This window comes from Kitasatospora sp. NPDC087314 (assembly GCF_044744365.1).
Classification (GTDB): Bacteria; Actinomycetota; Actinomycetes; order Streptomycetales; family Streptomycetaceae; genus Kitasatospora.
In genome coordinates this window covers 1-56,925 of the sequence record NZ_JBIUYE010000015.1, presented here as the reverse complement: position 1 = coordinate 56,925, position 56,925 = coordinate 1, and the positions used below count along the sequence as shown (strand labels likewise).

Annotated in this window: 48 protein-coding genes and 3 tRNA genes (1 of these 51 only partly in view); 36 read left to right on the top strand and 15 right to left on the bottom strand. The window is 72.9% G+C overall.

Annotated elements, in window-relative coordinates:
• The 4 genes from ACIO5E_RS29750 to ACIO5E_RS29735 form a co-directional block, all read right to left on the bottom strand.
• Positions 1–151 carry the 5' portion of a hypothetical protein gene (locus ACIO5E_RS29750; RefSeq protein ID WP_400673693.1) on the bottom strand. It extends 113 nt beyond the left edge of the window, so only the first 151 of its 264 coding nucleotides appear in the window; it begins with the start codon at positions 149–151; its stop codon lies off the left edge, out of view.
• Positions 152–442: 291 nt separating this feature from the next.
• Positions 443–760: an FmdB family zinc ribbon protein gene (locus ACIO5E_RS29745; protein WP_400673690.1), complete on the bottom strand. Its 318-nt coding sequence runs from the start codon at positions 758–760 to the stop codon at positions 443–445.
• A gap of 159 nt (positions 761–919) precedes the next feature.
• On the bottom strand, positions 920–2,314 hold the full coding sequence (locus ACIO5E_RS29740) for an MFS transporter (protein WP_400673687.1): 1,395 nt from the start codon (positions 2,312–2,314) through the stop codon (positions 920–922).
• Positions 2,315–2,672: 358 nt separating this feature from the next.
• The gene (locus ACIO5E_RS29735) at positions 2,673–4,157 is read right to left on the bottom strand and encodes a potassium/proton antiporter (RefSeq protein ID WP_400673684.1); all 1,485 of its coding nucleotides are present in this window, start codon (positions 4,155–4,157) and stop codon (positions 2,673–2,675) included.
• Positions 4,158–4,467: 310 nt separating this feature from the next.
• On the opposite strand from ACIO5E_RS29735, the gene ACIO5E_RS29730 reads away from it, so the two are divergent.
• Positions 4,468–7,179: a penicillin acylase family protein gene (locus tag ACIO5E_RS29730; RefSeq protein ID WP_400673681.1), complete on the top strand. Its 2,712-nt coding sequence runs from the start codon at positions 4,468–4,470 to the stop codon at positions 7,177–7,179.
• 54 nt (positions 7,180–7,233) lie between these two features.
• Here ACIO5E_RS29730 and ACIO5E_RS29725 read toward each other — a convergent pair whose 3' ends face one another.
• Positions 7,234–7,809: a 5-formyltetrahydrofolate cyclo-ligase gene (locus tag ACIO5E_RS29725; RefSeq protein WP_400673678.1), complete on the bottom strand. Its 576-nt coding sequence runs from the start codon at positions 7,807–7,809 to the stop codon at positions 7,234–7,236.
• 75 nt (positions 7,810–7,884) lie between these two features.
• Between ACIO5E_RS29725 and ACIO5E_RS29720 the strand changes: the two genes are divergently transcribed.
• The 8 genes from ACIO5E_RS29720 (at position 7,885) to ACIO5E_RS29685 (ending at position 14,288) form a co-directional block, all read left to right on the top strand.
• Positions 7,885–8,796: a GGDEF domain-containing protein gene (locus ACIO5E_RS29720; RefSeq protein WP_400673676.1), complete on the top strand. Its 912-nt coding sequence runs from the start codon at positions 7,885–7,887 to the stop codon at positions 8,794–8,796.
• Positions 8,797–8,846: 50 nt separating this feature from the next.
• Positions 8,847–9,767 (top strand): UTP--glucose-1-phosphate uridylyltransferase GalU, encoded by a 921-nt coding sequence (gene galU, locus ACIO5E_RS29715; protein ID WP_280678477.1) that lies wholly within the window; start codon positions 8,847–8,849, stop codon positions 9,765–9,767.
• A 25-nt stretch (positions 9,768–9,792) separates the two neighbouring features.
• A complete protein-coding gene (gene glp, locus ACIO5E_RS29710) occupies positions 9,793–11,133 on the top strand; it encodes a gephyrin-like molybdotransferase Glp (RefSeq protein ID WP_400673672.1) in 1,341 nt (446 codons plus the stop codon).
• Between the two features lie 114 nt (positions 11,134–11,247).
• Positions 11,248–11,748: a cyclic pyranopterin monophosphate synthase MoaC gene (moaC, locus tag ACIO5E_RS29705; protein WP_400673669.1), complete on the top strand. Its 501-nt coding sequence runs from the start codon at positions 11,248–11,250 to the stop codon at positions 11,746–11,748.
• The gene (locus ACIO5E_RS29700) at positions 11,745–12,248 is read left to right on the top strand and encodes a molybdenum cofactor biosynthesis protein B (RefSeq protein WP_400673666.1); all 504 of its coding nucleotides are present in this window, start codon (positions 11,745–11,747) and stop codon (positions 12,246–12,248) included. The genes moaC and ACIO5E_RS29700 overlap by 4 nt, the downstream gene beginning before the upstream one ends.
• Positions 12,249–12,286: 38 nt before the next feature.
• A complete protein-coding gene (locus ACIO5E_RS29695; RefSeq protein WP_400673665.1) occupies positions 12,287–12,871 on the top strand; it encodes a GNAT family N-acetyltransferase in 585 nt (194 codons plus the stop codon).
• A 149-nt stretch (positions 12,872–13,020) separates the two neighbouring features.
• Entirely contained in the window at positions 13,021–14,133 is a 1,113-nt protein-coding gene (gene glpR / locus ACIO5E_RS29690; protein ID WP_400673662.1) for a gephyrin-like molybdotransferase receptor GlpR, read from the top strand.
• Between the two features lie 81 nt (positions 14,134–14,214).
• A tRNA-Ala gene (locus ACIO5E_RS29685) sits at positions 14,215–14,288 on the top strand.
• A 130-nt stretch (positions 14,289–14,418) separates the two neighbouring features.
• Here the strand turns inward: ACIO5E_RS29685 and ACIO5E_RS29680 are convergent.
• The 3 genes from ACIO5E_RS29680 to ACIO5E_RS29670 form a co-directional block, all read right to left on the bottom strand.
• Positions 14,419–14,877 carry a universal stress protein gene (locus ACIO5E_RS29680; protein WP_400673659.1) on the bottom strand — a complete coding sequence of 153 codons (459 nt, stop codon included), beginning with the start codon at positions 14,875–14,877 and terminating at the stop codon, positions 14,419–14,421.
• Between the two features lie 91 nt (positions 14,878–14,968).
• Positions 14,969–15,844, bottom strand: a complete 876-nt coding sequence (locus ACIO5E_RS29675; protein ID WP_400673657.1) for a peptidase — start codon at positions 15,842–15,844, stop codon at positions 14,969–14,971.
• Positions 15,845–15,846: 2 nt separating this feature from the next.
• Positions 15,847–17,169, bottom strand: a complete 1,323-nt coding sequence (locus ACIO5E_RS29670) for a VWA domain-containing protein (RefSeq protein ID WP_400673655.1) — start codon at positions 17,167–17,169, stop codon at positions 15,847–15,849.
• Between the two features lie 223 nt (positions 17,170–17,392).
• On the opposite strand from ACIO5E_RS29670, the gene ACIO5E_RS29665 reads away from it, so the two are divergent.
• The 7 genes from ACIO5E_RS29665 (at position 17,393) to ACIO5E_RS29635 (ending at position 25,870) form a co-directional block, all read left to right on the top strand.
• Positions 17,393–18,241, top strand: coding sequence for an ATP-binding cassette domain-containing protein (locus tag ACIO5E_RS29665; RefSeq protein ID WP_400673652.1), 849 nt, complete (start codon positions 17,393–17,395; stop codon positions 18,239–18,241).
• Positions 18,238–18,921 (top strand): ABC transporter, encoded by a 684-nt coding sequence (locus ACIO5E_RS29660; RefSeq protein ID WP_400673650.1) that lies wholly within the window; start codon positions 18,238–18,240, stop codon positions 18,919–18,921. Before ACIO5E_RS29665 ends, ACIO5E_RS29660 begins: the two co-directional genes overlap by 4 nt.
• Positions 18,922–19,075: 154 nt before the next feature.
• Complete coding sequence (locus ACIO5E_RS29655; RefSeq protein ID WP_400673648.1) at positions 19,076–19,588, top strand: DUF1269 domain-containing protein; 513 nt, start codon at positions 19,076–19,078, stop codon at positions 19,586–19,588.
• 144 nt (positions 19,589–19,732) lie between these two features.
• Complete coding sequence (locus ACIO5E_RS29650) at positions 19,733–21,073, top strand: FtsW/RodA/SpoVE family cell cycle protein (RefSeq protein ID WP_400673646.1); 1,341 nt, start codon at positions 19,733–19,735, stop codon at positions 21,071–21,073.
• Positions 21,073–22,593, top strand: coding sequence for a penicillin-binding transpeptidase domain-containing protein (locus tag ACIO5E_RS29645; RefSeq protein ID WP_400673643.1), 1,521 nt, complete (start codon positions 21,073–21,075; stop codon positions 22,591–22,593). The genes ACIO5E_RS29650 and ACIO5E_RS29645 overlap by 1 nt, the downstream gene beginning before the upstream one ends.
• Positions 22,594–22,770: 177 nt before the next feature.
• Positions 22,771–24,336, top strand: a complete 1,566-nt coding sequence (locus ACIO5E_RS29640) for an amino acid permease (protein ID WP_400673640.1) — start codon at positions 22,771–22,773, stop codon at positions 24,334–24,336.
• 124 nt (positions 24,337–24,460) lie between these two features.
• Complete coding sequence (locus tag ACIO5E_RS29635) at positions 24,461–25,870, top strand: glycosyltransferase 87 family protein (protein ID WP_400673637.1); 1,410 nt, start codon at positions 24,461–24,463, stop codon at positions 25,868–25,870.
• Between the two features lie 37 nt (positions 25,871–25,907).
• Here the strand turns inward: ACIO5E_RS29635 and ACIO5E_RS29630 are convergent, their stop codons facing one another.
• Together ACIO5E_RS29630 and ACIO5E_RS29625 are read right to left on the bottom strand one after the other, a co-directional pair.
• Positions 25,908–27,680, bottom strand: coding sequence for a penicillin-binding transpeptidase domain-containing protein (locus ACIO5E_RS29630; protein ID WP_400673634.1), 1,773 nt, complete (start codon positions 27,678–27,680; stop codon positions 25,908–25,910).
• A 176-nt stretch (positions 27,681–27,856) separates the two neighbouring features.
• Positions 27,857–29,746, bottom strand: coding sequence for a dolichyl-phosphate-mannose--protein mannosyltransferase (locus ACIO5E_RS29625; protein WP_400673632.1), 1,890 nt, complete (start codon positions 29,744–29,746; stop codon positions 27,857–27,859).
• 106 nt (positions 29,747–29,852) lie between these two features.
• Here ACIO5E_RS29625 and rsmI point away from each other — a divergent pair, with 106 nt between their 5' ends.
• The 7 genes from rsmI (at position 29,853) to ACIO5E_RS29590 (ending at position 38,165) form a co-directional block, all read left to right on the top strand.
• Complete coding sequence (gene rsmI / locus ACIO5E_RS29620; RefSeq protein ID WP_400673629.1) at positions 29,853–30,725, top strand: 16S rRNA (cytidine(1402)-2'-O)-methyltransferase; 873 nt, start codon at positions 29,853–29,855, stop codon at positions 30,723–30,725.
• Positions 30,726–31,058: 333 nt separating this feature from the next.
• Positions 31,059–31,484, top strand: coding sequence for a hypothetical protein (locus tag ACIO5E_RS29615; protein ID WP_400673626.1), 426 nt, complete (start codon positions 31,059–31,061; stop codon positions 31,482–31,484).
• A gap of 161 nt (positions 31,485–31,645) precedes the next feature.
• Positions 31,646–33,265 (top strand): methionine--tRNA ligase, encoded by a 1,620-nt coding sequence (gene metG / locus ACIO5E_RS29610; RefSeq protein WP_400673623.1) that lies wholly within the window; start codon positions 31,646–31,648, stop codon positions 33,263–33,265.
• Positions 33,265–34,140: a TatD family hydrolase gene (locus tag ACIO5E_RS29605; protein WP_400673620.1), complete on the top strand. Its 876-nt coding sequence runs from the start codon at positions 33,265–33,267 to the stop codon at positions 34,138–34,140. Before metG ends, ACIO5E_RS29605 begins: the two co-directional genes overlap by 1 nt.
• A 147-nt stretch (positions 34,141–34,287) precedes the next feature.
• On the top strand, positions 34,288–35,205 hold the full coding sequence (gene rsmA / locus ACIO5E_RS29600) for a 16S rRNA (adenine(1518)-N(6)/adenine(1519)-N(6))-dimethyltransferase RsmA (RefSeq protein WP_400673618.1): 918 nt from the start codon (positions 34,288–34,290) through the stop codon (positions 35,203–35,205).
• A complete protein-coding gene (locus ACIO5E_RS29595; protein ID WP_400673615.1) occupies positions 35,202–36,119 on the top strand; it encodes a 4-(cytidine 5'-diphospho)-2-C-methyl-D-erythritol kinase in 918 nt (305 codons plus the stop codon). Before rsmA ends, ACIO5E_RS29595 begins: the two co-directional genes overlap by 4 nt.
• 177 nt (positions 36,120–36,296) lie before the next feature.
• Positions 36,297–38,165 (top strand): ABC-F family ATP-binding cassette domain-containing protein, encoded by a 1,869-nt coding sequence (locus tag ACIO5E_RS29590; RefSeq protein WP_400673612.1) that lies wholly within the window; start codon positions 36,297–36,299, stop codon positions 38,163–38,165.
• A 55-nt stretch (positions 38,166–38,220) separates the two neighbouring features.
• Here the strand turns inward: ACIO5E_RS29590 and ACIO5E_RS29585 are convergent, their stop codons facing one another.
• A complete protein-coding gene (locus ACIO5E_RS29585; protein WP_400673610.1) occupies positions 38,221–40,119 on the bottom strand; it encodes an FUSC family protein in 1,899 nt (632 codons plus the stop codon).
• Positions 40,120–40,541: 422 nt separating this feature from the next.
• On the opposite strand from ACIO5E_RS29585, the gene ACIO5E_RS29580 reads away from it, so the two are divergent.
• From ACIO5E_RS29580 to ACIO5E_RS29565, 4 genes are all read left to right on the top strand, one after another.
• Entirely contained in the window at positions 40,542–40,997 is a 456-nt protein-coding gene (locus ACIO5E_RS29580; RefSeq protein WP_400673608.1) for a hypothetical protein, read from the top strand.
• Positions 40,998–41,040: 43 nt separating this feature from the next.
• The gene (locus tag ACIO5E_RS29575) at positions 41,041–42,726 is read left to right on the top strand and encodes a WXG100 family type VII secretion target (protein ID WP_400673607.1); all 1,686 of its coding nucleotides are present in this window, start codon (positions 41,041–41,043) and stop codon (positions 42,724–42,726) included.
• Positions 42,727–42,903: 177 nt separating this feature from the next.
• Positions 42,904–44,205: a S8 family serine peptidase gene (locus ACIO5E_RS29570; RefSeq protein ID WP_400673605.1), complete on the top strand. Its 1,302-nt coding sequence runs from the start codon at positions 42,904–42,906 to the stop codon at positions 44,203–44,205.
• 119 nt (positions 44,206–44,324) lie between these two features.
• Positions 44,325–45,680, top strand: a complete 1,356-nt coding sequence (locus tag ACIO5E_RS29565; protein ID WP_400673604.1) for an MFS transporter — start codon at positions 44,325–44,327, stop codon at positions 45,678–45,680.
• 20 nt (positions 45,681–45,700) lie between these two features.
• Here the strand turns inward: ACIO5E_RS29565 and ACIO5E_RS29560 are convergent, their stop codons facing one another.
• Positions 45,701–46,297, bottom strand: a complete 597-nt coding sequence (locus ACIO5E_RS29560) for a flavodoxin family protein (protein ID WP_400673602.1) — start codon at positions 46,295–46,297, stop codon at positions 45,701–45,703.
• A gap of 166 nt (positions 46,298–46,463) precedes the next feature.
• On the opposite strand from ACIO5E_RS29560, the gene ACIO5E_RS29555 reads away from it, so the two are divergent.
• The 5 genes from ACIO5E_RS29555 (at position 46,464) to ACIO5E_RS29535 (ending at position 50,365) form a co-directional block, all read left to right on the top strand.
• Complete coding sequence (locus ACIO5E_RS29555) at positions 46,464–46,919, top strand: winged helix-turn-helix transcriptional regulator (protein WP_400673600.1); 456 nt, start codon at positions 46,464–46,466, stop codon at positions 46,917–46,919.
• A 150-nt stretch (positions 46,920–47,069) separates the two neighbouring features.
• Positions 47,070–47,145: transfer RNA gene (locus tag ACIO5E_RS29550), tRNA-Thr, on the top strand.
• 173 nt (positions 47,146–47,318) lie between these two features.
• A complete protein-coding gene (locus ACIO5E_RS29545; protein ID WP_280678417.1) occupies positions 47,319–47,987 on the top strand; it encodes a LuxR C-terminal-related transcriptional regulator in 669 nt (222 codons plus the stop codon).
• A 178-nt stretch (positions 47,988–48,165) separates the two neighbouring features.
• A complete protein-coding gene (gene galE / locus ACIO5E_RS29540; RefSeq protein ID WP_400673598.1) occupies positions 48,166–49,128 on the top strand; it encodes a UDP-glucose 4-epimerase GalE in 963 nt (320 codons plus the stop codon).
• A gap of 319 nt (positions 49,129–49,447) precedes the next feature.
• Positions 49,448–50,365, top strand: coding sequence for a LuxR C-terminal-related transcriptional regulator (locus ACIO5E_RS29535; RefSeq protein WP_400673596.1), 918 nt, complete (start codon positions 49,448–49,450; stop codon positions 50,363–50,365).
• An 86-nt stretch (positions 50,366–50,451) separates the two neighbouring features.
• On the opposite strand, the gene ACIO5E_RS29530 is transcribed toward ACIO5E_RS29535, so the two are convergent.
• Complete coding sequence (locus ACIO5E_RS29530) at positions 50,452–50,949, bottom strand: MarR family winged helix-turn-helix transcriptional regulator (RefSeq protein ID WP_400673594.1); 498 nt, start codon at positions 50,947–50,949, stop codon at positions 50,452–50,454.
• A gap of 111 nt (positions 50,950–51,060) precedes the next feature.
• Between ACIO5E_RS29530 and ACIO5E_RS29525 the strand changes: the two genes are divergently transcribed.
• A complete protein-coding gene (locus ACIO5E_RS29525) occupies positions 51,061–51,852 on the top strand; it encodes a methyltransferase domain-containing protein (protein WP_400673592.1) in 792 nt (263 codons plus the stop codon).
• Between the two features lie 71 nt (positions 51,853–51,923).
• Here the strand turns inward: ACIO5E_RS29525 and ACIO5E_RS29520 are convergent, their stop codons facing one another.
• Together ACIO5E_RS29520 and ACIO5E_RS29515 are read right to left on the bottom strand one after the other, a co-directional pair.
• Positions 51,924–52,526, bottom strand: a complete 603-nt coding sequence (locus ACIO5E_RS29520; protein WP_280678407.1) for a TetR/AcrR family transcriptional regulator — start codon at positions 52,524–52,526, stop codon at positions 51,924–51,926.
• 191 nt (positions 52,527–52,717) lie between these two features.
• Positions 52,718–53,698 carry an acyl-CoA desaturase gene (locus tag ACIO5E_RS29515; RefSeq protein ID WP_400673588.1) on the bottom strand — a complete coding sequence of 327 codons (981 nt, stop codon included), beginning with the start codon at positions 53,696–53,698 and terminating at the stop codon, positions 52,718–52,720.
• 247 nt (positions 53,699–53,945) lie between these two features.
• On the opposite strand from ACIO5E_RS29515, the gene ACIO5E_RS29510 reads away from it, so the two are divergent.
• The 3 genes from ACIO5E_RS29510 (at position 53,946) to ACIO5E_RS29500 (ending at position 56,785) form a co-directional block, all read left to right on the top strand.
• A tRNA-Gln gene (locus tag ACIO5E_RS29510) sits at positions 53,946–54,016 on the top strand.
• Between the two features lie 142 nt (positions 54,017–54,158).
• A complete protein-coding gene (gene glmU, locus ACIO5E_RS29505) occupies positions 54,159–55,604 on the top strand; it encodes a bifunctional UDP-N-acetylglucosamine diphosphorylase/glucosamine-1-phosphate N-acetyltransferase GlmU (protein WP_400673586.1) in 1,446 nt (481 codons plus the stop codon).
• A gap of 203 nt (positions 55,605–55,807) precedes the next feature.
• Positions 55,808–56,785 carry a ribose-phosphate diphosphokinase gene (locus ACIO5E_RS29500; RefSeq protein ID WP_400673583.1) on the top strand — a complete coding sequence of 326 codons (978 nt, stop codon included), beginning with the start codon at positions 55,808–55,810 and terminating at the stop codon, positions 56,783–56,785.
• Positions 56,786–56,925 lie beyond the last annotated feature (140 nt).

Genomic DNA, 56,925 nt, shown 5'->3' with positions numbered 1-56,925 from the left:
CGAGCAGCACCAGCACGGGCACCCCGGCCCGCCGCCGTACGGCGTGCCGCCAGCGGTGCCACCCGCCGGCCCCGCGCCGGATCGGAGGGAAGCGCGGCACCTCCCGCCGGGGCGGCACGGTGGGGGCGGGCAGCGGGACGGAGAGGCTCATGGACGTCATGGTCACCACCGGGGTCGTCGGGGACCGCCCCTTCCGGGCCGGTCGGTCTCTGGTGACCCACACGATGCGTGCCCCGCGCCGTCCCGGAAAGCCCTTATCCGCAGCCTGTGGACAACCCGGCCCTGTGGACAACTTCGTACACCCGCACGAGGGACTCCGGCCCGCCCAGGATGACGAAAAGGCCCGCCGCCCCGCGAAGTGCGGGGCCGACGGGCCTTGTCGATGCTCTTTACCTGCCGCCCGGGCCGGGCCGAATGCCGCCCGCCGCGCCCGGCGACGAGGTCAGCTCGCGGCCGGAGCCGGGCTCGAAGCGGTCGAGGAGCCGGAGGAGCTCGAAGAAGTGGAGGGCGACGACGCCGGGGTCGAGCCCGACGACGACGCGGAGCTGCCGGAGGTGCCGGCGCCCACCGTGCTGCTGGAGGACGAGCGGCTGTCGGTCCGGTAGAAGCCGGAGCCCTTGAACACGACGCCCACGGCCGAGAAGACCTTGCGGAGCCGTCCCTGGCAGTCGGGGCACGTGGTCAGCGCCTCGTCGGTGAACTTCTGCACCGCCTCCAGGCCGTTGCCGCACTCGGTGCACTGGTACTGGTACGTGGGCACTTGTCTTCCTCCTGGCACTCTCGCCTGATGAGTGCTAACGATGGTCAATGATGCGGCATTCCGCTGAATCAGTCCAGCGACTCCGATGTGAGATGAGCCGGGGCTGAGCCGGGGGCTGCTCTCCGGCCCACCCGGGCACCACCGTCGTCGCGTGCCCGCTCAGCCCTTGGCCGCGCCCACCAGCTGCGGCGCCGCGGCGCGCTCCGGCGAGGCCGTGACCGCAGCGTTCGCCTGCCCCGGTGCGGTCAGCAGGTGCCGCAGCGAGACCAGCGCGGCCAGGCCCAGGCCCGCGCCCGCCAGCGGCACCAGGAACCCGACGGACGGCCCGTGGCCGTCGATCAGCCGCCCGGCCGCCATCGAGCCGACCGCCAGGCCGAGGCCGATGGCGCCGGTCAGCCAGGTGAAGGCCTCGGTCTTGGCGCCGTCCGCGACGAGCGTCTCGACCAGGGTGTAGCCGCTGATCAGGGTCGGCGCGATGGCCAGGCCGCAGACCAGCCCGGCGACGGTGAGCGCGATCAGGTTGGGCATCGCCCACAGCGTCGAGCAGCCCAGCACCAGCAGGGTGTAGCTCATGATCATCCGCTGCTGCACGGCCCGCCGCCAGGCGATCACGCCGTACAGCACGCCGGCCACCATCGAGCCGCCCGCGAAGATCCCGTACACGGTGCCGCCGGCGCCGTGCTGCCCGACCGAGTCGGCGAAGGCGTACACCGAGACCTGCAGGCCGCCGAACACGGCGCCGACGCCGAGGAACGTCCCGGCCAGCAGCCGGACGCCGGGCGAGGCGAGCGCGGAGGCGCGCTTGGCGCCGGGGCGGTGGGCCTGGCGGGCGGGCGCGGTGTTCCGCTGGGCGGCGAAGGCCAGCCCGCCGACGACGGTCAGCGCGGCCTCGACGATCAGCCCGGTCGAGGGGCTGACGGTGGTCGCGATGGCGGCGGTCAGGATCGGGCCGATCACGAAGGTGAACTCGTCCGTGACGGACTCGAAGGCGAACGCGGTGCTCACCTTGGCCGTGGACGAGCCGGAGGCGCCGTCCGCGGTGAACTTGGCGATCCAGCGGGCCCGGACCATCGCGCCGATCTGCGGAACGCTCGCACCGGCCGGGACGGCGGCCAGGAACAGGCTCCAGGCCGGTGCGTGGCCGAGTGCCAGCGCGATCAGCGCGCCGACCGAGAGCGCGTGCACGATCACGGCCGGCACCAGCACCGCGGCCTGGCCGTAACGGTCGGCCAGCCGCCCGGTCTGCGGGCCGATCAGGGCCTGGGCGACGGCCGCCACGGCCGCGACCGTGCTGGCCGTGCCGTAGGAACCGTGGGTCTCCTTGACGAGCAGCAGGATGCCGGTGCTGAGCATCGCGTAGGGCAGCCGCGCGAGGAACGCCGGCGCCAGGAACGTCCAGACGCCGGGTGTGCGCAGCAGCGTGCCGTAGCCGACGCGCGCGGGCGCGGTGGCGGTGCTGTCGGTGGTGGCACCGGCGTCGGTGGCGGTGGTGTCGGCGGTGTCACGCGGGGTCGCGCTGTCCGCGGGGTTGTCGACCGTTCGGCGGGCCGTCACGGTCGGTCCTTCCTGCTGCCTGGTAGCGCGGCAGGGCATGGGGTGGCCCCGACGGCGCCGAGAGTCGTCCTCTCGCGCGTCGACCGGGGTAGATACCGGGTCGGCCCGGCGTGGTGGCCGGGGTCCGGACCGCGGCCGCCGAGCGGTCGCGCCAACTCTGCGTCAGGCAGATGCAGATGCTGGGTGTGATCAAACCATCATACATATACGCGCGTAGATTGTCGCGCTCTCCCCGAGATTACAGCGCACCTCCGCCCTTGTCCTGCCCATCGAAGGTGAACAGCAGATGAGGCCTTTCGGCGCCGACGGGGCGAGCCTCCCGGCGCCGGACGGCGGGACCTCCCGGCGCCGCCGGGCCTCACCGCCCGTGCAGCCACCCCGCGAGCTTGCCGCCCTTGTCCACGGCCCGCAGTCGCCGCTCGGCCGCCTCGCCGACCTCGTCCGTGGTGACCACCAGCAGCTCGTCCCCGCCGCGCAGCACCGTCGCCTTGTCCGGCACGAAGGAGCTGCCCTCCCGCACCACCAGGGTGACCGCGGCCCCCTTGGGCAGTCGCAGCTCGCCGACCTCCACGCCGGACATCCGCGAGCCCGGGGCGAGCGTGACCGACAGCAGGTGCCCGTGCAGCTTCTCCAGCGGGGCGGACTCGATGTCCAGGTCCTGGCCCATCGCGCCCTCGCCGATCCGCAGCTGCTTGGCCACCCACGGCAGGGTCGGGCCCTGGATCAGGGTGAAGACGACGACCAGGATGAAGACGATGTTGAAGACGTCCTGGGCCTTCGGCGCGCCCGACACCAGCGGGATGGTGGCCAGCACGATGGGGACCGCCCCGCGCAGCCCGGCCCAGCTGAGCAGTGCCTGCTCCCGGCCCGGCACCTTGAACGGGGTCAGGGTGAACACCACGGACAGCGGCCGGGCCAGGAAGACCAGCACGCCGCCGATCACCAGCGCGGGCACCACGGCGTCGCCCATCGTCTCGGGCGAGCAGAGCAGGCCGAGCAGGACGAACATGCCGATCTGCCCGATCCACGCCAGGCCGTCGGCGAAGCCCCGGACGGCCGGGCCGTGCGGCAGCTTGGAGTTCCCGAGGATCACCGCGCAGATGTAGACGGCGAGGAAGCCGGAGCCGTGCAGCAGCGCGCCGCCCGCGTAGGCGAGCACGGTCAGCGCCATCACGGCGATCGGGTAGAGGCCGGAGGAGGGCAGCGCGACGTGCTTGATCCCGTACGCGCCGAGCTTGCCGACCGCGAAGCCGATCGCCGCGCCGATCGCCAGCTCGGCGACGATCGTGCCGACCAGGGCGTACCAGGAGTCCAGCTCGCCGGTGGTGGCGAAGGCGACGACCAGGATGACCACGGGCGCGTCGTTGAAGCCGGACTCGGCCTCCAGTAGGCCGGTGAGCCGGTGCGGCAGCGGGACCATGCGCAGGACGGAGAAGACGGCGGCGGCGTCGGTCGAGGAGACGATCGCGCCGAGCAGCATCGAGGTCCGCCAGTCCAGGCCGACCAGCCAGTGCGCGCCGGCCGCCGTGACGAACACGCTGACCCCGACGCCGACGGTGGCGAGCACGGTGGCGGCCGGCATCACCGGTCTGACCTCGCGCCAGCTGGTCTTGAGGCCGCCCTCGGCGAGGATCACCACGAGCGCCGCGTAGCCGAGGACCTGGGTCAGCTCGGCGTTGTTGAAGTTGACGCCGATGCCGTTCTGGCCGAGCGCGACGCCGATTCCGAGGTAGATCAGCAGGCTGGGTAGTCCTGATCGGGTGGAGATCCGCACGGCGACCACCGCGACCAGCAGGATCACGGAGAACTCGAGGAGCAGCTGGTTCAGGTGGTCGATGTTCACGCAGTGGCACCTCGGGCAGGCAGGGGCGGGCGGGGTGTCTGGTGGTGCTGGAGAGGGCGACCCGTTAAGAAGGCGTCAATGCTCCCCTTGCGGATCGTTACTCAGTCTAACATTTTGCCATATCTTTAGCTTCCTTGTCCTCCCAGGCCCCCACCGCCCCGTCCGGGCCTCCTTGTTGACCTCCCCCGAACCCACGGTGACCGTCCCCCGTGCACGGCGCTCGGCCGACTCGGCCTAATGTGGTGCCCTGCCACGGCCCCCGGCCCTGGACACGCCCGCCCGCCCCGAAGTCAGGACCGCAAGGACCCAGATGCCCCGCTCGAAGAAGTTCCGGCGCGCCCGTCTGATCGTGATCATGCTGGTCGTGCTGCTGGTGGCCGGCGTCGGCTACGGCGGCTACCGCGGGGTCACCGCGGTCCGCGCGTCCTTCCCGGAGGTCGACGGCAGCGTCAAGGTGGCGGGCATGAGCGCGCCGGTCGACGTCAAGCGGGACGCCAACGGCATCCCCCAGCTCTACGCCGACACCTCCGAGGACCTCTTCCGCGCCCAGGGCTACGTCCAGGCGCAGGACCGCTTCTGGGAGATGGATGTCCGGCGGCACATCACCGCCGGCCGGCTGGCCGAGATGTTCGGCGACGGCCAGGTCGACACCGACGCCTTCATCCGCACCATGGGCTGGCGCCAGGTGGCGCAGAAGGAGTGGGACACCAAGCTGTCGCCCGAGTCCAAGAAGAACCTCCAGGCCTACGCGGACGGCGTGAACGCCTGGCTCGCCGAGCACCCCGGCGGCGAGAAGGCCTCGCTGGAGTACGCCCTGCTCGGCACCGTCAACGGCGACTACAAGCCCGAGCAGTGGAGCCCGGTCGACTCGGTGGCCTGGCTCAAGGCGATGGCCTGGAACCTCTCCGGGAACCTCCAGGAGGAGATCGACCGCTCGCTGCTGGCCCAGGACTTCGGCCCGGACAAGATCGCCGAGCTGTACCCCGAGTACCCGTACGCCCGCAACGGCACGATCGTGAAGACCGGCACGGTGGCCGGCGACACCTACCGCCCCGCCGACGGCTCCCCCCAGTCGGGCACCGGCACCGCCACCACCCAGGGCGCGGCCACCACCAAGGCGCTGCTGCAGGGCCTCACCGACCGGGTCGACGGCCTGCCGCAGATGCTCGGCCGCCCGGGCCAGGGCATCGGCTCCAACTCCTGGGTGGTCGCCGGCACCCACACCACCACCGGCAAGCCGCTGCTGGCCAACGACCCGCACCTCGGCCCCGGCCTGCCCTCGGTCTGGTACCAGATGGGCCTGCACTGCCGCACCACCTCGCCGGCCTGCCAGTACGACGTCTCCGGCTTCACCTTCGCGGGCATGCCCGGCGTGATAATCGGCCACAACAAGGACGTCGCCTGGGGCTTCACCAACCTCGGCGCCGACGTCACCGACCTCTACCTGGAGAAGGTCACCAGTCCGGACACCTACCAGGTCGACGGCAAGGACGTGAAGTTCGACCTCCGCAAGGAGATCATCAAGGTCGCCGGCGGCGAGGACCGCACCATCACCGTCCGCACCACCCAGACCGGCGCCCCGCTCATCTCCGACCAGAGCACCGAGCAGCAGAACGTCGGCAAGTACGCCCCGAACGGCACTGCCGCCCCCGACCGCGGCACCGGCGGCTACGGCGTCGCCCTGCAGTGGACCGCGCTCAGCCCCGGCAAGACCATGGACGCGGTGTTCGAGCTGGACCGGGCCCGCAACTGGGACGACTTCCGCAACGCCGCCAAGGACTTCGCCGTCCCCGCGCAGAACCTGGTCTACGCCGACGCCAAGCACATCGGCTACCAGGCCCCCGGCGACATCCCGATCCGCAGCAAGGGCGACGGCACCTACCCGGCTCCGGGCTGGGACTCCTCCTACCAGTGGAAGGGCTCGATCCCCTTCAGCGCCCTGCCGTACAGCCTGGACCCGAGCGTGGGCTACATCGTCACCGCCAACCAGGCCGTGGTGGACCCGAGCTACAAGTACCCGCTCACCAAGGACTGGGAGTACGGCACCCGGGCCAAGGAGATCACCGACCAGATCGAGGGCCTGCTCAAGAACAACGGCAAGATCTCGCCGGACGACATGCAGACCATGCAGTTGGACAACACCAACATCATGGCCAAGACGCTCGTCCCGCTGCTGCTCCAGCAGCAGATCGACGACCCGTACGTGCGCGAGGCCCAGGACCTGCTGAAGGACTGGAACTACCACCAGGACGCCGACTCGGCCGCCGCCGCCTACTACAACGGCGTCTGGCGCCAGCTGCTCAACCTCGCCTTCGGCCAGAAGTTCCCGGCCGACCTGCGGGCCAAGAACAGCTGCCTGCTGGTCCGCCAGCAGGACGACCCGACCAAGCCGGACAGCTCCAGCAGGATCGTCACCGAGTGCGGCACCCGCGACCCGGGCAAGGCCCAGCCGGACGGCGGCGACCGCTGGACCGAGGTGGTGCGCCAGCAGCTGGACAAGCCCGACAGCACCTGGTGGACGTACATCGACTCCGACCACAAGGAGCAGAAGGGCCTGAACAACCTGCTCAAGGAGGCGATGAAGAACGCCCGGCAGGACCTCACCTCGCTGCTCAGCAAGGACGTCTCCACCTGGAGCTGGGGCCGCCTGCACACGCTGACCCTGCGCGAGCAGACCCTCGGCACGGACGACTCCTCGATCGCCTCCGGCCTGGTCCACCGGCTGCTCAACCGCGGCCCGTACCGGCTCTCCGGCGGCTCGGCGGCCGTCGACGCGGCCGGCTGGAACGCGGCGGCCGGCTACCAGGTGGACTGGATCCCGTCGATGCGGATGGTGGTCGACCTGAGCGACCTCGACTCCTCGCGCTGGATCAACGTCGGCGGCGCCTCCGGCCACGCCTTCCACGACAACTACAACGACCAGACCGACCTCTGGCTCAAGGGCAAGCTGCTGACCTGGGCCTACACGCCGGACGCGGTCGAGAAGGCCACCAAGCACAAACTGGTGCTCACCAACGGCTGACCCCGCGCGACCCCGGCGGCCCCGCTCCCTGCCCGGAGCGGGGCCGCCGCCGTCTCATCCCAGCCGCCGCGGCCCGGACGGCGTGACCGCCAGGTCCACCGGCCGGTCGTGCGGCTCGGCCGGCACCTGCTCCACCAGCTCGTGCTCGTACAGCAGCACCGCCAGCACCGGCCGTGCGCCCGCCCGCGCCAGGCGGGCCAGCACCCGGTCGTAACTGCCGCCGCCGCGGCCCAGCCGCAGCCCCTGCCGGTCCACCGCCAGGCCCGGCAGCAGCACCACCGAGGCCTGCGTGACGGCCTCCGGGCCCAGCCGCGGGCCGACCGGCTCCAGCAGCCCGCGCCCGGCCGGGGCCAGCGCCTGCGGACCCTCGTACGCGGCCCAGTCCAGGTCGTTGTCGGGCAGCAGCACCGGCAGCAGCACCCGCACCCCGCCCGCCCGCAGCGCGTCCAGCAGCGGCCTGGTCCCGGGCTCGGCGCCCACCGAGACGTACGCGGCCACGGTGGTGCCCGGCGCCGCCAGCTCCCCGGCGTGCCCGGCCAGCGCGCGTGCCGCCGCCGCGCGCCGCTCGGGGGAGAGCGCGCGGCGCTCCGTCAACAGCCGTGTCCTCAGATCGCTCTTCTCGTTGTGCATCGGATCCTCCGCAACTCTGTGCCGCCGGCCGGTGTCATCGACGCGCAGAGCCTGACACGCGAAAGGGCGTCGCGATTGTCCACCCCGCTGCTGGTCCAGGCCCTGGCCGTGCTGAGCGCCCCCGCGCTGGCCGGCGCCACCGTGCTCGGGCTGCGGCTGCGCCGGGGCGGTGCCGCAGCCGCCGCCCGGCAGGAACGGCTGCGCGAGCGGATCGCCGAGCTGGAGGCGCACTGCGCCGACCTGGAGCGCACCGCCTCCTGCGACCCGCTCACCGGCGTGTGGAACTACCGCCACCTGCAGCTCACCCTGGACCGCGAGATCGAGCGCGCCCGCCGGGCCGAGCGGACCGACCAGCCCGAAGGACCGCGCCCGCTGGCCGTGCTGCTGCTGGAGATCGCCGGCTTCGACGCGGTCGTCGCCGAGCACGGGCGCGGCCGCGCCGGCGCGATACTGCGCGACCTCGCCCAGCGGCTGGCGATAGAGATCCGCCGTGCCGACACCCTCGGCCGGTACAGCGGGGAGGAGTTCCTGGTGGTGCTGCCGGACACCGGCGCCGAGGGCGCCGCGCAGGTCGCCGAGCGGCTGGTCTGGTCGGTCCGCCGACACCTGCTGCTCGACTGGTCCTCCGGCCCGCGCGAGCCCCGCCCGGCCCACGGCAACGGACTCACCGCCGCGATCGGCATCGCCGTGCTGCCCGAGGACGGTACCCACGCCGCCGTGCTGCTGCGCGCCGCCGACCGCGCGCTCGCCGAGGCCAGGGCGGCCGGCGGCGACTGCTGGCGGGTCCGCCCGCGCCCCGGGGACCGGCCCGCGGCGGAGCTGAACGCCCCGCTCGCATCCCCTCCGGAGCACCGGACGACAGCCGAGCGTGACCGTTTGGGAAAGCCGGGTAGTGTGTCGCCCTGTGCCGGAGGGGACCCCCTCGCCCAGCCGGTCGATTCCCATACGCCTGTCACCGTGGCCGGGCCCCGCGACGTGCTGTCGTAGCCGTCGACCGCGCTCGGCCGGGCGAAAACGTGCCTGAGTAAGGTAAACGCATGACGACGACCAACTCCCGAATCCCGGTAACCAAGGCCGTGGTACCCGCGGCCGGACTGGGCACCCGCTTCCTCCCGGCAACCAAGGCCACTCCGAAGGAGATGCTGCCCGTCGTCGACAAGCCGGCCATCCAGTACGTCGTCGAGGAGGCCGCTTCCGCCGGGCTGTCCGACATACTGATGGTCACCGGCCGTAACAAGCGCGCGCTGGAGGACCACTTCGACCGCGCCTACGAGCTGGAGGAGCTGCTCTCCCGCAAGGGGGACGAGGACCGCCTGCGCCGGGTCCGCGAGTCCGTCGACCTGGCCAACATGCACTACGTCCGCCAGGGCGACCCGAAGGGCCTCGGCCACGCCGTCTCGGTCGCCGAGCAGCACGTGGCCGGCCAGCCCTTCGCCGTCCTGCTCGGCGACGACCTGATCGACCCGCGCGACCCGCTGCTCTCCCGCATGATCGAGGTGCAGCAGGAGCTCGGCGGCTCGGTCGTCGCCCTCATGGAGGTCGACCCCTCGCAGATCCACCTCTACGGCTGCGCCGCCGTCAAGGCGAACGGCTTCGGCGAGGACGTCTTCCAGGTGACCGACCTGGTCGAGAAGCCCGAGACGCACGAGGCCCCGTCGAACTACGCCGTCATCGGCCGCTACGTCCTCGACCCGCTGGTCTTCGACGTGCTGCGCGAGACCCCGCCCGGCCGCGGCGGCGAGATCCAGCTCACCGACGCCCTGCGCGAGTTGACCACCCGCGAGCCGGAGGCCGGCGGCCAGGTGCACGGCGTGCTCTTCAAGGGCCGCCGCTACGACACCGGCGACCGCGCGGACTACCTGCGCGCTATCGTCCGTCTGGCCGCCGAGCGCGCGGACCTGGGCCCGGAGTTCCGCTCCTGGCTGCGGGAGTTCGTCGCCACCGAGCTGCAGGACTGACACGACGACAGAGAGCGAGCCGCCGATGACCGGGTCCACCGAACGCACCACTGGGTCCGCCGCAGCCTGCTGCGACGGGTCCGCGGACCCGGCACCGGCGGCCCCCCGCCTCTGGACGGTGGACGAGCACCTCGCCGACGTGCTGGCCGCGGTCGGCCCGCTGCCCGCCATCGAGCTGCAACTGCTCGACGCCCAGGGCTGCCGGCTCGACGCGGACGTCCGCGCCGACGGCGACCTGCCGCCCTTCGACAACAGCTCGATGGACGGCTACGCCGTCCGCACCGCCGACACGGCCGGCGCCACCGACCGCTATCCCTCGGTGCTCGCGGTCGTCGGCGACATCGCCGCCGGCGCGGACGAACTGCCCCGGGTCGGGCCCGGCCAGGCCGCCCGGATCATGACCGGCGCCCCCGTCCCACCCGGCGCCCAGGCCGTCGCCCCGGTCGAATGGACCGACGGCGGCACCGGTACCGGCGCGCCCGCCGACGCGATGACCGCGCCCGTCGAGGACGAGGAGGTCCGCGTCCTGCGCCCGGTCGCCGAGGGCGCGCACATCCGCCGCCGCGGCAGCGACGTCGCGGCCGGAGCCACCGTCCTGGAGGCCGGCACCAGGCTCGGCCCGACCCAGCTCGGCCTGCTCGCCGCGATCGGCCGCGGCACCGTCAAGGTCCGCCCGCGCCCGCGGGTCGTGGTGCTCTCCACCGGCAGCGAGCTGGTCCAGCCCGGCGAACCGGTCGGCCCCGGGCAGATCTCCGACTCCAACAGCTTCACCCTCACCGCGGCCGCCCAGGAGGCCGGTGCCATCGCCTACCGGGTCGGCGCCGTCCCGGACCGGGCCGAGCGCCTGCGCGCCGTCCTGGAGGACCAGCTCGGCCGGGCCGACCTGATCGTCACCAGCGGCGGGGTCAGCGTCGGCGCGTACGACGTGGTCAAGGAGGTCTTCGAGTCCTACGGCGGCGTCGACTTCCGCAGGCTGCGGATGCAGCCCGGCAAGCCGCAGGGCTTCGGCCGGATCGGCGGCGCGGCCGGCGTCCCGCTGCTCGCCCTGCCCGGCAACCCGGTCAGCGCCTACATCTCCTTCGAGCTGTTCGTCCGCCCGGTGATCCGTACCATGCTCGGCGCCGCTGACGTCCACCGCCCGGTGGTCCGGGCGCTCTGCCCGGTGGCACTGCGCTCTCCGGCCGGCCGCCGGCAGTTCCTGCGCGGGCGTTACTCGGCGGCGGACGGCACCGTCGAGCCGGTGGGCGGCGCCGAGTCGCACCTGGTCGGCGCCCTCGCCCGGGCGAACTGCCTGATCACCGTCCCCGAGGACGTCACCGCGCTGCCCGCCGGCAGCGAGGTCGACGTGGTGCTGCTCGGCTCCTGACCCCGGTCGCACGGGGCCGCGGGGCGCGTCTTGCCACCCGGCCCCTCCCACGGGGCGGGCCGGGGGAGCTGTACGGTAGCGCGGTATTCGATCTGCGTGCCCCTGGAGCCACCCGTGACGACACCTCCCCCCGGCGACCGCCTCACCCACGTCGACGACCAGGGCGCGGCCCGGATGGTCGACGTCTCCGGGAAGGCCACCACCGCGCGCACCGCCGTCGCGACCGGCCGGGTCCGGGTCTCCCCGACGGTGGTCGAGCTGCTGCGCGGCGAGGGGGTGCCCAAGGGCGACGCCCTCGCGGTGGCCCGGATCGCCGGGATCATGGGCGCCAAGAAGACCCCCGAGCTGGTCCCGCTCTGCCACCCGATCGCCGTCTCCGGCGTCAAGGTCGACCTCACGGTGGTGGACGACGCCGTCGAGATCACCGCCACCGTGAAGACCGCCGACCGCACCGGCGTCGAGATGGAGGCGCTGACCGCCGTCGCGGTGGCCGGCCTCACGGTGATCGACATGGTCAAGGCCGTCGACAAGGGCGCCACCATCGAGTCCGTCCGGGTGCTCAGCAAGACCGGCGGCAAGAGCGGTGACTGGTTCGCGCCGGAGGCCGGCGCATGAGGGCCCTCGCGGTGACGGTCTCCAACCGGGCCTCGGCCGGCGTCTACGAGGACAAGGGCGGCCCGCTGCTGGTGGCCGGCCTGACCGCGATGGGCTTCAGCGCCGACGGCCCCCGGGTCGTCCCGGACGGCGAGCCGGTGGAGGTTGTCCTGCGCGAGGCCGTCGCGGCCGGCTACGACGTCGTCCTCACCACCGGCGGCACCGGCATCTCGCCGATGGACCTCACCCCCGAGATGACCGCCCGGGTGATCGACCGGCAGGTCCCCGGCATCGCCGAGTCCATCCGCGCGTACGGTCGGGAGAAGGTCCCGACCTCGGCGCTCTCCCGGGGGCTGGCCGGCCTCGCCGGACGTACCCTGATCGTCAACCTGCCGGGATCGACCGGCGGCGTCCGGGACGGCCTGGCCGTCCTCGAACCGCTGCTCGCCCACGCCGTCGACCAGCTCGGCGGCGGGGACCACCCCCGGCCGGACGCCCCAGCTTCCGGGAGAGCGCACTGAACGCCGGATGGCCGGTAGAACTCCACGAGGGGGAGGTCGTGCTGCGCCCGATCCGGGCCCGCGACCAGCGTGAGTGGCAGGAGGTCAGCCGCCGCAACCGGGACTGGCTGCGCCGCTGGGAGGCGACCGTCCCGCCCGGTCCGGCCGGACAGGCCGCCGGGCCGCGCCCGACGTACCGGCAGATGGTCCGCTTCCTGCGTGGCGAGGCCTCGGCCGGGCGGATGCTGCCCTTCGTCGTGCTCCACAAGGGGCAGCTGGTCGGCCAGCTGACCGTCGGCGGCATCACCTGGGGCTCGATGTGCTCGGCGAACGTCGGGTACTGGATCGACGAGGCGGTGGCCGGCCGGGGCATCATGCCGACCGCCGTGGCGCTTTCGGTCAACCACTGTTTCCGCACCCTCGGACTGCACCGGATCGAGGTCTGCATCCGCCCGGAGAACGCCCCGAGCCGCCGGGTGGTGGAAAAGCTCGGCTTCCGCTCGGAGGGAATCCGCCCGCGCTATCTCCACATCGACGGCGACTGGCGGGACCACCTGGTGTACGCGCTGACCGCCGAGGAGGTCCCGGAGGGGATGCTGGAACGCTGGCGGGCGATCAGTTCCGGCCGCGAGTCAACTAATTGAATATATGTTCGAAACAAATATCGATATGGCATCGGCGTGGCGGCGGACTGGCACAAATACCGGCAAAATAGTCGGAGAATCAGCTTGATCACACGACACGCCGAGCCAAATTGCTGCCAGGCCTTCCTGGCGCCCGTACGGTGTGAATCGTGAGCAGTAGTGGCCTTATCTACGCCGTCATCGTAGGGGCCTGGGCCGCCTATCTGGTGCCGATGTGGCTCCGCAGGCAGGACGAACTCAACGAGGCGCGCCCGACGGAACGCTTCAGCACCGCCATTCGCCTGCTGGCCGGGCGTTCGGGGCTGGAGCGGCGGGCAGCCCGGGCCCTGGGCGACGAACCGCGTGAAGACGAGCACGGCAGCGACGGCACTCCCGGACGGGACGAGGCCGCCGTCGGCGACCCCGCGGCGGACTCCGCGCCCTCCGCCGAGCCGTCCGCCGCCGAGCCTTCGCGTCCCGTCGAGTCCCCCGTCGCCGAGCCCTCGCCCGAGCGGGGCGTTCGGGGGGAGCGTCCGCCGGCCGAACCGCACGGCGGTGCGCAGCGCCGGGCCCGGCTGCTGGCCCGTCGGCGCCGGATGGTCACCCTGCTCTTCCTGGCCTTCGCGCTCGGCGCCGTGGTCGCGGCGGTGGCCGGACTGGCCTTCCTCTGGGTCCCGGCCGTCCCGGCGATCCTCCTCACGCTCTACATCGGCCACCTGCGCAAGCTGGAGCGCGAGCGCTACGAGGTGAAGCTCGACCGCGCGCGCGCCGCCCAGGCGGCCGAGCGGCTGCGCAAGCGCGAGCAGCAGCGTGCCGCGGCCCGGAGCGCCCCTGTCGAGGCCCCCGCCACCCAGACCCAGGCCCAGGGTCAAGTGCAGGCCCAGGCTCAGGTCCGGGCCCAGGCCCCGGGCGCCGGGGAGCGGGCCGGGCGCCGTCCGCACCTGCGGCTGGCCACCGACGCCGGCGAGGCCACCGTCTGTGCCCCGTCCGTCTCCGCGCCGTCCGCCTCCGCGGTGGCCGAGGTGACCGAGCACGAGGAGTGGGTCGACGGCATGCGCGAGCGCGGCGCGGCCGGCCCGGACTCCTGGGAGCCGGTGCCCGTCCCGCTGCCGACGTACGTCACGGCGCCGGTCGCCCCCCGGGTCTCGCGCGGCCTCGACCTGTCGGCCCCCGGCACCTGGACCGCGGGGCGTCCCGCCGAGTCTCCCCGCAAGACCCCGCTCTTCGACCAGTACGCCGAACCCCTGGCCCCGGAGAGCCGCCCCCGCGCGGCCAACGAGTGACGGCTCCGGCCCCCGACCAGCACCGCGTCCCCGGGGGTGGTCACGGACCCCCTCCGAAAGGTGCTAGAGTTTCTTCTCGTTGGGGCTGTGGCGCAGTCCGGTAGCGCACCTCGTTCGCATCGAGGGGGTCAGGGGTTCGAATCCCCTCAGCTCCACCCAACAGAAGCCCCGCCCGGTCGTGAGACCGGGCGGGGCTTCTGCGTTGCCCGGGGCAATCCGGTGCGGGGGCACGGGAGTTGGCCGTGTGACGGTCGTCACGGCAGGGGTGGGGCGGTGAACTGACGGTCAGTCGCGGACGATCACCACCGGGCAGGGGGCGTGGTCGAGGCAGTACTGGGCGACGGTGCCGAGCGGGGCGTCGGGCGGGGTGGAGCGGCCGCGGTTGCCGAGGACGAGCAGGGCGGCGCCGGCCGCGGCGGCGACCAGGGCGGGGCCGGGCGGGCCGGCCCTGAGGCGGCGGTGCACGGACGGTGGGCGGCCGGGTGGCGGCGGCGGGCCGGGTGGGGCGCAGGAGGCCAGCGCCTCGTCGAGGATCTCGGCCGCGCGGTGCTCGCGCCCGAAGCCGTCCAGGGCGGGCGGGACGAGGCCGTGCTCGCCGTAGAGGCAGGGGAAGTCCCAGACGGCCACCGCCTCCAGCGGTCCGCCGGTGAGGACGGCCTGGCGGGCCGCCCAGCGGACGGCGGCGCGGGAGGGCGGGGAGCCGTCCACGCCGACCACGATCCTGCCGTCCGGCTGCGGGGCCATGCTTCGAGCGTAGGCCCGCGGGGCCGGGGCGGGAACGGCCGAGGGCCGGCCGGAAGGAGTCCGGCCGGCCCTCGGGGTGGGGCAGGGTGGGTCAGGGGCGCTGGGAGCCGGCGTAGGGGCCGGGCTGGGGGGCGCCGGACTGCGGCGGGACGGCGCCGTAGCGGCCCGGGCGGTGGCCGCGCGGGTGCCGGGTCAGGTGGTAGCCCAGGACGCCCGCCAGGGCGGCCAGGGCGCCGCCGCCGATGGTCCAGTACCAGCGGCTGTTCCAGCCGGAGAACCAGCCGGTGTACCAGTGCTCCTCGGGCTCCACCGGGGCGGCCGCCTTGGCGGTGCTGGCGCCGCCGCCGGCCGGCGGGACCAGCGGGGCCTTGAGCTCGCCGCCCTCCGGCTGCGCGTTGTCGGCGTTGCCCTTGGCGCTGACGTGGAGCTGGACGGAGGTGGCGAGGCCGAGGTCCGGCTGCGGGACGTCGCTGACCGAGAGCCGCACGTAGTAGGTGCCGGGCAGCGGGTCGCCGGACCACGGCTCGGCCCAGGAGCGGATCTCGCGCAGGGTGCAGCTGAGCGCGAGCGTGGCGGTGTTCTGGTCGCCGGTGGCGTTCTGGGTGCCGGCGGTGCAGGACTGGCGGCGGCGCAGCCCGTCGAAGACCTCGACGGACCAGGTCTGCGGGCCGTGCCGGTCGGTCGCGGGGGCCAGGTTGACGGTCAGGCCGATCGTCGGGGTCTGGCCCTCCGAGGCGCCGAACGCCCAGTACAGGTAGTCGCCGGTGGAGGCGGCGACGTTGGCGTCCTGGCCGGGGGAGAGGTTGGTCGCGGTCAGGAAGGACGTGCCGGCCTTGGTGGCCGGGGCCGGGGTGCCGCTCGCGCTCGCCGAGGGGGACGGCGAGGCGGCCGAGGCGGCCGGCGCGGCCAGCGCGAGGGCGGGCAGCAGGGTGAGGGCGGCGAGGGCGCCGCGAAGGGTCGTACGCATGGTCAGTTCTCCCGCCAGACAGAGATCCGCCAGCGCGCGATCCAGCCGAACACCAGGCCGAACACCAGGCCGGCGAGGGTGAGGGTGAGCAGCAGGATCCAGCCGCGGCCCAGCCCCATCGCCGCGCCCTCGGGGGCGGACGAGGCGGTGGCCAGGTCGACGGTCAGCTCCAGCGGCATGCCCGGGTCGGCCTGGACACCGGCCTGCGGGGCCAGCGAGTTGCTGACGACCAGGCAGACGGTCGTCTCCGGCTTGGCGCTCGGCGAGGAGGTCGGACTGGCCGTGACGTAGCCCTTGGAGTCGCCGGTGGACCAGCGCAGGCCGGTGGAGATCACGTCGGTGCGGCTGCTGCCGGCGTCGGTACCGCGGACCAGCTCCTGGCCGGTCGCGCTGGTGGCCTGCAGCAGGACGCCGTAGTCCCGGGCCACCGCGCGGTCCAGGCCCACGCTGACCGAGGCGCGCAGCTCCTGGCCGGACTTGACCGGGACCTTGTAGACGCGGTGCTCGGAGAACTTCTCGCGGTCGCTGTACACGCCCGGGGCGAGGACGGGGGCGTTCTCGCACTTGTCGGTGCCGACGGTCTTCACCGGGGTCACCGCGTAGGTGTCGTTGGAGCGGTCGACCAGCTGCTTCACCTTGTCGGTGAGCTGCTCCTGGGTGCGGACGTCGGTGTAGGTGCCGCCGGTCGCGTTCGCGATGCAGAGCAGCTGCTGACGGGTCTTGTCGTCGTGGGCCAGGCCGAGGGTGTCGACGACCAGGTGGATGCCCTGGGAGGCGAGTTCGCGGGCCACGTCGCAGGGGTCGGGCGGGGTGCAGGTGTCCTCGCCGTCGGTGATCAGCACCACCCGGCGGGTGGTCTCGCCCTTGCCGAGGTCCTGGGCCGCGCCGCGCAGGGCCAGGCCGATCGGGGTCCAGCCGGTGGGGCGCAGGGTGGCGACCGCCGTCTTGGCCTCGACCTTGTTGGTCTTGCCGACCGGGAACAGTTGCTTGGTGTCCTGGCAGCCCTGGTTCTTGTCGTTGCCGGGGTAGGTCGCGCCCAGGGTGCGGATGCCGAACTCGGTCTCCGCGGGCAGCGCGTCGATCACGTCGTTCAGCGACTGCTGGGCCACCGAGATGCGGCTCTTGCCCTGGATGTCCCGCTCGTTCATGGAGCCGCTGACGTCCAGGACAAGGTCGACCCGGGGGGCCTCCTTGGGCGCGGCGGCGGCGCCGGCTGATGGTTCGTCGGCGTGGGCGGGCAGGCCGAGGAGCAGCGAGGCGCCCGTTATCGCCAGGGCGGCCAGCAGGCCGCCGAGCCTGGTCTTTGGTCGTCGTCCGGTAGTCACCCGGGAGATCCTAGGGATCATCAGTTCGCCATGGCCAAACGAGTCCGGATCGTGCCCCACCCCGCCCCGGCGTGAACTCCGGCGCGTGGACGGGCTGTCGGGGCCGGGCGGGACGGTCGGTCTTACGCGGGCCCTACCCGTGCTGGATAGCCTTCCGTGCGGACTCGCCTGAACCCGTGCGAGTTCGCCGAGCCGGGTGGGAGTGGGCGGGGGCGGGGGCGGGATGGAGCTGGCGGCGGTCGGCAAGCGGTACGGGCGGCGTGGGCGGTGGATCCTGCGCGGGGTCGATCTCACCGTCGGGCCGGGGGAGTTGGTGCGGATATCCGGGGCGAACGGGAGCGGCAAGTCGACGCTGCTGCGACTGGTGGCCGGGATCGAGCGGCCGACCGCCGGGCGGGTGGTCCGCCCGGGCGCCGCCGCGTACGTACCCGAACGCTTCCCGCCCGCGCTGCCGTTCGACGCCGCCTCGTACCTGCAGCGGGTGGGCCGGGTGCACGGGCTGTCGGCGGAGTCGGCGCGGCGGCGGGCCGGGGAGTGGCTGGACCGCTTCGGCATCGCGGACCGGGCGGGCACACCGCTGAGCCGGCTGTCGAAGGGCACCTGCCAGAAGGTCGCGGTCGCGCAGGCGCTGCTCGCCGAGGCCCGGGTGCTGCTGCTGGACGAGGCCTGGACCGGGCTCGACCCCGAGGCCAGGGCGGTGCTGGACGAGGCGGCCGCCGAGCGGGCGGCGGACGGCGGCACGGTGCTGTTCGTCGACCACGACCCGGCCCGGCTGGCCGGGCTGACCAGCGCGGCCTACCGGGTCGGCGCGGACGGCGCGCTGCGGCCCGCCGAGCAGGCGGAGCCCGTGCCGGACGGCGGCGGCCCGGTGATGGAGATCGAGGTGGACGTTCCGGACGGCTCGCCGCTGCCGCCCCGGCTGCCCGGGGCGCCGCGGCCGACCCCGCTGGCCGGCACGGCCGTGCGGCTGACCGTGCCGGCCGCGCACTCGGACGCGCTGCTGCGCCGGTTGCTGCTCGGCCGCCCGGCCGTCCGGGTGCTGGCGGTGCGGCGCCGGGAGGAGGCGCGATGAGGCAGGTCGGGGCGCTGACCCGGTACCACCTGGAGCTGCTGGTGCGCTCGCACGCCTGGCTGCCGCCGTTCCTGACGTACGCGCTGCTGCTGGTGGTGGGCGTGACGGCGGGCAACCCGCTGCTGGGCGACCTCGGCTACGGCGCGGCGGTGCTGCTGCCGGTGAGCGCCTGGTACGTGCGCAGCGTGCTCGGCGCGGAGCCGCCGGCCGCGCGGGCCTGCCTGGTGGCGGCGGCCGGGCCGCTGCGGGTGCACCTGGGCGCGCTGTTGGCGGCGCTGACGGCCGGGCTGGTGTTGGCGGTGGCCGAGGTGGCGGCGCTGTGGTGGCTGAGCGGGACGGTGGCCAACCCGGGGGTGGAGCGGCAGCCGCCGGCCGGATCGGCGCTGGCGGCCGGGCTGCTGACGGCGGTGGTGTGCGTGCTGCTGGGGGTGCTGGCCGGGGTGCTGGCCACCCGGCCGGTGCTGATGCGGCCGCAGTACGGCATCGCGCTGGCGCTGGCGCTCGCCACGGTGGCGCTGGTGGCGCCCGCCTCCCCGGCCAACGCGGCGGTCCGCGTCCTGGTCTCCGCCGCCCGGACCGGCCGGGTGGCCGCGCCGTGGGGCGAACTGCCGCTCGCCGCAGCCCTGTTGGCCGCGGCGGTGGCCGGGACGGCGGCGCTGGCCGGTCGGCGGCCCGGGTAGGAGGCCCGGAGGATTCCCGGCAATGGCGGACACACCGTAGCGAAGAGCGAATAAATATGGATAAAGCTCGTTAGGGTGACGAACCGGGGCACGGGAGCCGCCGTACCGGCGCCCGGACCCGGCCGGCACGTCCGATTCGTTGGAAGGACCCGCAGTGAGCAACCTCTTCGCGATCGCCTACCCGGACCTCGCCACCGCCCAGGCGGTACGCAACGAAGCGATCGGCCTGCAGAAGCAGCAGCTGATCGAACTGGAGGACGTGGTCGTCGTGGAGCGTCGCGACGACGGCAAGATCAAGCTGCACCAGCAGGTCAGCACCACCGGCGCGGGCGCCGCGACGGGCGCGCTGTGGGGCGGCGTCATCGGGTTGCTGTTCTTCATGCCCTTCCTCGGCGCGGCGCTCGGCGGCGCGACCGGAGCCGCCGTCGGCGCCTCCACGGACATCGGGGTGGACGACAACTTCATGCGCGAGGTCGGGCAGCACCTCCAGCCGGGCACCGCGGCGGTCTTCCTGCTGGTCCGCAAGGCCACCGCCGACAAGGTCGTCCCGGCGCTGGCCCGCTACGGCGGCCAGATCATCCAGACCTCGCTGTCCGCCGCCGCCGAGGCCGAGCTGAAGGCGACCGTCGAGGCGTCCCGGGCGCAGGCCTCTCCCCCTTCCGCCTGACCCCCGCACCACCCGACAGCCGCTCACGTCGGGGTGGACCGGCCCCGTGCCGCCGGTCCGCCTCGGCATCCCCGGAGAGCGTTCCGGAGAGGCCCTCCCGGCACCCCGCGACCCCCAGGACGGTCCGTGGCGACACCCCCCGCCGTGACGAGAGCCGCCGCCCGGCCGAGCCGGCCGGTGCCGACCAGGCGCGGCACCGAGCTCGCGCTGGTCCTGGCCGCCGTGCTGACCGCCGTGTTCGGCTACGTCGAGGTCGGCGTCAACCTGGACGGCAAGGTGCCCGCCGACGCGGCCCAGTACGGCGCCGCGCTCGGCGTGCTCGCCCTGCTGGCGCACGCCGTGGTCCGCTGGCGGGCCCGGTACGCGGACCCGCTGCTGCTGCCGATCGCGGTGCTGCTCAACGGCGTCGGCCTGGTGGTGATCTACCGGCTCGACCGGGCCTCCTCGGGCGCCGGCGCGGCCTCCACCCAGCTGCTCTGGTCGAGCCTGGGGGTGGCACTGTTCATCGCGGTCGTGCTGCTGGTGCGCGACCACCGGCGGCTGCAGCGGTACGCCTACCTCGGGGCGCTGGTGGCGCTGGTCCTGCTGGTGCTGCCGATCTTCTTCCCACCGGTGTACGGCTCGCGGATCTGGATCGTGATCGGGCCGCTGTCCTTCCAGCCGGGGGAGTTCGCCAAGGTCCTGCTGGCCGTCTTCTTCGCCGCCTACCTGGCGGTGCACCGGGACGCGCTGGCGCTCACCGGCCGCCGGGTCTGGCGCTGGCAGCTGCCGCGCGGTCGGGTGCTCGGGCCGGTGCTGCTGATCTGGGCCGCGTTCGTCGGCGTCCTGGTGCTGGAGACGGACCTCGGCACCTCGCTGCTGTTCTTCGGCCTGTTCGTGGTGATGCTGTACGTGGCCACCGCGCGCACCGGCTGGATCGTGATCGGGCTGGTGCTGGCGGCGGTCGGGGCGGTCACGGTGGGCTGGCTCTCGCCGCACGTGCACAGCCGGGTGACGGACTGGCTGGACCCGCTGGGCTCGATCGCGGCCGGCAAGGGCGCCAACCAGATCGCCCAGTCGTTGTTCGCCTTCGCCTGGGGCGGGGAACTGGGCACCGGGCTCGGCAACGGGCACTCGGTGCTGATCGGCTTCGCCGCCAAGTCGGACTTCATCCTCGCCACCATCGGCGAGGAGCTCGGCCTGACCGGGCTGATCGCGGTGTTCCTGCTGTACGCGCTGCTGGTCTCCCGGGGGTTCCGGACGGGCATCGCGCTGCGCGACCCGTTCGGGCGGTTGCTGGCGATCGGGCTGGCCGCGATCGTCGGCCTGCAGGTGTTCGTGGTGGCCGGCGGGGTGCTCGGCCTCATCCCGCTGACCGGGATGACCCTGCCGTTCGTCGCCCAGGGCGGCTCCTCGGTGGTCACCAACTGGATCATCGTGGCGCTGCTGGTGCGGATGAGCGACATCTCCCGCCGGCCGGCGCCCTCGACGTCGGAGGAGGCCTGATGGCGCGCAGCCGTCCCCGTCCGCGCCCCCGGGGCAACGGGCCGCAGGGCCTGCCCGGCATCTCCGTCACCGGGCGCCGCGCGGGCACCTTCTGCCTGCTGCTGATCGCGGCGCTGTGCGTCCAGGCCACCCGGGTGCAGGTGTTCCAGGCCGACGACCTCGACCACAACACCGCCAACCAGCGGCTCACCATCGAGCGGTACTCGCAGCCGCGGGGCAACATCCTGGTGGGCGCGGACACCGTGACCGGCTCCGCGCCCACCGGCGGCCGGTACGACTACAAGCGCACCTACACCGACGGCCCGATGTACGCGGCCGCCACCGGCTTCGCCTCGCAGGCGTACGGCAACACCCAGCTGGAGGGGGTCGAGGACGACCTGCTGTCCGGCACCGACAGCCGGCTGTCCGGCTGGGCGGTCTGGGACGCCGTCGCCCGCAAGCAGAACCCCGGCGGGGACGTCTACACCACACTGAACCGGGCGGCCCAGGAGGCCGCGGTGCGCGGGCTGGGCAGCCAGAAGGGCGCGGTGGCCGCGATCGAACCGGCCACCGGCCGGATCCTGGCCCTGGCCAGCACGCCGTCCTACGACCCGGGCAGCTTCGCCGGCTCCTCCCCGGCCGACCAGGCCGCCTGGAACCGGCTGCAGGCCGACACCGACCAGCCGATGCTCAACCGGGCGCTGCGCCAGACCTATCCGCCGGGCTCGACCTTCAAGGTGGTCACGGCGGCGGCCGCGCTCGCGGACGGGGTGGTGACCGACATCGACGCGCCGACCTCCGCGCCGTACCCGTACGTGCTGCCCGGGACGACCACGCCGCTGGTCAACGCCGGCCCGGCGTGCAACGAGCCCGAACTGTCGCTGGACACCGCGATGGTCTACAGCTGCAACAGCGTGCTGGGCTACCTCGGGGTGCAGACCGGGCTGGACCGGATGGTGGCGATGGCCGAGAACTTCGGCTTCAACGACGCCAGGCTGGACATGCCGGTGCGCCCGGCCCGGTCCAACTTCGACACGAAGATGAACCAGTCGCAGGTCGCGCTCTCCTCGATCGGGCAGTTCGACACCGCGGCCACCCCGCTGGTGATGGCGATGGTCGCGGCCGGGGTCGCGAACAACGGGACGGTGATGCGTCCACAGCTTGTGGACAGGCTGACGAGGAGCGACGGCACCACGGTGCAGCTGACGAAGCCCGCCGTGTACCGGCAGGCGATGACCCCGGCGGTGGCCGGGCAGGTCCAGCGGCTGATGACCGACGTGGTGGAGAACGGCACCGGCGGCAACGCCCGGATCGGCGGTGCGGTGGTCGGCGGGAAGACCGGCACCGCGCAGCACGGGGTGGACAACAGCGGGACGCCGTACGCCTGGTTCATCTCCTGGGCCGGGCCCGCCGGCTCCGACGCGGTGCCGCCGGTGGCGGTGGCCGTGGTGATCGCGGACAGTGACGCCACGGACATCACCGGTGGCGGGCTGGCGGCGCCGATCGCCCGCTCGGTGATGCGGGCGGTGCTCGACCGCTGACCGGTCGGCCGCCGCTGAGCTGCCGTTTAGTCGCCGAATGGCAGATGCGCCGTTTACGAAGTGTCCGGTTTGTATAGTGTTATGCGCCGATTCGTCCAATGCGCCGATCGGTACTGTTCGTTTGCGACACTGGTGCTTTCGCGGGGTACTGTCCCATCTTTGTTCGGTTGGTCCCCGATGACACCCCATGGCGCGTCGAGTGACCGGCCGCCAGGACACCCTCCCCCGCCCAGAAGGACCGCAGTTTTGGCCAGCAACTCCCTCGGTGCGCGTCTGCTGCGCCGCAAGCCAGTCTCGTCCCTCATCGCCGAGAGCGAGGGCCGGGACGGCCCTCCGGCCGGCGCGCCCGAGGAGGGCGGCCGCTCCGGCATCCACCTGCGCCGCTCGATCGGCCTCTGGCAGCTGTCCTCGATCGGCATCGGCGCCACCATCGGCACCGGCATCTTCTTCGTGCTCAGCACCGCGGTGCCCTCGGCCGGCCCGGCCGTCATCCTGTCCTTCGTGCTCGCCGCGGTCACCGCCGGACTCACCGCGCTCTGCTACGCCGAGATGGCCTCCGCGATCCCGGTCTCCGGCTCCTCGTACTCCTACGCCTACGCGACCCTCGGCGAGGGCGTCGCGTTCGGCGTCGGCATCTGCCTGCTGATGGAGTACGGCGTCTCCGCCTCCGCGATCGCGGTGAGCTGGGCCGAGTACCTGAACAAGTTCCTCGACCTGACCTTCGGCTTCACCATCCCCGAGCAGCTCTCCGGCGCTCCGGACGGCACCCACTGGTTCAACCTGCCGGCGCTGCTGCTGGTCGCCATGGTCTGCGTCCTGCTCATCCGCGGCGTCAGCGAGTCGGTGAAGGTCAACGCGGTCATGGTCGCGATCAAGATCCTCATCCTGCTGCTGTTCGTCGGCATCGCGCTCACCGGCTTCCACTCCGGCAACCTGACCCCGTTCATGCCGCTCGGCATCGGCGGCGTGCAGGTCGCCGCCTCCAGCATCTTCTTCTCCTTCATCGGCCTGGACGCCGTGTCCACCGCCGGTGAGGAGGTCAAGAACCCGCGCCGCACCCTGCCGCTGGCGATCATCATCTCGCTGGTCGTGGTGACCCTGCTCTACATCCTGGTCGCCCTCGCCGGCATCGGCGCCCAGCCGTGGCAGAAGTTCGACGGCCAGGAGGCCGGCCTCGCCCAGATCCTGCAGGACATCACCGGCCAGAGCTGGCCCGCGATCGTCTTCGCGATGGGCGCGATCATCTCGATCTTCAGCATCACCCTCGTGGTGATCTACGGCCAGACCCGCATCCTCTACTCGATGGGCCGCGACGGCATGCTGCCCAAGCGCTTCGCCGAGCTCTCCCCGCGTACCGGTACCCCGGTCTGGAACACCCTGGTGGTGGGTCTCGGCGTCGGTGCGCTGGCCGCGTTCATCCCGCTGAACATCCTGGCCGACATCACCAGCCTGGGGACGCTCATCGCCTTCTCGGTCGTCTCGATCGGCGTGATCATCCTGCGCCGCACCCAGCCCGACCTGCCGCGCGGCTTCAAGGTCCCCGGTTACCCGGTCGTGCCGCTGCTCAGCGTCGCCTTCTGCGTCTACCTGATCACCGGCCTGCACGCCGACACCTTCCGGGCCGGCGGGATCGCCGTCGCCGTCGCCGTGGTCGTCTACTTCGGGTACAGCATCAAGCACTCCAAGCTGGAGCAGCCGCAGGCCGCCGCGGCGAGCAGTGCCGCCGACAGCAAGACCAGTTGAGCCGGGCGCATCCGGCCCCGAGGGGCCGCCGGGCGGGACACCCGGCGGCCCCTCGCGTGTCCGCTCCCGAACCGTGTCCCAGGGCATGGCGACAGGGCCTTGCCCCCACCCATAACCTTCCACCATGGTGAGCACCCGCACGCCCGGCTTCTCCCGCCCGCGCGGCCGCTTCACCGGCCGTTCCAGAACGCCGGCCCCGCAGACCTGTGCCACGGCGCCGTCCGAGCCCGGACGGCCGCCCGTCGGCTACTCCACCCGACCCTTCCCCCGCCAGCGTGGCGAGAGCACGTTCCCGCCCACGCCCGATCGGCTGAATCCCGCCGGACTCGCCTCGATGCGCACCGTCCAACTGCTCGGCTGCCTGGTCGCGGCCGGCTGGGCGGCCGCCTTCCCGCTCGTCTCCGACCTGCCCAACCAGCGGCTGTGGGGCCTCGTCGCGGCTCCCGCCTACGCCCTGGCCGGTCTGCTCTGCCTCACCCTGCCGCGCCGCCTCGCGGCCCGCTCCGCCGCCGCGGTCGCCCTCGTCGGGGCCGTCCTCGCGCCGCTCGCCCTGCTGGCCCTGCAGGGCCGCCACCAGTCCGAGGTGATGGTGGTCGAACGCTCGGCCCACCTGCTGCTCACCACCGGCAGCCCGTACCTGCCGCACCCGGTGGTGGTCACCGACTACAACCCGTACCTGCCGGCCATGACCCTGTTCGGGATGCCGCGCCAACTGCTCGGCGACGGCACCGCCTTCGCCCGGGTCGCGGGGGACGCCCGGATCTGGTTCGCGCTGTCCTTCGTCGCCTGCCTGCTGGCCAGCTGGCGGCTGCTGCGGCCGTCCCGGGACCGCGCCCCGCTGCTGCCGCTCGCCGTGCTCACCGCCTCGCCGCTGATCGCGCTGGCCCTGGTGGTCGGCGGGGTGGACCTGCCGCTGATCGGTCTCTGCTGCCTCGCCATGGCGCTCGCGGAGCGGGACCGCACCGTCGCCGCCGGACTGGTGCTCGCCCTCGTCTGCACCCTCAAGTGGACGGCCTGGCCGGCGCTGCCGGTCGCCGCGCTGCTGCTGTGGCGGCTGTACGGCCGCCGGCCCGCCGCCCGGACCACGCTGATCGCGCTCGGCACGGGCCTGGCCGTGCTGCTGCCCTCCGTGCTGACCCGGGCGGACGCGCTGCGCGAACAGGTGGTGCGCTTCCCGCTCGGACTCACCGCCATCCACACCCCGGCCGGCAGCCCGCTGCCCGGCAAGGTGCTGGCCGGCTTCGGGCCGACCGGGCACTCCATCTCGCTGGCGCTGATGACCACGGGCGGGATCGGGGTGGCCATCTGGCTGCTGGCCCGGCCGCCGGTGTCCGCGATCGCGGCCGCCGACCTGCTGGCCGCCGGGCTGGCCATCGCGTTCATGCTCGCCCCGGCCGGACGGTTCGGCTACCTCGCGCTGCCGGTCGTCCTGGTGATCTGGCCCCGGCTGGCGGCCCGGCGCTGGAGCAGCCGGCGCCCGATCCCGCCGCGCCGGCTGCCGGGCAGAGCGGAGCCCGCCCTGCCACGAGGCTGAGCGGGCTCCGTCCGAAGGCCGTGTCGTACGACCGTGCTCAGCGGCCGGCGGCCGCCTTGAGCAGGGAGGCGACCGCGGGGCCGGCCGCGTCCACGCCGTGGCCGCCGCCCTGCACCTCGGCGGCGACCGCGATGTTGCCGCGGTAGGCGGTGAACCAACTGTTGGTCACGGCCACCCCGGCCACCTCGGCGGAGCCGGTCTTGGCGCCCGCGTTGTCGGTGATCCCGGCCATCACGTCCTTGGCGGTGCCGCCCTGCGCGGTGGCCGCCATCATCGCCCGCAGCTTGCCCGCCACGTCGGGGGAGAGGTTGCGGGCGGCCTTCTGCTGGGGCAGGTCGGCGACCAGGATCGGCTGCTTGAACTCGCCGCTCTGCACCGTGGCGGTGACCGAGGCGATGGCCAGCGGGTTCATCTGGACCTTGCCCTGGCCGATGTAGTTCATCGCCTGCTCGTCCTTGTTGGCACCCGGGTCCGGCACCCGGCCGTCGGCGTTCGGCAGGCCGGTCTTCCACTCCAGGCCGATGCCGAAGACGTCCTTGGCGGTGCTGGACAGGGTGTTCGGCTTCAGGCTGGTCAGGCCCTGGTTGATGAAGGCCGTGTTGCAGGACACCATGAAGTCCTGCTGCAGCGTGTTGTTCGGGAAGGCGCCCGGGAAGGAGTTCGGGATCGCCTGCGCGTTGCTGCTCTTCTCCGGGCAGGCCACCGGGGTGTCCGGGTTGACCCCGGCCTCCAGCAGCGCCGTCGAGGTGACGATCTTCATCGTCGAGCCCGGCGCGAGCAGGCCGGTGAAGGCCCGGTTCTGGCCGTTGGCCGGCGCGTTGGCGAAGGCCAGCACCTGGCCGGTGCTCGGCTCGATCGCGACGATCGACCCGGACTTGCCGCCCAGGTCCGTCATCGCCTTCTCGGCCGCGGCCTGGACGTTGTTGTCGATGGTCACCTTGAACGGCTTGCCGGGCTTGGGCTCGACGATCGTGAACAGCTTGTCGGCGGCGGTCTTGCCGGCCGGGTCGCTGATCACCACCGCGCTGCCCGCGTCCTGGTCCTTGTTCGGGTCCGGCGGCAGCAGCTTGTGGGCGTTGTCCTGCAGGGTGGACAGCAGCGCCGGGGTGATCGAGGTGCCCTGCAGCGGCTTGCCGTTGCGGTCCACCACGTTGGACGGCGGGGCGAAGACCTGCTGGACGGCGATCGTCTCGCCGCCGGACAGGTGCGGGTGGATCACCGTCGGAGCCCAGTGCACGGCCGGGGTGTCGTCGCTCATCTTCACGACGTTCAGGAAGCCGTTGTAGTCCCAGACCCGGTTGGTGCCGGCGAACTCGGCGCGCGCCTTGAAGCCCATCAGCACGCCGGCGGGCCCGGCCGAGGCGGAGGCCGACGGGGAGTCGGTGGCACCGGGCGTCGCGCCCGCCGACGGCGTGGCCGAGGCGCCGGCGGAGGGCTTGGCGGCCGGGGCGGGGGTGCCGGTGGCCGAGGCGAAGGCCTGCGGGGTGGCCGGGCCGGCCGGGGTCAGGGTCAGCGCGCTCGGCTTGACCTGGTCCCGGAAGGCCGCCAGCGCGGTGGTGGCCGCGGTGGGGTCGTCGGTCAGCGAGGCCGCCTTGTCCAGGTCCCCGGCCGCCCAGGCCGCCAGGAAGTCCTTCGCACCGTTGGTCGCCTGCTCGGCCGAGGGCGGTTCGGCGACCACCGTGCGGGGCTTCTTCGCCGAGGACGTCCCGGAGTCCGAGCCGCCCATCAGGCTGTACGCCCCGTAGCCGCCGCCTGCGAGGACCGCGACGGACACGCCGGTGATGATGCCGATCTTCGCGCCTCTGCGCATGGTGCTGCTCCCCCATGGGTCTGCCGGCCGGGCGCCACCGACCGGGGCCGGAAACGCTATTCGCCCCCCACCCTAGGCAGCGCCGATCGGTGCGCCGACGAAACGCCCGGGAGTTGTGACGGATCTGGTACGTGTCGTGCACCGCATACGGACGATGGGGGGATGGGCGGTGGACGTCAGATCCAGCTGTTGAACCACATCCGCTGGCGCCAGTCGTCCATCGGGATCGTCTGCCCGGTGAACAGCGGGAAGAAGAAGAGGAAGTTCCACACGATCAGCAGCACCAGAAGTCCGGCCGCCGCCGAGCCGATGATCCGGCGGTCCCGGGACGCGCCGGGCGGCCCGATCAGCGCGCCGACCAGCATCGTCACCGCGAGCACCAGGAACGGGACGAACACCACCGCGTAGAAGAGGAAGATCGTGCGCTGCTGGTAGGCGAACCACGGCAGGTAGCCGGCGGCCAGGCCACACAGCACCGCGCCGGCCCGCCAGTCCCGCCGCGCCACCCAGCGCCACAGGCAGTACACCAGCGCCACCACGGCCGCCCACCACAGCAGCGGGGTGCCGATGCCCAGCACCTCGCGGGCGCACTCGGCGGCCGTGCAGCCGCTCTGGCCCTGCTTGGGGGACTCGTAGAAGAACGAGACCGGCCGGCCCAGCACCAGCCAGGACCACGGGTTCGACTGGTAGGTGTGCGGGTCGCTCAGGTGGGTGTGGAAGTCGTAGACCGTCGAGTGGTAGTGCCACAGGGCGCGCAGCCCCTCGGGTATCCACGGGTAGTCGGTCGAGCGGCCGACCGCCCAGTCCCGGCCCCAGCCGCCCTGCCCGGGGGCGTTGCTGCTGGCGAACCAGCCCCACCAGGACGTGAGGTAGACGACCAGCGACACCACCACGATCGACACGAAGGCCGGCACCACGTCCCGGGCGAGCGTCGCCAGGTACGGGCGCGGGGCCCCGGCCAGGCGGCGGGCGCCGACGTCCCACAGGACCGTCATCACGCCGAAGGCCGCCGCCACGTACAGGCCGCTCCACTTGGTGGCGCAGGTCAGGCCGACGCAGACGCCGGCCGCGATCCGGTACGGGCGCCAGCCCAGGTTCATCCGCTGCGCCAGGACCGCGTCCGGCACCCCGCCGAGCTTCGCCGCCAGCCGGCCCCGGGTGCGGTCGCGGTCCAGCAGCAGGAAACCGAAGGCGGCGAGGATCCAGAACATCACCACCAGGTCCAGCAGCGCGGCGCGGCTGAGCACCAGGTGCAGGCCGTCCACCGAGAGCAGCAGGCCGGCCACGCAGCCCAGCAGGGTCGAGCGGAACAGCCGGCGGGCGATCCGGGCCACCATCAGCACCGACAGCGTGCCGAGCAGGGCCACCGCGAACCGCCAGCCGAAGGGGTTCATGCCGAACAGCCACTCGCCCGCGCCGATGATCCACTTGCCCACCGGCGGGTGGACCACGTAGGAGGCCACCGAGCGGTAGGGGACCGCCGCGCCCGGCGTCATGATCTGGTCGTTGGCGCCGTCCGGCCAGCTGATCTCGTAGCCGCCGTGCCAGAGCGCGTAGGCGTCCTTGGCGTAGTACGTCTCGTCGAAGATGATCGCGTGCGGCTGGCCGAGGTTGGTGAACCGCAGGATCCCGGCGAACAGCGCCACCGCCAGCGGGCCCAGCCAGCCGGCCCAGCGGCACAGCCACGACCACAGGCCGGCCGGTACGGACACGCCCAGCCGCAGCAGCAGCGGCGACGGGGGCACCACCGCCGGGGTCACCCCGCGGCCGTCCGGCATCGGCGGGACCAGGCGCTCGGCCAGCGGGGCCGTCGGGCGGGCGGCGTAGCCGAACCCGGCCAGCCGCTCCCGCCAGCTACGGGAAGCCTCCTCGGACGCCGGGGGAGCCGCCGCGGACGGCCGGGGGGCCTCCTCGGAGGGCTGTGAAGCCCGCTCGGACGGCAGGGGAGCCTGCTCGGACGGGCGGGGGCCAGGGACGGCGGGGGACGGCAGGCCGGCCACGCCGGCGCCATCCTGCGCGGTGTGGTCTGTACCGGTGGGCGTCCGAGCCGCCGTGTCGCCGTTCATCCGCCACATCGTAGGGGCGCTCTTCGTACGTGTGAGCGCTCCCTCGGAAGCTGCCCGAATCGTCACCAAAAGCCCCGGGCGGCCGGTAGCTGCAAGGATGGGGCCCGTGACAGGAGTACTCGTTCTCGCAGGCACCCCCATCGGCGACGTCTCGGACGCCCCGCCCCGGCTGCTCACCGAACTCGCCACGGCGGACGTCATCGCCGCCGAGGACACCCGGCGGCTGCGCCGGCTCACCCAGGCGCTCGGGGTGACCCCGGCCGGGCGGGTGGTCTCCTACTTCGAGGGCAACGAAGTCGGCCGCACCCCCGAACTGGTCGAGGCGCTGCTCGGCGGCGCCCGGGTGCTGCTGGTCACCGACGCCGGCATGCCCTCCGTCTCCGACCCCGGCTACCGGCTGGTCGCCGCCGCCGTCGCCGCCGACGTCAAGGTCACCGCGGTGCCCGGACCGTCCGCCGTGCTCACCGCGCTCGCGCTGTCCGGCCTGCCCGTCGACCGCTTCACCTTCGAGGGCTTCCTGCCGCGCAAGACCGGCGACCGGGCCCGGCAGCTCGCCTCGATCGCGGCCGAGCCGCGCACCATGGTCTTCTTCGAGGCGCCGCACCGGATCGCCGAGGCGCTCGCCGCGATGGCCGAGGCGTTCGGCGCCGAGCGGCCCGCGGCCGTCTGCCGCGAGCTCACCAAGACGTACGAGGAGGTGAAGCGCGGGCCGCTCGGCGACCTGGCGAGCTGGGCGGCCGAGGGCGTCAAGGGCGAGATCACCGTCGTCGTCGCGGGCGCCCCGCCGGCCGCGCCGCAGGAGCTCACCCCCGCCGAGCTGGCCCGGCTGGTGGCCGTCCGGGAGGAGGCCGGGGAGCGCCGCAAGGAGGCCATCGCGGCGGTCGCGGTGGAGCTGTCGCTGCCGAAGCGGGAGGTGTTCGACGCGGTGGTGGCGGCCAAGAACGCGGCCGGGAGCGAGGCCGGGAAGGCTGCGAAGTAGGGCGGCGCGCCGGGCCGTGATCAGGGCTCTGACCAGGGCTCGGCCGGTTCGGAAGCAGCCCCGGGCGCGGTCGGACGGGGCCGTGGAACGGGGGTGCACTCCGGGGGGTTGCGGGACTCCTGGGGAGTCGTACCGTGGAGAGAAGGCCCCGGTAAACGCCCACGGAGCTGAAGCTTCGGTCGCGGTTTCCGGAACGGACCAGGCCCTTCGTATAGGGCTTCCCAATCCGCGTCCAAGTCTTCACAAGCAGGGCATCGGCCGAGGCGGTCCGGGCATTTCCTGGAATGGAAAGACCCAGCCGGGCGAGCGCCCGGCGGGCGCTGGGAGACGGCTATGAGCGAGATGATCGGTAGCCCCCTCGGTGGCAACGCGCTGAGCGCCCCCGGCCTGGCCGGAAGGCCGCACACTCCCGTCGAGACCGTACGGGAGGCCTACTCCTTCGCGTGCCTGAAGTGCGGGTACGGCTGGGAGCAGGCGTACGACATCGAGCACCACCTGGGCAAGGACGGGCACGTCGTGTTCGAGTACCACGCCAACGGTGTCCGGGTACCGTCCCCGCTGCTCAAGCCGACCTGTCCGGGGTGTGGTGGACACACCGTCCGGATCATGCGCGAGGGCCGGGTCGCCACCGCCGACCAGTCCTGGCACCACGCCCCCGGCTACCCGGCCCACGCCGAGCCGGCCGGGGCGCCCCCGGTGGACGGCCCCGTGAAGCCGCGCGGACGCTGGGCCCGGTTCTGGTCGCGGCTGCTGGGCTGACCGTCGACGCCGGGAGCGCGCCCGGGGGCCGCCCGCCGCGAGCAGTGCGGCGGGCGGCCCCCGCGGTCCGGGCACGGGCACCCGTGCCCGGTCGGTGACGCGGTTGCCCGGGCGGTCACGCGGTCGAGGGGTGCGTTCGGGCCCGACTAAGCTTTCCGACCATGGCGGCCACTGCAGACCACAGCACCACCGGGGCGAACACCCCGGCGTACTACGTTTCCACCCCGATCTACTACGTCAACGATCGCCCGCACCTGGGCCACGCGTACACCACCGTGGCGGGCGACGTCCTCACCCGCTGGCACCGCCAGCGCGGCGAGAAGGTGTGGTACCTGACCGGCACCGACGAGCACGGTCAGAAGATCATGCGGACCGCCGAGGCCAACGGCGTCAGCCCGCAGGAATGGTGCGACAAGCTGGTCGAGGAGGCGTGGAAGCCGCTCTGGGAGCACCTGGAGATCGCCAACGACGACTTCATCCGCACCACCCAGCAGCGTCACACCGACCGGGTGCAGGAGTTCGTCCAGGACCTGTACGACAAGGGCGAGATCTACAAGGGCGGCTACTCCGGCCCGTACTGCGTCGGCTGCGAGGAGTACAAACTCCCGGCCGACCTGCTCGACGGCGCTACCGAGGACGAGAAGCTCTGCGCCATCCACAAGAAGCCCGTCGAGTGGCTGGAGGAGGAGAACTACTTCTTCCGCCTCTCCGCGTACGGCGAGAAGCTGCTGGAGTTCTACGCCGAGAACCCCGGCTTCATCGCCCCCGAGTCCGCCCGCAACGAGGTGCTGCGCTTCGTCGAGCAGGGCCTGCAGGACCTCTCCATCTCCCGCTCCACCTTCAACTGGGGCGTCCCGCTGCCCTGGGACGAGAAGCACGTCCTCTACGTGTGGGTGGACGCGCTGCAGAACTACATCACCGCGGCCGGCTACGGCAGCGACCCGGAGCGCTTCGCCGAGCTGTGGCCCGCCTCCGTTCACCTCGTCGGCAAGGACATCCTCCGCTTCCACGCCGTCATCTGGCCCGCCATGCTGATGGCCGCCGGGCTGCCGCTGCCCAAGCGGGTCGTCGCCAACGGCTGGCTGATGGTCGGCGGCGAGAAGATGTCCAAGTCCAACCTGACCGGCATCGCGCCCACCGACCTCACCTCGCACTTCGGCGTGGACGCCTACCGCTACTACTTCCTGCGGGCGATCCCGTTCGGCACCGACGGCTCGTTCTCCTGGGAGGACTTCACCGCCCGGTACACCTCCGAACTCGCCAACGACTTCGGCAACCTGGCCTCCCGGGTCGCCGCCATGGTCGGCAAGTACTTCGACGGTGCGCTGCCGGAGGCGACCGCCCACGGCGAGGCCGAGCAGGCCGTCGCCGACGGTTTCGCCGCCGCCGTCGCCACCGCCGACCGGAAGATCGGCGAGGAGCTGGACTTCGCCGGCGGCCTCGCGGCGATCTTCGAGTTCGTCAAGCAGGTCAACGGCTACCTCACCGAGCAGGAGCCGTGGAAGGTCGCCAAGGACGACTCGGAGGAGGGGCGCGCCCGCCTCGCCACCATCCTCTACACCGCCGCCGAGGCACTGCGCGGCACCGCCGTCCTGCTCAACCCGGTGATGCCGTCCACCGCCGAGAAGCTGTGGGTCTCGCTCGGGGCCGAGGCCGGCCTCGGCGCGCTCGCCGCGCAGACCGTCGCCACCGCGGCCGACTGGGGCCGACTGCCCGTCGGCAGCACCGTCACCAAGGGCGAGATCCTGTTCCCGCGCCTCGAAGAGAAGCCCGCCGCCTGATGTCTCCCAAGGACGATCGCGCCACGCCGCCGCCGCTGCCGGAACCCCTGGCGGTGGCGGTGGCGGACTCGCACACCCACCTCGACATGCAGTCCGGCACCCCGGCCGAAGGCCTGGCCCGGGCCGCCTCGGTCGGGGTCACCACGGTCGTCCAGGTGGGCTGCGACGTGCCCGGCTCGCGCTGGGCCGCCGACCTGGCGGCCCAGTACGAGCAGGTGCACGCGGCCGTCGCCCTGCACCCCAACGAGGCGCCGCGGATCTTCCTCGGCGACCCCGACGGCTGGTCCGGCCAGCAGCGCGCCGCGGGCGGCGCCGCCGCGCTCGACGAGGCCCTCGCCGAGATCGACCGGCTCGCCGCCCTCCCGCAGGTCCTCGCCGTCGGCGAGACCGGCCTCGACTACTTCCGCACCGGGCCCGAGGGCGTGGAGATCCAGAAGGAGTCGTTCCGCCGCCACATCGAGATGGCCAAGCAGCACGACAAGGCGCTGGTCATCCACGACCGCGACGCCCACGAGGACGTCATCGCCGTGCTGCTGGCGGAAGGCGCCCCCGAGCGGACCGTCTTCCACTGCTACTCCGGCGACGCCGAGATGGCCAAGGTCTGCGCCGAGCACGGCTGGTACCTGTCCTTCGCCGGACCGGTCACCTTCAAGGCCAACCAGCCGCTGCGCGACGCCCTCGCCGTCACCCCCCTCGACCGGATCCTGGTCGAGACCGACGCCCCCTTCCTCACCCCCCACCCTTACCGGGGCCGCCCCAACGCCCCGTACCTCATCCCGGTCACGGTCCGGTCGATGGCCGCCACCCTGGGGCTGCCCGAGGACGAGCTGTCCGCCGCCATCGCCGCGAACACGGCGCGGGCCTTCGGGTACTGAGTCGATCGAACGGACATCGGATCGCGGAGGAACGGTTCGGCACTCTCGTGGCGCTGTGATGCCGGTTGGCATGAGTGCCCGCCGTGGAGATCGACCTCGCCGCGGTCGTCGAACTCCGAGTGGCTTCCGCGCCCGTATCCTTGGCGCGTGAGCACCACCGATCCCACCTCTGACAGCCACCTGCTGGGCGCCGCCGACATTCGGGAGCTGGCGGCCGCGTTCGGCGTGAAGCCGACCAAGCAGCGCGGGCAGAACTTCGTCATCGACGGCAACACCGTGCGGCGGATCGTCCGGGCGGGTGGGGTGACGGCCGAGGACTCCGTGGTCGAGGTCGGGCCCGGGCTCGGGTCGCTGACGCTTGCGCTGCTGGAGGTGGCGCGGCACGTGACCGCGGTCGAGATCGACCCGGTGCTCGCGCAGCACCTGCCGGACACCGTCGCCGCCCGGCTGCCCGGCAAGACGGACGCCTTCGACCTGGTGTTCAGCGACGCCATGGAGGTCACCGAGCTGCCCGGGCCGGCGCCCACCGCGCTGGTCGCCAACCTCCCGTACAACGTGGCCGTGCCCGTCCTGCTGCACATGCTGGCGACCTTCCCCAGCATCGAGCGGACCCTGGTGATGGTGCAGAGCGAGGTCGCGGACCGGCTCGCCGCCAAGCCCGGCAACAAGGTGTACGGCGTCCCGTCGGTCAAGGCCAACTGGTACGCCGACGTGAAGCGGGCCGGTGCCATCGGGCGGAACGTGTTCTGGCCCGCGCCGAACGTCGACTCCGGGCTGGTCTCGCTGATCCGCCGCGAGCCGCCGAAGACCACCGCCAGCCGCCGGGAGGTGTTCGCCGTCGTCGACGCCGCGTTCGCCCAGCGGCGCAAGACCCTGCGGGCCGCCCTGGCCGGCTGGGCCGGCTCCCCGGCCGGGGCCGAGCAGGCGCTCGCCGCCGCCGGGATCGACCACAAGCTGCGCGGCGAGATGCTGACGGTGGAGCAGTTCGCCGCGATCGCCGAGCACAAGCCCGAGGCGACCGGCGGGCACCAGCCGAAGCAGAGCGACGAGGTCGAGTCCGAGTGATCACCGTACGGGTTCCGGCCAAGGTCAACGTCCAGCTCGGGGTGGGCGGACTGCGGGCCGACGGGTTCCACGACCTGGCCAACGTGTTCTTCGCCGTCGCCCTCGGCGACGAGGTCACGGCCACGGCGGGGGAGGGCGTCACGCTGTCCTGCACCGGGCCGGACGCCCACGCCGTACCGCTCGACGAGAGCAACCTCGCCGCCCGTGCCGCCCGCCTGCTCGCCGCCCACCACGGCATCGCCGAGCCCGGCGTGCACCTGCACATCGCCAAGGCCATCCCGGTCGCCGGCGGCATGGCCGGCGGCAGCGCCGACGGGGCGGCCGCGCTGGTCGCCTGTGACGCGCTCTGGCAGCTCGACACCCCCCTCGACACGCTCCTGGAGCTGGCCGCCGAACTCGGCTCCGACGTGCCGTTCGCCCTGCTCGGTGGCGTCGCGCTGGGCCGCGGCCGGGGCGAGATCCTGCAGCCGCTCACCGTCGAGGGCACCTTCCACTGGGTGTTCGCGGTCGCTGACGGCGGCCTCTCCACCCCCGCCGTCTTCCGCGAGTGCGACCGCCTGCGCGAGGAGGCCGGCACCGGCTCCAGCGAGGTTCAGGTGCCCACCCCCGACGCCGACCCGGCGCTGCTCGCCGCGCTCGCCGCCGGCGACGCCGTCGCCCTGGCCGCCGCCCTCACCAACGACCTCCAGCCCGCCGCCCTCTCGCTGCGCCCCTCGCTCGCGGCCACCCTGCGGGCCGGCACCGAGGCCGGCGCGCTCGGCGCCCTGGTCTCCGGCTCCGGGCCGACCTGTGCGTTCCTCGCCAAGGACGCCGACGCGGCGGCCGCCGTCGCCGAGGCACTGCGGGCCTCCGGCACCTGCCGGACCGCGCACGCCACGTACGGGCCGGTGCCAGGGGCCGGGCTGGTGCCGTAGCTCCTCCGCCGGTGCAGGGCCACCTCAGGCGGGGGGCTCCCGGGGCCCCGTCGGTGCAGGCGGCGAGGGCGCTTCGGCGGGCCCATTAGGCTGGGGAGATCGGGGTGTCCCCGACAGGGGCGCCCGGCCGCGAGCGGCGGGCCGCCCCGAGACCGCCAACCCAGGAGCGCAGCACACGTGGCCGTCAACCTCGCCACCATCGAGTCCGTCACGAAGGTCTACGGCACCCGCGCCCTCCTGGACGGGGTCAGCCTCGGTGTCAGCGAGGGCGACCGGATCGGTGTCGTCGGACGCAACGGCGACGGCAAGACCACCCTGATCCGGATGCTCGCCAAGCTGGAGGAGCCGGACGGCGGGCGGATCACCCACGCCGGCGGGGTGGAGATGGCCGTCCTCACCCAGCACGACTCGCTCGACCCCAAGGCCACCATCCGGCACGAGGTGATCGCCGACCGGGCCGACCACGAGTGGCTCGGCGACGCCCGCATCCGCGACATCATCGAAGGCCTCTTCGGCGGCCTCGACCTGCCCGGCTTCGCCGACGGCCTCGACACCGTCATCGGCCCGCTCTCCGGTGGCGAGCGCCGCCGGATCGCCCTCGCCAAGCTGCTCCTCGGCTCGCCCGACCTGATCGTCCTCGACGAGCCCACCAACCACCTCGACGTCGAGGGCATCAACTGGCTCGCCCAGCACCTGCAGAAGCGCCGCTCCGCGCTGGTCTGCGTCACCCACGACCGCTGGTTCCTCGACCAGGTCTGCACCCGGATGTGGGACGTCCAGGGCGGCGCCGTCCACGAGTACGAGGGCGGCTACTCCGACTACGTCTTCGCCCGCGCCGAGCGCTCCCGGATCGAGGCCGTCGAGGAGCAGAAGCGCCAGAACCTCGCCCGCAAGGAACTCGCCTGGCTGCGCCGCGGCGCCCCCGCCCGCACCTCCAAGCCGCGCTACCGGATCGAGGCCGCCAACGCCCTGATCGCCGACGTGCCGGAGCCGCGGGACAGCTCCGAGCTGATGAACTTCGCCAACGCGCGCCTGGGCAAGACCGTCTTCGACCTGGAGGGCGTCACCGTCAAGGCCGGCCCCAAGCTGCTGCTGGAGAACCTCACCTGGCAGCTCGGCCCCGGCGACCGGATCGGCCTGCTCGGCGTCAACGGCGCCGGCAAGACCTCGCTGCTGCGCGCCCTGCGCGACGCGTACGCCTCCGAAGGCGACGTGCAGCCCGCGTCGGGCCTGATCAAGGTCGGCAAGACGGTGCGGCTCGCCTACCTGTCGCAGGAGGTCGCCGAGCTGGACCCGGCCACCCGGGTGCTCCAGGCCGTCGAGCAGATCCGCTCGCGCGTCGACCTCGGCAAGGGCCGGGAGATGAGCGCCGGCCAGCTGTGCGAGCAGTTCGGCTTCGGCAAGGACAAGCAGTGGACGCCGGTCGGCGACCTGTCCGGCGGCGAGCGGCGGCGGCTCCAGCTGCTGCGCCTGCTCATGGACGAGCCGAACGTGCTGTTCCTCGACGAGCCCACCAACGACCTCGACATCGAGACCCTCAACCAGCTGGAGGACCTGCTCGACGGCTGGCCCGGCTCGATGATCGTCATCAGCCACGACCGCTTCTTCATCGAGCGCACCACCGACGTCGTCCACGCGCTGCTGGGCGACAAGAAGATGCGGATGCTGCCCGGCGGCGTCGACGAGTACCTGGAGCGGCGGGCGCGGATGGCCGCCTCGATCGCCGCCGCCGCTTCGGCCGCCTCCGCCGCCACGTCGGGGGCCTCGGGCGCGGCGGGCACCTCGGGTGCCTCGGGTGCCTCGGGTGCCGAGGCCGCTACATCGGCGCTGTCGGGCGGCGACCTGCGGGCGGCGAAGAAGGAGATGCAGAAGCTGGAGCGGCAGATCGCCAAGTTGGACGAGAAGGAGTCCAAGCTGCACGCCCAACTCGCCGAGCACGCCGCAGACTTCTCCAAGGTCGCGGAGCTGGACGCGCAGCTGCGCGGCGTCCGGGAGGAGAAGGAGGAGCTGGAGATGAGCTGGCTGGAGCTGGCCGAGCAGGTCTGAGCTCGCCGAAGGGGCCTCCGTCGGGGTCGTCTCCGGAGGATTCCTCCCGGGGTGGCTACCGGGCGAGCAGGGCCTCCAGCTCGTCCGCCGCACGGCCCAGCGCACTGCGCGTCGGGTCGTGCGGCGCCGTCGGGCGGGCCGCCGCCCCGGTCGGCGGGCGGTGCTCGCGGGCTGCGGCGGTCAGCTCGTCCAGCGCCCGGAACACCCGTCCGACCTCCGCCGGGTCCGGCACCCGGCCGCCGTACCGGAGCTGCGCCGCGAACGCCGCCACCGCGCCGCCCAGCCGCTCCAAGGCCGCCGTCGCCGGCAGCCACTGCTCCGCCAGCCGACCGGTCGGCGGCGGCTCGGACAGCCCCTGCCGCACCTCCTGGCGGGCGTCCGCCAGCGCCCGGTAGGCCGTACGGCGCAGCCACACCTCGGCCCGGCCGGCGTCCCCGGAGACCGCGTCCAGGTAGGCCCGCAGCGCGGTGGCCGCGTCCACCAGCCGCGGCTCGATCCGGTGGCGCGGACGCTCCGGCCACAGCAGGTAGCCGAAGAGCAGCACGATCGCGCTGGCGAGCACCGTGTCCAGCACCCTCGGCCAGAACTCGGCTGCGCTGCTCTGCCCGCCCAACTGGAGCAGGATCAGTGCCATCGGCGTCATCGCCACCGTGTTCAGCCCGTAGTGCGCCGCCGTCGCGTACGGCAGCAGGGCCACGCAGAACGCGGCGATCGCCGTCAGCACCCACTCGTCGGTCGTGAGGGAGACCACGGCCGCGGTGACCGCCACCCCGAGCACCGTGCCGATCGAACGGCTCACCGCACGCAGGAACACCGAACCGAGATCCGGCTTCAGCACGAAGGCGATCGTCATCGGCACCCAGTAGCTCTTGCTGAGCGGGTAGTTGGCGGTCACCGCCGAACCCACCGCGATGCACAGCGCCACCCGCAGCCCGTACCGGACCGAACCGCGCGACAGCAGCTTCACCCGGAGCCGCCACGGATCGGGCGGGGGTGCCGGGGCGGTGGCGATCTCCGCGTCCCGGCCGGCCACGGTGTCGGCGGCGGCCCGCAGCGCCACGTCCAGGGCCTGCCGGGACGGGGTGTCCGGCCGCCAGTCCGGGACGACGACGTCGCCGCCGCCCTGCCGGACGGCGGCCGCCAGCCGGCCCGGCACCTCCGCGACCTCCGGCGGCACGGGCCGCCAGGCCCACAGCAGGCCGGTCGCCGCCTCGGTGGCGGCCAGCGCCGCCTCGTACATCCGGCGCAGCCGGGCCGTGCGGGCGGACTCCGCCCCCGGGCGGCGCGGCCTCGGGAGGAGGTCCTGGAGCTGGTTCAACCGGGCCGTCAACACCTGGCGCGAGGCCGCGCCCTGCGGCGTGCCCAGGTCGGCGAGCGTACGGCCGAACGCCTCGTAGGCGGCCGCCAACGCGCGGTTGCGCGGATCGGAGGCGGGCCGGAGGTGCGCGCTCCCGGGCAGACCCAGCAGTACGACGAACGCGGCGCCCGCCGGCATCATCGGCGCCGCCGCCCACCACGGATCCGGCAACGGCATCCCGCTGCCCAGCGCGGCCGACACCAGCAGCAGCATCCCGGCCGCCGAACCGCGCGGGCCCGTCGCACTCAGCGCGCCGGACGCGAAGGCGGTGAGCGTGAGCGCCGTGCCGAGCACGGCCGCCGAGACGTCCGCGTGCTGAAGGGCGGTACCGATCAGCATGCCGAGCGCCGAGGCCAGCACCGCCGACGCCATCCGGGAGGCCCGCAGCCCCGCCGGCTCGGCCCGGTCGTTCATCGTCGCGTGCATCGCACCCAGGCCGGCGAACACCCCCAGATCCAGCCGGTGCGCCAGCAGGCCGACGGTCAGCGGCACCGCCATGCCCACGGCGGCGCGAACCATCAACGCGACCGGCAGCGCAGGCCGGGAGGGGCGCGCGGCGCGCGCCCACCAGGAGGGGGCGGGCTCGTCCGAAGGCATGCGATCACGTCCGTTCTGCGGCCGAGGGTCGCTGCTGTGCGACATTGCGCGGCAGATGGGGGCGTACCCGGTCCAACCGGGCGAGGCCAGTCTAGCGGGGGCCTGACCAGGGGCCCCGGCGGGTTGCACGTGTCAAGTTCGTACCGATCGCGTACAGGCGGGCCAAGGGCCCTGCCGGTCCGACAGAGGTGGTGGCTACGATTGTGGAGGTTGAAACCGCCCCCAGGGCGGGCGGTGCACCGACCAGGACTGTACGACCGAGAAGTTGACGGTATGTTGCGGAGCGGCGGCCCCGGGGTTACCCCGAACCGCCGCCCGTACGGGGGAAGAGGTGAACTGCTGTGGCAGGAGAGGCTCCACCGAACACGGGGACCAATCCGGACCCGTCCGGTGACGTCACGCCTTTTACGCTCAGCCATTACATGGGGATCGGCCCCGTGATCAGCACCGTGCAGACGTACGTCAGCGCCGGCGACCTGGTGTCCGCCTTCGGCAAGCAGGACGTCAAGGTCGAACTCGACACGCTCACCTCGTTCGCGAAGAAGATCGAGGCCCTGCTCCAGGCCATGGAGGGCTCCCCGGCGGCACCGTACAAGCTCCAGGAGCAGAAGCTGACCGGCGGGAGCTTCGCCAGCGCGGAGTTCGCCGAGGCGACGGCCCTGACGGCGGCCTACGGCAAGGTGCACACCCAGCTCGTCAAGCTGCACAAGGACTTCGTGTCGCAGATCGAGGCGATGAAGAACGCGGTCGCGCAGACGGCGGGCAACTACTCGACCAACGAGGACGACACGACGGCCGCCCAGAACGCCGTCGCGAAGAACGCGGGCGGCACCACGCCGACGGCGGGGTCGGAGCGAGCCGGCGGCCAGGGCTTCTGATGGCGGTCGGCGGAGACGTTCACGGGGAAACGGGGAGTAAGTAGTGGCAGGCGGAACGAACTTCGAGGGTATCGAACACCCCGAACTCAAGAAGATGGTCCAGAGCACCGACCCCGCGAAGGTGCTGAGCCGTGGCACCCAGCTGCAGTCGGCCGGCCGCGTTCTGAAGGAACTGGGCGCGGCACTCAAGTCGCACATCGGCAACGTCACCTGGGAAGGTCCGGCCGCCGAGAGCTTCAAGACCTGGGCGGGAAACCTGCAGCAGTCGGCCGCCTTGCTGGGCGACTACTCGGCGGCCGCCGGCGACGCGATGCACCAGGCCGGCGAGGCGCTCAGCACGGCCAAGGCCGCCGTGCCCGAACCTCCCCACACGGACATCGCGACGGTCAACGCGCGCCAGTTCCAGGGGCCGCCCAACCCTGCTGCCGTCACGAAGGCGAACAACTTCTCGATCGAGGGCGGGAGCACCGCCAACATCGACTCGATCATGAAGAAGCAGTACAACTCCAACTGGGTCTCCGAGGCGGACGCGCAAGCCGCCGCCCTGCGGATCTACACGGCGCACCAGGAAGCCATCCACCAGATGGAGAAGCTGGGGCAGGCGTACGAGGCGGCGACGACGAAGCTGGCCGGGCTCGGGGACGTGATGCTGCCGGGTACGCCGGATGCCGTCAAGAGCCGGGACGATGTGTCGGACTACTCCCCGGGTGCGTCAGGGGGCGGTTACGGCGGTTCCCCCCGCAGCCCTCGTACAGGCGGAGGCAGCACCAGTGGGAGCTACAGCCCGTCAGGCGGAAACTACGGTGGTGGCTCGGTCTCGCCCCGCAATCCGGGGTCGGGTCCGCAAGGCCCGATCGGACCGGGTCACACCGACCCGATTCCTCCGCGAAGCGGAGGCCAGGTGCTGCCTACGCCGGTGGACCCGGGTTCGTCGACGCCATCGTCTGTTCCATCCGACCCCATCAATCGTCCCGGTACCGGCCTTGACAGCCTGCCGACCGTGCCGACGCTGCCGAGTCAGACCGGCCCGTTCGGGCCCAGTGGCGGTGGAAGCTTTCCGACCGAAAGTCCCGGCGGCACTCCCGGATACCCGGGCGGGCCTGGCGGACCTGCTGGCACCCCCGGTAGCTCGGGCTTCCCGGGCGGTGGCCGGGTGACCGGCTTCCCGGCCGGAGGCAGTGGTTCGATTCCGGCCAAGAGTGGTGGCGGGTCTATCCCTGGTAAGGGCGGCGGATCGATTCCCGCTCGCACGGTTCCGTTCGGTGGTGGCCCGGTGGCGGGGAAGTCCGGCGGTACCCCGGGTCTGCCCAGCGGGACGGTCTTCGGCGCCCGCGAGGCCCAGGCAGGCCGGGCCGGAACGGCCGGCGGCACGGGTGGGATGAATGGGATGCACCCGGGCATGGGCGGTCACGGAGCCGGCGGTTCGGGTGGCAGCTCGCGCGGTCGGGGTCTGACCTCGACCGGCGGGGGAACGGTAGGCGGCCGCAAGGGGCCAGCCACCGGCGGGGAGTTCACGCCGGGCGGGACGGGCCTTCGCAATCGGGCGGCTGCTGCGGGAGCTGCCGAAGGCGAAGCCCGCTCCGGGCAGAACAGCATGATGACCCCTGGAACGGCGGGTCACTCTGGGCGGAACGAGCGCGATCGCCGCAAGCGGGCCGACTACCTCCATGAGGACGAGGAGACCTGGACCAGCGGTACGCCGCACAGCAACCCCGACGTGATTGAGTAGGACGGCACCGACTGCCCGGTCACTGGGCTCCCCCGGTGGCCGGGCAGATCTGTTCGGGGCACACTTCCCGGTCGACGGAAAGATTGACGAGGAGTTGTGATGGGGCGGACTAGCGCGCGAGTGCGTTGGCGGGTGTTCGCTGCGGCGCTTCTGGCGGCGGGAGTCGTAGTCGGTCCGGTGGCACCACTGGCGGTTGCAGGCGATTCGGTCCGTGCGGATCAATGGCATCTGGACGTCATGCACGCGCCGGAGATGTGGAAGATTTCAAAGGGTGAGAACGTCACAGTTGCGGTGATCGACGGCGGGTTCAAGTTGGATCACCCGGATTTGACTGGGCAGTTTCTTCCAGGCAGGGACTTCAGTGGAAGCCCGGGTGGCGTCGGATCCTACAAGGAGGGGCATGGCACGCAGATGGCTAGCCTCATTGCAGGTTCTGGAAAGTCTGATGGTGGAAAGGGTGCTTATGGCCTTGCCCCTGGCGCGAAGATCCTTCCGTTGAAAATTGCCAACGGCTCCGAAGGGGCGGTGATTTCAGCCGACTTTCTTGGACAGATCGGGCAGGCCGTTACCTACGCGGTTGAGCAAGGTGCCAAGGTCATCAACATCTCTCAGGGAACTTCTGCTGTTACGACCTACCCTGAAGACGTCTCAAAGCTGAACACGATCTTGGCTTGGGCGCGAGCGAAGGGATCGCTGGTGGTATCCAGCGTCGGGAACTCTGCCCAGTCGGGAAACCTCGTTGAGTATCCGGGCGCTCTGCCCAATGTTGTTGGAGTGGGGGCGGTCGGTCGCGACGTGATTGCGACGGCAGAGTCCCAGCAGGGGCCGCAGGTAATCCTTGCCGCTCCTGGTATGGATATGATTGAGGCCTGTACGGGTCCTACGGGTTATTGCAAGAGCCACGGCACTTCGGATTCATCTGCGCTGGTCTCCGCCTCGGCGGCGCTGATCTGGTCCGTTCACAAGGACTGGACCGCTAATCAGATTCTACGGGTGTTGATCAATACGGCTAGTAAGCCGACTGACGGATCCGCCCGCAACAACGATGTCGGTTATGGCGTCGTGCGGCCGCGGATCGCGTTGACGGATCCGGGCGATCCTGGGCCCGCAGATGTGTCTCCGGTGCCGGTGGCTGAGGCTGCGCCTTCGGCCAGCCCCTCCGCGTCGGGGAGCCCGTCGGCCGCTGCGTCGCCGGCGCCGGGCTCGGCGGCTCCTAGTCCGAGCGAGGTGGCGGTGGGCGCACCGCCGGTGGAGCCGAAAGCCGACAAGTCGTCCGGTTCCGGTAGTGCGCTGCCGATTGTGGTCGGCGTGGTGGTCGGGCTGGCGTTGGTGGCCGGTGTGGTGTTCGTGGTGCTGAGGCGGCGGAAGGTGGGCGGGCAGACTGAGGCGCATGTGCCGCAGGTGGGGGCGGGAACTCCGCCGCCTCCGCCGTCGTATGAGCCACCGGTGCCGCCGGGGGACAACCCGTACGCGAGGTAGTCGGGTTGGGGTGGGCGTGCCCGATTGTCGCGCGGGGCGTGGGGGAGGCGCAGTGGGGCGGCGCGTGGGGTGGGGGTGTGCGCCAGGGTCACTCGGGTGGGGGCTGGTGGGAGGGGTGGGTGGGTGGCCAGGGTGGTGGTATGGATGCGGAGGAAGCCCGGCGGGTGGGGCAGTTGCGGCGTGCGGCGGCTGCGGCGCTGATCGGTACGGCGATCGAGTTCTACGACTTCTTTTTGTACGGAACGGCTGCGGCCTTGGTGTTCGGGTCGGTGTTCTTTCCTGAACTGGGCACGATGGGGGCGCTGTTGGCGGCGTTCTCGGTGTACGCGGTGGCGTTTCTGGCCCGGCCGCTGGGGGCGGTGGTGTTCGGGCACTTCGGGGATCGGGTGGGGCGGAAGGCGACGCTGGTGGTGTCGCTGTTGTTGATGGGCTTGTCGACGGCGGCGGTGGGGGTGTTGCCGGGGTTCGGCTCGTGGGGGTGGTGGGCGCCGGTGGCGTTGGTGGCGCTGCGGGTGTGCCAGGGCGTGGGGTTGGGCGGGGAGTGGGGTGGGGCGGCGCTGCTGATCGCGGAGAACGCGCCGGCCGGGCGGCGGGGGCGGTACGGGGCGTTCCTTCAGCTGGGGCCGACGATCGGGTTCGTGTTGGCGAACGGGGTGTTCCTGTCGCTCCAACTCGGGCTGGACGGACGGGCGTTCCGGGAGTGGGGCTGGCGGGTGCCGTTCCTGGTGTCGCTGGGGCTGGTGGCGGTGGGGTTGTTCGTACGGCTGCGGTTGGAGGAGACGCCGCTGTTCCGGCCGGACGAGCCGAGGGACCGGGCGCCGGTGGTGGAGGTGCTGCGCGGGCATTGGCGCACGGTGCTGTTGGGCTGCGGGGCGATCACCGTGGGGTACGCGCTGTTCTACCTGACCACGACCTATGCGTTGGCGTATGCCACGTCCGGGCTGGGGGTGGCGAGTTCGCTGGTGCTGTCGATGCTGCTGGTGGGCGCGGCGGGCATGGCCGCGACGGTGTGGATGAGCGCGTCGCGCAGTGACGGGTGGGGGCGGCGGCGGACGCTGTGCTGGGCGACGGGTCTGGCGGCGGGGTGGTCGCTGGTGCTGTTCCCGCTGCTGGAGACGGTGCGCCGGCCGTTGATGTTCCTGGCGCTGGCGGGTGCGCTGGTGGTGCTCGGGTGCCTGATGGGGCCGGTGGCGGCGTTCCTGCCGGAGCTGTTCCCGACCCGGGTGCGGTACACGGGCGCCGCGCTGACGTACAACCTGGGCGGCGTGGTGGGCGGTGCGACGACGCCGCTGGCGGCGACGAGGCTGACCGCGGCGTACGGGACGGCGCAGCCGGTCGGCTGGTACCTGGCGGGGTTGGGCGCGGTGGCGCTGGGGTGTCTGTGGCTGCTGCCGGAGACCGGTGGCGCGGAGCTGGGGGCGGTGGACGGCGGACGCCGCCGGGTGCCCCTCCTGGGGACGGACCCGGCGGCGTAGGTGCCGACCGTGCGGGGTGGTCAGCCGGCGAGGGCGGCGCGGCCGGCCAGCACGACGGCGGTGTGCTTGGCGACCCGCTCGCCGAGGTGCTCGGCGGTCGCGATGTCGGCCTTGTGCACGGCCTCGGGGCCGGCGTCGGACGGGCTGGAGGCGGCGGCGCCGTTGAAGAAGCCGAGGCGGTTGAGGTCGTTCTCGGTGGCGGTGGTGGAGTTCCAGCCGGGCTTGAGGCCGAGGTTGACCCAGCTCATGGCGTGCTGGGCGGCGAGGGTCTGGAAGAAGGCGAGGGTGCCGGCCTTGTCACCGCTCTTGGAGGCGGAGTTGGTGAAACCGGCGGCGACCTTGTCCTGCCAGGCGTCCGAGAACCAGCGCTTGCTGGTGGCCTCCGCGAAGACGTGGAAGGCGCCGGAGGCGGTGCCCATGTAGGTGGGGGAGCCGAAGACGATCGCGTCCGCGGCGTCGAGCTGGGCCCACTGCTCGTCGGTGATGGTGTCGACGGCGATCGAGACGACCTCGGCGCCGGCGGCGGCCGCGCCGCGGGCGACGGCTTCGGCTATGACGGCGGTGTGGCCGTAGCCGGAGTGGTAGGCGAGGGCGACGGTCGGGCGGATGGCGGTCATGCGGGGCACTCCTGTACGGGGACGGGGGAGGGGCGGGAACGGGAACGGGTGAGGGCAGGGGCAGAGGCACCGTGCCGGACCCGTCGGCCGATCGGTCTCCAATATAGACCAGGTCTCCATTGGTTACCAGGAGTGGATTGGAGACCGCGGGGCTACCCTGGACGGCATGACGACGGAGGAAGTGGCCCAGGTGCAGGTCTGCGCCGGGTGGCACGGGCAGGAGTGGGGGAGTGGGCAGGGGGAGGGCGAGGAGCAGGAGCTAGACGTCTTCGCCCAGCTCTGTCCCAGCCGCGCGATGTTCGCCGAGCTGGCCGACAAGTGGTCGATGCTGATCCTGATGAGCCTCGCCGCGTGCGGGCCGCAGCGGTTCTCCGAGCTGCAGCGTGGGATCGGCGGGGTCAGCCGCAAGATGCTCACCCAGTCGCTGCGGACCCTGGAGCGCAGCGGTCTGGTGCGTCGCACGGTGTTCCCGGAGACGCCGCCGCGCGTGGTCTACGACCTGCTGCCGCTCGGCCGGGAGCTGGCCGTGCTGCTGGCGCCGCTCGGCCGGTGGACGGAGCAGCGCACCGGGCAGATGCTGGCCGCCCGCGAGGAGTTCGACCAGGCGCACGCCGAGGGTTGAGCCGCAGTACACCGAGGGCTGGCCCGCCGCGCGCCGGCGACCGGCCCGGTGCGCTCCGGCATGCGCCGAGACCGTGGATCCGATTTCCCTTCCGGGCCGCGAGCCGTGTAATGTCTTCCTTGTTCGACCGGCCCGGTGAAAGCCCGGCTAGCCCCTATAGCTCAGTCGGTAGAGCGTCTCCATGGTAAGGAGAAGGTCTGCGGTTCGATTCCGCATGGGGGCTCCATACGGAAGGCCCTCGCTTCACGGCGAGGGCCTTTTGCTGTTCCCCGATCAGCTCGCCGCCCGACAGTGCGCGGTGGCCTAGCGGGTCGGGTGCGGAATGCGCTGTGATGGTGCGTCATCGGCCGCCCGCCCATGGGGTGCGGGCGCGAGCCGGACCTCGACCGGGAGGGCGTCATGGGCGTTCGACTCGTGGTGGTCGACGACCACCGGCTGCTGGCCGAGGCGCTGGCCACGGCGCTTCAGCTGCGCGGCCACCGGGTGCTCGCGGTCGGCTGCCCGGCCGGGGTCGCGGCCGATCTGGTGGTCGGACGGCGGCCGGAGGTGTGCCTGCTGGGGGTGGCCGCGCCGAGCGAGCCGGGGGCCTTCGACGGGCTGCGCCGGATTCGCCGGGAGCGCCCCGAGGTGGCCGTGATCGTGCTCGGCCCGGTGGGTGAACTGCGCGGCGTGGCAGGCGCGTTCGCGGCCGGGGCGGCCGGGTACGTGCCCAGTGACGAGCGGATCGGGGTGGTCGAGCGGGCGATCGGGCGGGCTCGGGCGGGCGAGGCGGCGGTGGCCGTGGACGTGTTGCGCGGGGCCTTCGACCAGCTGCTGCGGCCGGTCGCCGAGCCGGACGACGAAGCGGTGCGGCTGCTGCGGCTGCTGACCCGCCGTGAGGTGCAGGTGCTGGCCCGGATCGCGGACGGCGAGGACACCGCGGCGATCGCCGCCGGGATGCGGATCGCCGCGAGCACCGCCCGGACGCACGTCCAGCGAGTGCTGATGAAGCTCGGCGCGCGGACCCGGCTGGAGGCCGCCGCGGTGGCCGCCCGGACCGGGCTGCTGGAGCGGATGGCCGGCGGCTGAGCCGGGGCGGCCGCACGGGGCGACAGCGGTGGCCGCACGGGTCGTCGACGGGTGGCCGCACGGTCCGTTCGGGTGGTCCTGAGCACCCCCGGCGGGCAGGGAGAATATCCCCAGTCGTACGCACGTCGTCGATGGCCGCCGCTGATCCGGCGGACCATCGCCCGCTGGAGGTCTCATCATGAGTAAGTACCTGGTCACGGGTGGCGCCGGCTACGTCGGCAGCGTGGTGGCCGCCCACCTGCTGGAGGCGGGGCACCAGGTGACCGTCCTGGACGATCTCTCCACCGGTTTCCGTGCGGGTGTCCCGGCCGGTGCCGAGTTCGTCGAGGGCCGGATCCAGGAGGCCGGCCGGGTGCTGGACGCCTCCTTCGACGGGGTGCTGCACTTCGCGGCCTCCTCGCAGGTCGGCGAGTCGGTCGTGGACCCGGAGAAGTACTGGCGCAACAACGTGGCCGGTTCGCTGGAGCTGGTCTCCGCGATGCGCGCGGCGGGCGTGCGCAAGCTGGTGTTCTCCTCCACCGCCGCCGTCTACGGCGAGCCGGAGGTCGTGCCGATCGCCGAGACCGCCCGCACCTCGCCGACCAACACCTACGGTGCCACCAAGCTCGCCGTGGACCACCTGATCACCAGCGAGGCCGTCGCACACGGCCTGGCCGCCGTCTCGCTGCGCTACTTCAACGTGGCCGGCGCGTACGGCGCCTACGGGGAGCGCCACGACCCCGAGTCGCACCTGATCCCGCTGGTCTTCCAGGCCGCGCTGGGCCAGCGTCCGCACATCGCGGTGTACGGCGAGGACTACCCGACCCCGGACGGCACCTGCATCCGCGACTACATCCACGTCGCGGACCTGGCCGACGCCCACCTGCTGGCGTTGGACGCGGCCAAGCCGGGCGAGCACCTGATCTGCAACCTGGGCAACGGCAGCGGCTTCTCGGTGCGCGAGGTGATCGAGTCGGTCCGGCGCGTCACCGGCCGGGAGATCCCGGTGCAGGTGGCCGGCCGCCGGGCCGGCGACCCGGCCGTGCTGGTGGCCTCGGCCGCCCGCGCCCACGAGGCGCTGGGCTGGACGCCGCGCCGCCCGAACCTGGACGACATCGTCGCCGACGCCTGGAAGTTCACCCTGGAGAAGAACGCCCAGTAGGCCGCAGGACCGCCGCAGGCGCCGCTCCCGGACGGTTCGGGGGCGGCGCCTGCGGCGTTGTCCGGGCCGTCGGCGTTGTCCGGGGCGCCGGCCGGCGACGCACATCCCGCCACTCACGCACCTCCTGACGAAACTTCACCAAACCGCCACGAGAGGGTTTTCCGGCCCGTACGCTGAGTGCGGTACCGGTGGGGGTCGGCGCTCTTCTTCGGCCGCACCGGCCACCGGTGGGCGGGCGGAGCGGCGGGCCAGGAGCGCGGGTGCCGGGGCCGGTCCCCGACCCCGGGCTCGGGCCGCTCTGAGCAGGGGGGTAGTGACGATGGGGCGGATCCGCGTCCTGGTGGTCGACGACCACCGGATCTTCGCCGAGGCACTGGCCGCGGCACTCGCCGCCGAGCCCGACGTGGAGGTGGGCGCGGCCGGCAGCGCGGCCGCCGCCGAGCGGGCGCTGGAGCGCGCCGCCGTCGAGGGACGGGCCTTCGACGTGGTCCTGATCGACGCCGATCTCGGCGCCGAGGGAGCGGGGGCGACCGGCGCCCGTACCCGGCCGGGCCAGGACCCGGCCGACGCGGCCCGGCGGCGCCTGGCCCCGCCCGTGCCGCCACCCCGCCACCCGGCCACCCCGCCGGTGGCGCCGTCCGGCGGCCGCCCGGTGGACCTGCTCCGCCCGGACCCGTACCGGGCCGACCCGCTCAGAGCCGCGCCCCCGACGTCCGACGGCATCACCCTGCTCGCCCGGCTCCGCCGCGCCCACCCGGGGCTGCGGGCCGTCGTACTGGCCGCCGTCGACGACCCGCACCGCGCGGCCCGGGCCCTGCACGCGGGCGCCACCGGCTGGGTGGCCAAGGAGAGTTCGCTGGCCCGGCTGCTCGCCGTGGTCCGGGGCGTGCTGCGGGACGAGACGCACCTGCCGCCCGCGCTGCTGACCGGCGTCATCCGCGAGCTGACCACCGCCCGCCGGGACCGCACCGAGAGCGAGCGGCTGGTCGACACCCTCACCCCGCGGGAAAAGCAGATCCTGCGCTGCATGGTCGCGGGCCTGGGCCGGCAGGCCGTCGCGGAGCGGCTCTACCTGTCGCCGCACACCGTCCGGACGCACATGCAGAACGTGCTCGGCAAGCTCGGGGTGCACTCCACGCTGGCGGCCGTCGCGGTGGCCCGCCGGGCCGGGGTCGGCCCCGCCGAGTCGGTCGTGCCCGCGCCGCCGTCCATCGCGACCTCGGTGGACCGGCCGTAGGGGCCGGTTCGGCCGGGACGTTCAACCCGGTTGTTCGGGCCCGTCGTTCAACCCGGCCGTTCAGCCCGGCCGTTCAAGCCGCCCGTTCAGCCCGGGATGTTGTCGAACGGGGCGACCAGCTGCCGCAGCAGCGCGGCGAGTTCACCCTGCTGACCGGCGGTGAGCTGGGCGAGCAGTTCGCGCTCGTGCGCGAGCAGTCCGGCGAGCGCCTGGTCGGCGCGGTCGCGGCCGTCGTCGGTGAGCCGGACGAGCACGCCGCGCCGGTCGTCCGGGTCGGGCAGACGCTTGACCAGGCCCTTGCCGGTGAGGCGGTCGATGCGGTTGGTCATGGTGCCGGAGGTGACCAGGGTCTGGGTGAGCAGCTGGCCGGGGGAGAGTTGGTACGGGGAGCCGGCCCGTCGCAGGGCGGTCAGGACGTCGAACTCCCAGGGCTCCAGCCCGTGCTCGGCGAAGGCGGTGCGGCGGGCGCGGTCGAGGTGCCGGGCGAGCCGGCTGACCCGGCTGAGGACCTCCAGCGGCCCCACGTCGAGGTCGGGGCGCTCCCGGCGCCACGCTGCGACCAGCCTGTCGACCTCGTCCTCCATGACGATCAGTGTATCGGTGGATGTGTCGATGTGAAGTCTCTTGACGTCGAGAAATGTGCCAGCAAGGCTACATCGAGATATCTTGATGTCGAGATACCTGTGAGGTGAACCATGCCCACCCCCGTCTGGGACCCGGCGCAGTACCTGCGCTTCGCCGACGAACGCACCCGCCCGCTGCGCGACCTGCTCGCCCGCGTCCCCGCCCTTCCGCACCCGAGCGATCCCGTGATCCTCGACATCGGCTGCGGCCCCGGCAACTCCACCGCCGTGCTGCGCGAACGCTGGCCGCACGCCCGCCTCACCGGCGTCGACAACTCCGCCCCGATGCTGGCCACCGCCCGCACCGAGGGCGAGCCCACCGCCGACTACCTGCTCGCCGACGCCCGCGACTACGACCCGGCCCCGGCCGAACCCGACCTGATCGTCTCCAACGCCACCCTGCAGTGGATCGGCGGCCATCTCGACCTCGTCCCGCGCTGGGCCGCCGCCCTTCGGCCCGGGGGAACCGTCGCCTTCCAGGTCCCCGGCAACTTCGACGCCCCCAGCCACACCCTGCTCGCGGAACTGCGCCGCAGCCCCCGCTGGCGCGACCTCCTCGGCGACGACGCCGTCCGGGCCGGAGTCCACCCGCCCGAGCGCTACCTCGACGCCCTCGTCGCCGCCGGTTGCACCCCCGACGTCTGGGAGACCACCTACCGCACCCTGCTCCCCGGCCCGGACCCGGTCCTCGACTGGGTCAAGGGCACCGCGCTGCGCCCCGTCCTCACCCGGCTCACCGACCCCGACCGCCGGGCCGCCTTCCTCGCCGAGTACGGAGCGCTCCTGCGCGAGGCCTACCCGGCCGGACCGCACGGCACCGTGTTCCCGTTCCGGCGGATCTTCGCCGTCGGGACCAGGGAGTAAGACCGCCCACCATGTGCCGGTCGGTCTCAGACCGACCGGCACATGGTGGGCGGTCGGGACCCGAAAGCCGGTCAGCCCTTCCGGTCGCCGACCAGCTTCGGGTGCCGCTCCAGTCCCTCCAGCCCGTGCCAGGCCAGGTTCACCAGGTGCGCCGCGACCTGCGCCTTGTCCGGCTTGCGGACCTCCAGCCACCACTGCCCGGTCAGCGCCACCATGCCGACCAGCATCTGCGAGTACATCGGGGCCAGCCGGGCGTCGAAGCCCCGGGACTTGAACTCCAGGCCGAGGATGTCCTCCACCTGCGTCGCGATGTCGCTGATCAGCGAGGCGAAGGTGCCGGTCGACTGGGCCACCGGGGAGTCCCGGACCAGGATCCGGAAGCCGTCCGTCGAAGTGTCGATGTAGTCCATCAGCGCGAACGCGGCCTGCTCCAGCAGTTCCCGCGAGTGCCCGCCGGTCAGCGCCCCCGTCACCATGTCCAGCAGCAGCTGCATCTCGCGGTCCACCACCACCGCGTACAGCCCCTCCTTGCCGCCGAAGTGCTCGTACACCACCGGCTTCGAGACCCCGGCCCGTTCGGCGATCTCCTCGACCGAGGTGCCGTCGTAGCCGCGCTCCGCGAACACCGTCCGGCCGATCTCCAGCAGCTGTTCCCGCCGCTGCTTGCCGGTCATCCGGACCCGGCCGCCCCGGCGGCGCGTCGCCGGAGCAGTCGCACCCCCCGAGGCGCCCCCGCCCGCCGGTGCAGCGGTTCGCGGACGGGCCGGCGCCGCGTCGGGTGCCGCGTCCGTCCGCGTGCTCTGGTGGCCGCCTGTGCTGTCTGCGCTGCTCCCGTTCACCCCTACATCATGCTGGAAGCGACGCCTCATGCGGCGCGGCGGGCGGCGATCCGTTGTGCGTCCGGCCACCGGACGTCCCGGACCCAGCCGGCCAGCTCGAACCAGCGGATCAGCCGGGCCGAGGAGTCGATCTGTCCGCGCAGCACCCCGTGTCGGGCCGAGGTCGGGTCCGCGTGGTGCAGGTTGTGCCAGGACTCGCCGCAGGAGAGCACCGCCAGCCACCAGACGTTGCCCGAGCGGTCCCGGGAGCGGAACGGGCGCCGGCCGACGGCGTGGCAGATCGAGTTGATCGACCAGGTGACGTGGTGCAGCAGCGCCACCCGGACCAGCGATCCCCAGAAGAAGGCGGACAGCGCACCCGACCAGGACAGCGTGACCAGTCCGCCGACCAGTGGGGGCAGCAGCAGCGAGATCATGGTCCAGAGCCAGAACAGCCGGGAGATCCGCCTTATGGCCGGGTCGCGGACGAGGTCCGGCGCGTACGCGAGCTGCGGGGTCTGCTCCTCGTCGAACATCCAGCCCATGTGCGCCCACCACAGGCCCTTGAGCAGCGCCGGGAGGCTCTCCCCGTAGCGCCACGGCGAGTGCGGGTCGCCGTCCTTGTCGCTGAACCGGTGGTGCTTGCGGTGGTCGGCCACCCAGCGCACCAGCGGGCCCTCGACCGCCAGGCTGCCGGCGACCGCGAGGGCGAGCCGCATCGGGCGGTTGGCCTTGAAGGCGCCGTGGGTGAAGTAGCGGTGGTAACCGACGGTGATGCCGTGGCAGGTGAGGAAGTACATCGCGGCGGTGATCGCCGCGTCCGTCCACCCCAGCCCCCACCCCCAGGCCACCGGCACGGCGGCCAGCAATGCGGCGAACGGCAGGACGATGAACAGCCCGAGCGCGAGCCGCTCGGCGACGCCCTGCCGCTCCCCGCCGCAGGTGGCGGACAGCTGGGTGGCGGAGTCGGGGGAATCGGTGGGAAGCGCGGCGGTCCCCGCGCTCGGCTCGCCGTCCTGGATGGTCATGGGCGTCCCTTTGCGGCGTCCCTGTGCGGGAGAGGAGCGGAGGCTACGTTGGCGTAACCTACGGCATCGTAGGTTGCGCTCCGTGGCGAAGGGAACACACTGCCGCGCGGCGCTTGAGTGAATTCACCCGACTGGATGGATGAACCCCGGGCCCGGTCCGTTCGAGAATCTCCGGCGGATCGGGGCCTGCGGATCGGGGCAGTTGATACCCACGGCAGCGTCGACTCGGGTAGGGTCTGAGCAACTATCCGCCGTGGTGTAATGGCAGCACAGGGCCCTTTGGAGGCCTTTGTCTGGGTTCGAATCCTAGCGGCGGAGCCTCTGCACGCCTCTGGTTCGGGCGTACCACCGATCCGCCGGTATTGTCGGTGCTGCTCGGCGGACTGTGCGAATGGCGACCGGCCTCGGTCCGGTCCGGGCCCGTTCCGCCCCCTCTGAACCGACCGAGGAGCCTCCCCGCATGGGTGCCAATTCGCTTGCCGCCGTTGTCGTGCTCGCCGCCGGTGGCGGGACCCGGATGAAGTCGAACAAGCTGCCCAAGGTGCTGCACGAGGTGTGCGGCCGGTCGCTGGTGGGTCATTCGGTGTCGGCGGCGGGGGAACTGACGCCGGAGCAGCTCGTCGTGGTGGTCGGCCACCAGCGCGAGCAGGTCCAGGAGCACCTGGCGGCGCACTACCCGGCGGCCCGCCCGGTGGTGCAGGAGGAGCAGAAGGGCACCGGACACGCGGTGCGCACCGCGCTGGAGGCGCTGGCCGCGGACGGCGTGGTGCTGGACGGCACGGTGATCGTCACCGCCGGGGACTCCCCGCTGCTGACCGGGGACACGCTGCGCCGCCTGGCGAAGGCGCACGCCGACCAGGACAACGGGGTCACCGTGCTGACCGCCGTCGTCCCCGAGCCCTTCGGCTACGGCCGGATCCTGCGGGACGAGGACGGTACGGTCGCCGCGATCGTCGAGGAGCGGGACGCCACCGCCGTCCAGCGCTCGATCGCCGAGATCAACTCGGGCGTCTTCGCCTTCGACGCCAAGCTGCTGGCCGAGGCGCTGGCCGAGCTCACCACGGACAACTCGCAGGGCGAGGAGTACCTGACCGACACCCTGGAGATCCTGCGCACGGCCGGGCACCGGGTCGGCGCCGTGGTCGCGGAGGACCACCGGGACATCCTCGGCATCAACGACCGGGTGCAGCTGGCGCAGGCCCGCCGGCTGCTGAACGACCGCCTGCTGGAGCGGGCGATGCGGGCCGGCGTCACCGTGGTGGACCCGGGGACCACCTGGATCGACGTGCAGGTGACGTACGAGCCGGACGCCGTCGTGCTGCCGAACACCCAGCTGCAGGGCGCCACCCACCTGGGCGAGGGCTGCGAGGTCGGCCCGAACTCGACCCTCACCGACACCCTGATCGGCGCCGGCGCCCGTGTGAGCAACACCACGGCGGACCGGGCCGAGGTGGGCGAGCTGGCCACCGCCGGCCCGTACGCCTACCTGCGGCCGGGGGCGAAGCTGGCCCGCAAGGCGAAGGTCGGCACCTACGTCGAGGTGAAGAACTCCGAGCTGGGCGAGGGCGCCAAGGTGCCGCACCTCTCCTACATCGGGGACGCCACGATCGGCGAGGGCACCAACGTCGGCGCGGCCTCGGTCACCGTGAACTACGACGGCGTCAACAAGCACCGCACGGTGATCGGTGCGCACTGCCGCACCGGCTCCGACAACATGTTCATCGCCCCGGTGACGATCGGCGACGGCGCCTACACCGCGGCCGGTTCGGTGATCACCAGCGACGTCCCGGCGGGCGCGCTCGGGGTGAGCCGGGCGCACCAGCGCAACATCGACGGCTGGGTGCAGCGCAAGCGCCCGGGGACCACCTCGGCGCAGGCCGCGACGGACGGGGCCGCGGACGCCTGACGGGGCGGGCCGGCGTCCGAGGGACGGTCCCGGGGCGGACGGTTTCCGCGTGGGCGCGTAACCTTGGGGACATACGTGCGCCACTGGGCTTACGGCCCGTGTCCAGGCGTACCGACAATTCCCCCGACCCCCCGTGCGAGCCGGCTGCGCCTGCCTGCGCGGGGTGACGGGGTTCAGCGTCAGCAACGCGAGGAGACGGTGCAGTGAGCGGGATCACGACGTCGGGTGAGAAGAAACTCAAGCTCTTCTCCGGCCGTGCCCACCCGGAACTGGCGAGGGAGGTGGCCGAGGCCCTCGGGACCGAGCTGGTCCCGACCAAGGCCCTGGACTTCGCCAACGGTGAGATCTACGTCCGCTTCCTGGACTCGGCCCGCGGTGCGGACTGCTTCGTGATGCAGAGCCACACGGCTCCCATCAACCAGTGGATCATGGAACAGCTGATCATGATCGATGCGCTGAAGCGGGCCTCCGCCAAGAGCATCACCGCGATCCTGCCGTTCTACGGGTACGCCCGACAGGACAAGAAGCACCTCGGCCGCGAGCCGATCTCGGCGCGTCTGGTCGCCGACCTGCTGCGCCAGGCGGGTGCCGACCGGCTGATGGCCGTGGACCTGCACACCGCGCAGATCCAGGGCTTCTTCGACGGCCCGGTGGACCACCTGTTCGCGCTGCCGATGCTGGCGGACTACGTGGGCGAGAAGGTGGACCGCTCCAAGCTGACCATCGTGTCCCCGGACGCGGGCCGGGTGAAGGTGGCCGACCAGTGGTGCGACCGGCTGGACGCGCCGCTGGCGATCATCCACAAGCGCCGCGACATGACCCAGGCCAACACCATCCTGTCGGCCGAGGTCGTCGGTGACGTCAAGGACCGGGTCTGCGTCCTGGTCGACGACATGATCGACACCGCCGGCACGATCTGCGCCGCGGCCGACGCGCTGTTCGACAACGGTGCGGCGGACGTCCTGGTGGCGGCCACCCACGGCGTGCTCTCCGGCCCGGCCGCGGACCGGCTGAAGAACTCGCGGGTGAGCGAGTTCGTGTTCACCAACACGCTGCCGACCCCGGCGCAGCTCCAGCTGGACAAGATCACCACGCTGTCCATCGCCCCCTCGATCGCGGCCGCGATCCGCGAGGTGTTCGAGGAGGGTTCGGTCACGAGCCTCTTCGAGGGCGTGCACTGACGAAGCCCCACGGCGGGGGGGGGGGGGGGGGGGGGGGGGGGGGGGGCGCCCCCGGGGGGCGGGGGGGGGGCGGGGGGGGGGGGGGGGGGGGGGGCGGGGGGGGGGGGGCGGGGGGGCGGGCGGGGGGGGGGGGCCGGCGG

Excerpts from the sequence above, each read along its gene's own strand:
- ACIO5E_RS29730 (WP_400673681.1), top strand. The coding sequence starts at position 4,468 with ATGCCCCGCTCGAAGAAGTTCCGGCGCGCCCGTCTGATCGTGATCATG.
- ACIO5E_RS29725 (WP_400673678.1), bottom strand. The coding sequence starts at position 7,809 with ATGCACAACGAGAAGAGCGATCTGAGGACACGGCTGTTGACGGAGCGC.
- galU (WP_280678477.1), top strand. The coding sequence starts at position 8,847 with ATGACGACGACCAACTCCCGAATCCCGGTAACCAAGGCCGTGGTACCC.
- glp (WP_400673672.1), top strand. The coding sequence starts at position 9,793 with ATGACCGGGTCCACCGAACGCACCACTGGGTCCGCCGCAGCCTGCTGC.
- ACIO5E_RS29700 (WP_400673666.1), top strand. The coding sequence starts at position 11,745 with ATGAGGGCCCTCGCGGTGACGGTCTCCAACCGGGCCTCGGCCGGCGTC.
- ACIO5E_RS29680 (WP_400673659.1), bottom strand. The coding sequence starts at position 14,877 with ATGGCCCCGCAGCCGGACGGCAGGATCGTGGTCGGCGTGGACGGCTCC.
- ACIO5E_RS29675 (WP_400673657.1), bottom strand. The coding sequence starts at position 15,844 with ATGCGTACGACCCTTCGCGGCGCCCTCGCCGCCCTCACCCTGCTGCCC.
- ACIO5E_RS29665 (WP_400673652.1), top strand. The coding sequence starts at position 17,393 with ATGGAGCTGGCGGCGGTCGGCAAGCGGTACGGGCGGCGTGGGCGGTGG.
- ACIO5E_RS29660 (WP_400673650.1), top strand. The coding sequence starts at position 18,238 with ATGAGGCAGGTCGGGGCGCTGACCCGGTACCACCTGGAGCTGCTGGTG.
- ACIO5E_RS29645 (WP_400673643.1), top strand. The coding sequence starts at position 21,073 with ATGGCGCGCAGCCGTCCCCGTCCGCGCCCCCGGGGCAACGGGCCGCAG.
- ACIO5E_RS29640 (WP_400673640.1), top strand. The coding sequence starts at position 22,771 with ATGACACCCCATGGCGCGTCGAGTGACCGGCCGCCAGGACACCCTCCC.
- ACIO5E_RS29635 (WP_400673637.1), top strand. The coding sequence starts at position 24,461 with ATGGTGAGCACCCGCACGCCCGGCTTCTCCCGCCCGCGCGGCCGCTTC.
- ACIO5E_RS29630 (WP_400673634.1), bottom strand. The coding sequence starts at position 27,680 with ATGCGCAGAGGCGCGAAGATCGGCATCATCACCGGCGTGTCCGTCGCG.
- ACIO5E_RS29625 (WP_400673632.1), bottom strand. The coding sequence starts at position 29,746 with ATGAACGGCGACACGGCGGCTCGGACGCCCACCGGTACAGACCACACC.
- ACIO5E_RS29615 (WP_400673626.1), top strand. The coding sequence starts at position 31,059 with ATGAGCGAGATGATCGGTAGCCCCCTCGGTGGCAACGCGCTGAGCGCC.
- metG (WP_400673623.1), top strand. The coding sequence starts at position 31,646 with ATGGCGGCCACTGCAGACCACAGCACCACCGGGGCGAACACCCCGGCG.
- ACIO5E_RS29605 (WP_400673620.1), top strand. The coding sequence starts at position 33,265 with ATGTCTCCCAAGGACGATCGCGCCACGCCGCCGCCGCTGCCGGAACCC.
- ACIO5E_RS29585 (WP_400673610.1), bottom strand. The coding sequence starts at position 40,119 with ATGCCTTCGGACGAGCCCGCCCCCTCCTGGTGGGCGCGCGCCGCGCGC.
- ACIO5E_RS29580 (WP_400673608.1), top strand. The coding sequence starts at position 40,542 with ATGGGGATCGGCCCCGTGATCAGCACCGTGCAGACGTACGTCAGCGCC.
- ACIO5E_RS29560 (WP_400673602.1), bottom strand. The coding sequence starts at position 46,297 with ATGACCGCCATCCGCCCGACCGTCGCCCTCGCCTACCACTCCGGCTAC.
- ACIO5E_RS29555 (WP_400673600.1), top strand. The coding sequence starts at position 46,464 with ATGACGACGGAGGAAGTGGCCCAGGTGCAGGTCTGCGCCGGGTGGCAC.
- ACIO5E_RS29545 (WP_280678417.1), top strand. The coding sequence starts at position 47,319 with ATGGGCGTTCGACTCGTGGTGGTCGACGACCACCGGCTGCTGGCCGAG.
- galE (WP_400673598.1), top strand. The coding sequence starts at position 48,166 with ATGAGTAAGTACCTGGTCACGGGTGGCGCCGGCTACGTCGGCAGCGTG.
- ACIO5E_RS29535 (WP_400673596.1), top strand. The coding sequence starts at position 49,448 with ATGGGGCGGATCCGCGTCCTGGTGGTCGACGACCACCGGATCTTCGCC.
- ACIO5E_RS29530 (WP_400673594.1), bottom strand. The coding sequence starts at position 50,949 with ATGGAGGACGAGGTCGACAGGCTGGTCGCAGCGTGGCGCCGGGAGCGC.
- ACIO5E_RS29525 (WP_400673592.1), top strand. The coding sequence starts at position 51,061 with ATGCCCACCCCCGTCTGGGACCCGGCGCAGTACCTGCGCTTCGCCGAC.
- ACIO5E_RS29520 (WP_280678407.1), bottom strand. The coding sequence starts at position 52,526 with ATGACCGGCAAGCAGCGGCGGGAACAGCTGCTGGAGATCGGCCGGACG.
- ACIO5E_RS29515 (WP_400673588.1), bottom strand. The coding sequence starts at position 53,698 with ATGACCATCCAGGACGGCGAGCCGAGCGCGGGGACCGCCGCGCTTCCC.
- glmU (WP_400673586.1), top strand. The coding sequence starts at position 54,159 with ATGGGTGCCAATTCGCTTGCCGCCGTTGTCGTGCTCGCCGCCGGTGGC.